We start from the raw sequence: 57,671 nt of genomic DNA on the forward strand, positions 1-57,671 counted from the left end.
CAGTTTTCAATTGAGACTCTAATTTGTTTGCCTCGCTACCTAAGTAGGTTGGCTGTTAGAACTCAATCTGTACGAGTGCCCACACAGATGATTGCTTTATATTGTTAAAGAACGTTTTGAGTCGCATTAGCGTCTCAAGGGATGCGAATAATACACCCTTTATTTTTCGAGTCAACACTTTGTTTTAAACTTTCTTTTTAGAAGATTTAAAACTGAAGTTTTATTTAACTCTCTGAGCAGTTCGTGCCTCGCTATGCTTCGGCGTTTCCCGTTTCAGTGGGGTTGCATTATAGGGAGCGGCGGATTTTACGCAAGCGTTATTTGCATAAAATAGTAATTAAAATTAAGCCCCAAGCAAGTGCACACGATAGACACAAGTTACCCACAAAACCCTGTTGATAACTCTGTTTTTGAACTTTAAAACTAAACACTTTTATCCTGATGTGATAAGTTGCGGTCACTTTTTTTAACTCATGTATTTAGGCAGTATCCATGACAGACATAATAAATAGTATAAGTGCCCTTCTATGGGGGCAAGTTCTCGTCTACTTATTAATAGCAGCGGGCCTCTTCTTTACTTTTCGACTAGGCTTTATTCAATTTGTGCAATTCCCACATATGTTCAAAGTTATGTTTGGTTCTCGTAAATGTGCCGATAACGAAATTTCATCCTTTCAGGCTTTTTGTACTTCATTAGCAGCTCGTGTCGGTACTGGCAATATGGCAGGTGTTGCTGTCGCCTTATACCTAGGTGGCCCAGGTGCTATTTTCTGGATGTGGCTTATTGCATTAATAGGTATGGCTACAAGTTTTGCCGAGAGTACTCTAGCTCAGGCTTATAAAACAAAAGATGCAGATGGTAATTTTAGAGGTGGCCCTGCTTATTATATGCAAAACGGTCTAGGCAAACGTTGGATGGGAACTTTATTCTCGTTATGTTTAATTTTAGCCTTTGGTTTAGTATTTAACGCAGTACAGTCAAACTCTATTGCTGCAGCATTTGAAGTAGCGTTTGATGTACCTAAGTATATAGTAGGCATTTGCTTGGTTATTGGTTCTGGCATCATTATTTTTGGTGGCCTAAAAACAATTTCTCGCTTTGCTGAAATGGTTGTGCCATTTATGGCATTAGCTTACCTGCTGGTTGCACTTTATGTATGCGCCATTAACTTTACTGCACTACCAGATGTGCTAGTGCTTATTATAAAAAGTGCTTTTGGTATTGAACAAGCTGGTGCTGGTGCTATTGGTTATGGTGTTACACAAGCGATGATCCAAGGTATAAAGCGTGGTTTATTCTCAAACGAAGCTGGTATGGGTAGTGCAGCTAATGCCGCGGCTACTGCGACACCTTACCCTCCTCACCCAGCATCACAAGGTTATGTGCAAATGTTAGGCGTATTTATTGATACTATTGTTATTTGTACAGCGACTGCTTCTCTTATTTTACTATCGCAGCAATTAGTACCTGAATCTGGTGTTATGGGGATTGAACTTACACAAGCAGCATTACAAGAACATGTCGGCGACTGGGGTACTTACTTTATTGCTATTGCTATATTGTTTTTTGCTTTTACTTCTATTGTGGCTAATTACTCTTACGCTGAAACAAATTTAATGTTTTTAGAGCACAACTCTAATAAAGGTATGTTTATCTTTAGACTTGTTGTTTTAGGTATGGTGATGTTTGGTGCTGTTGGTGAGCTTGGTTTAATTTGGACGCTGGCAGATATATCAATGGGTTTAATGGCCATTGTAAACGTTATAGCGCTATTTATGCTTTCAGGTGTTGTTGTATGGCTTTCAAAAGACTATAACGAACAACGCAAAAAGGGCTTAATACCCACCTTTGACAAAAGTAAGCATCCTAAACTTGCTAAAGAGGTTGACCCAGAGGCCTGGGAATAGAAAATAATCAGCGAGCTACGGCTCGCTTTTTTAGTTCTAAAAATAACAAATACTACGCTTAATCATCTCATTTCTTATAAATAAAAGTTATATTAATTTTAAAACTATTTTATATTTAATTACGTAGGATGTATGAACTAAGTTATCTATAAAAAGGAGAACCGATGGATGACATGACAAAAAAATACAGTATAGACACTACTGATTACCAAGTTGGGCAAGATAATGTACAAAAGTGGGGATTTGATATCCATAACCCAGTATTTGGTATAAGCGCCTTCTTAGTTGTTTTATTTGTAATACTTACCCTAGTTTTTGACCCTACCGTTACCCGTGATGCACTAACCTCGACTAAAGACGCAATAATTAATCAATTTGATAGTTACTTTATGTTACTAGCCAATGCCTTTGTGATATTTTGCGTTATTTTAGCATTTTCTCCTTTAGGTAAAATTCGGTTGGGTGGCGTAAAAGCTCGTCCTGAACATGGTTACATGTCATGGCTTTCAATGCTCTTTGCAGCAGGAATGGGGATTGGCTTACTGTTTTGGGGAGTTGCTGAGCCAACTGCATATTATACTGGTTGGTATCATATGCCTATGGGCGTTGAGCCAAACTCACCGCAAGCACACTCTTTAGCTTTGGGTGCAACCATGTACCACTGGGGTTTACATGGATGGGCGATTTACGCTGTTGTTGGATTAAGCTTGGCTTTTTTTGCATTTAATAAAGGCCTTCCTTTATCTATACGTTCGGTTTTTTATCCATTATTTGGTGATCGCGCCTGGGGATGGCTCGGTCATATCATAGATATACTCGCTGTACTGTCTACTTTATTTGGTTTAGCTACATCGCTAGGCCTTGGCGCTCAACAAGCTACCAGCGGGATAAATTATCTGTTAGGCACTGATTACGGGACTGCTTTTCAAATGTCTGTTATTGGTTTAGTAACGTGCATTGCAATTATCTCAGTTATTAGAGGTATTGAGGGGGGTGTTAAAGTACTGAGCAATGTTAATTTAATTTGTGCATTTATTTTATTATTAGCCGTTATTGCCCTTACTTTCTCTGATGCAATTACTGCTATTTGGTTTACCCTTGGGGCGTACGTAGAGCACTTTGTACCTTTGAGCAATCCATTCAATAGACCCGATGAAGATTGGATGCACTCTTGGACTGTGTTTTATTGGGCATGGTGGATATCATGGTCGCCGTTTGTTGGGATGTTTATTGCCCGAGTTTCAAAGGGGCGCACTGTACGCGAGTTTTTACTCGTCGTCATTGGCCTACCAACGCTTCTTAGTTTGGTTTGGATGGGCGTGTTCGGAAATATGGCAATTACACAAGTTATAGATAAAGTTGGCCCACTTGGACAAAATGGTTTAACTGATATCTCAGTGACTTTATTTCAAGTATACGAGCAGTTACCTCTTTCTAGTTTTATTTCTATTATTTCTATAGCACTCGTTTTGGTGTTTTTTATAACGTCGTCTGATTCAGGATCGCTAGTAATAGATGGTATAACTGCGGGCGGTAAAATAGATGCACCAGTGCCACAACGTATATTTTGGGCCACAGTCGAAGGCGTGATTGCAGCAGTATTGCTCTGGGTTGGTGGCTCGCAAGCATTGCAAGCGCTTCAGTCGGGCGTAGTTACTACAGCTTTGCCGTTTTCAATAGTACTTATTTTAATGTGTGTTGCGCTTATTCAAGGCTTGTTGAGCGAGTATCCAATTTACAAAGCTCAGAGTAAACTGCAATAACAATTTATCCTTTATAAGCGATCCTCAAGGGTCGCTTATAAAATCTTCGCAATTCGTATAACTAAGTGCTTAACGCATTCCCTATACTCCCACCTTAAATTTATTTTTAGACACCGCACTTCTATTATATTCATTAATGCCACCCCTCGTTAAAACTTAGGTACAGGAGTAATTGCCAAGAAAATTAAATAACCAGCGTTCTGATTTTTTGCTTTGTTATACACAGGTGCTCTTATACCAATTCAGTTAATTAACCAGCTGGGATAAAAGTAGTAACGGTTAATTACAAACAGGGAGCTTTATAAATGTATGATGATGAAACTCTAAGATAATAAAAAGAAATAGATTTTAAAGGTAAGTAGGTATTAAAAATAAGATTAGAGAATTTAAGTAAGAATAATTTTTGAATGTTTTAAAATTAGAAGCAATTTAGAATTTAAGTGAATTTTATCTGAGGATTTTAGTAAAGATGGTGCCCGAGGCCGGACTTGAACCGGCACGACTTGTTAGTCGAGGGATTTTAAATCCCTTGTGTCTACCAATTCCACCACTCGGGCATCGAGTTTGCTAATTAAAGCGTGTGGAGTAAATTATATGGAGGCGGAACCCGGAGTCGAACCGGGGTAAACGGATTTGCAATCCGGTGCATGGCCACTCTGCCATTCCGCCTAAATGTTTCCAAATAATTTGGAGCGGTACACGAGGCTCGAACTCGTGACCTCGACCTTGGCAAGGTCGCGCTCTACCAACTGAGCTAGTACCGCAAAATACTATTTTATCAACTTCAAATTATCTTGGTTAAACAATTTAAAGTGGTGCCCGAGGCCGGACTTGAACCGGCACGACTTGTTAGTCGAGGGATTTTAAATCCCTTGTGTCTACCAATTCCACCACTCGGGCATCGAGTTTGCTATTTAAAGCAAGTGGATAAAACTAATATGGAGCGGTACACGAGGCTCGAACTCGTGACCTCGACCTTGGCAAGGTCGCGCTCTACCAACTGAGCTAGTACCGCATCATATTAATTCTAAATTAACCATTTTATAAATTACACTTGGTAATGCAATTAAACCACAAAGTGGTGCCCGAGGCCGGACTTGAACCGGCACGACTTGTTAGTCGAGGGATTTTAAATCCCTTGTGTCTACCAATTCCACCACTCGGGCATCGAGTTTGCTAATTAAAGCGTGTGGAGTGTTGAAATGGAGGCGGAACCCGGAGTCGAACCGAGGTAGACGGATTTGCAATCCGGTGCATGGCCACTCTGCCATTCCGCCCCAGTACGGGGTATTAACCTTAAGATAAACTTGGAGCGGTACACGAGGCTCGAACTCGTGACCTCGACCTTGGCAAGGTCGCGCTCTACCAACTGAGCTAGTACCGCATTTTATTTATCAGTTATTTGAATTAGCACATGATGATTTATGTGAACATTCAGGTAACTGATTAATTACCGTTTCGTTTATCTCGGGGGCTATGCCCTCTCAACACGGACGCATTCTACAGAGATTATTAAACGCGTCAATACAAAAAATGCTAGTTTTGAACTGTTTGCTTGTTTTTTATCTAAAACGGTGCGTTATTATACATTTAGAGTTAATTTTTAGTCAATTCACCCCATGCTGCACGTAAATATTGCATCATAGAACTCAAGGTTAAAAAGGTCGCAATGTACAGTAGTCCAAAACTTAAATAGTTCATCCATGTATCATATTGCCAAATCAAACCGATAATGGCTAACATTTGTGCAGCCGTCTTGATTTTACCCATGTTTGATACAGCGACATTACCACGCTTACCCTGCTCTGCCATCCATTCACGAAGTGCAGATATGATAATTTCACGGCTTATTATAATAAGAGCAGGTATGGTCATGTACATTGACTGGTACTGATCAGATAACGCTACAAGTGCGGCACATACCATTACTTTATCAGCAACAGGATCTAAAAAAGCACCAAAAGGGGTTGATTGCTCAAGCTTTCTTGCTAAATAACCGTCTAGTATATCGGTGATTGATGCAAGCCAAAAAATAAAGGCGGCAGCAAAAAAAGCCCAGCTATAAGGCAAATAAAATATCACCAAAAAAACGGGGATAAGAAAAAGTCTAAATGTTGTGAGTGTGTTTGGAATATTCCACATAACTACTTGGATATGTCTTTTTTGCTATATTCGCATGTAGGGCTAGCCCTTGTCATGCAAATGGTTAAATATCTTCTCAGCCATGTCAGGGCTGATCCCAGGAACTTTCTTTAACTGTTCTATATTAGCAGCTTTTACTCCCTGCATGCCCCCTAAATATTTTAATAATGTTTGCCGACGCTTAGAGCCGACTCCATTTATTTCTTCTAGTAGTGATTGCGTACGTTGTTTTTGGCGTTTATTACGATGCCCTGCAATTGCAAAACGATGAGATTCATCACGTATATGCTGTATTAAATGTAGCGCAGGTGCATCTGAATCCATAGGAATGGTTTTTCGACCACCGTCAATTAATAGTGTTTCAAGGCCAGGCTTACGGCTAGTACCTTTAGCGACACCTACTAATAAAGGCATTTTTGTATGTGGCCAGTTAGAAAAGTACTGCTCCGCGCGCCCAAGTTGCCCCTTACCACCATCAATAAAGATAACGTCTGGAATTTTGTCTTCATCTACTAATTTGTTGTAACGCTTATTAAGTGCAAACTCCATTGCAGCATAATCATCACCACCGGTTATACCCGTTACATTATAGCGCCTATACTCTTTCGTATTTGGGCCTTGTGAGTCAAATACAACACAACTTGCAACAGTGTTCTCACCCATGGTGTGGCTTATATCAAAACACTCCATTCGGGTAATATCATCAAGTCGCAGTGTTGCTTTTAATTGTGCATAACGTTTATTAATAGAGTCTTGGGTACTTTGCTTAACTGCAATACTGTTTAATGCATTTTTATTGGCCAGTTGTAAGTATTGAGCACGCTCACCACGGGTAACTACTTTAAGTGTTACTTTGCGCTCACTTATTTGTGTGAGTGCTTCACCGAGTGCCCCGCTCTCTTCTATTTCAAAAGGTAATATGATTTCTTTTGCAATACGCCCTGTTGCTCCTGGCGCTAAATAGTACTGTCCTAAAAATGAAGTCAATATTTCTTGCTCACTTGAATCTTTAGGTACTTTTGGAAAATACGTTTTACTACCCAATACTTTGTGATCGCGGATCATTAATAAATGAATACCATTTAAACCATTTAAATGAGCAAAACCAACTACGTCCATTTCAGCAAAATTACCTGATATAGACTGTTGCTCCTGCATTTTACGAAGTAGCATTATTTGGTCGCGAACTTTTGCCGCCAGTTCAAAGTTTAATTGTAGGCTGGCTGCTTCCATTTTCTTTATTAAATCAGCAATAACTTCGTGAGATTTACCCGTTAAAAACTTACGGACATAGTCAACTTGCTCGCTGTAATCATCATCCGTAACTTTATTCACACACGGAGCTGAACAACGCTTAAGCTGATATTGCAGACACGGGCGACTTCTTGCGCGGTAATAAGCATCTTCACATTGACGAACAGGAAATATTTTTTGCATTAACCGCAAGCTTTCAGATACCGCTCCCGCGCTCGGAAAAGGTCCAAAGTACTCACCTTTAATTTTACGGCTGCCACGATGAAACGCTAAACGAGGGTGTTTATGGCTAGTTAATAAAATATAGGGATACGACTTATCGTCGCGTAATAATATGTTGTAGCGAGGCTGGTATTTTTTTATTAGATTATTTTCAAGCAGCAGCGCTTCTGTTTCAGTATTAGTGAGTGTGACTTCGATGTCACAAATATTACTCACTAAAACGCGTGTTTTGCTATCGGTAATGTTACTTCTAAAGTAACTGCTCACACGCTTTTTTAAATGCTTAGCTTTACCAACATAAATAACTTGGTTGTCACTATCAAGCATGCGGTATACACCCGGCTCACTTGATAGCGTTTTGAGAAAATGTACGTGATCAAATTCAGACATAAATTATAGTTAGTACGAAACGTCTATATCAATCATTTTATGACGGATTGCTAAATGGGTAAGCTCAACATCACCACCTACATTTAGCTTTTCAAACATACGGTAGCGATAGCTATTTACTGTTTTTGAACTTAGGTTTAAACGCTCAGCTATATTTTGTGCTTTTTCACCTTTAGTGATCATAAGCATAATTTGCAGTTCGCGTTCAGATAAGCTCTGAAAAGGATTTTCGTCTGTACGACCTGTCACTTGCGCAAGTGCTATTTGCTGTGCAATTTCAGGGGCAATATAACGCTGACCGGCATGAACACAACGAATGGCACGCACCATTTCGTCAGAACCTGCACCTTTAGTTAAAAAGCCATGTGCACCAATTTGCATTACTTTACTCGGAAACGGGTCTTCACAGTTAACGGTAAGCACAATAATTTTTACATCAGGGCAGTAACGACAAATCTTTTTAGTCGCTTCTAATCCGCCCATGCCTGGCATATTCATATCCATTAATACTATGTTTGGCGCATGCTGACGACAAAACTGTACAGCCTCTTCGCCAGTTTTAGCTTCACCAATTACTTTAAACCCTCGTACATCATCAAGAATACGCTTTATTCCTGTTCGTACAAGTTCATGGTCATCAACTAAAAGTACATTAATCAATGGAACATCCTCACTTACCTAACAACATGCAATTTAATTAAATTAATTTGCCACAGTAACATACATAAAGCGAAACAATAACTAATATTATTGCCTCGCCCTAATAGTTTAAGATGACGATTTTTCGCTAAATCTGTCAACCCATAACGCAATGATACCATCACCCGTTACATTACACGCAGTACCAAAGCTATCTTGTGCCAAATAAAGTGCAATCATTAATGCAACCGCGCCTTCATTAAACCCAAGCATGCTTGTTAATAGACCAAGCGCCGACATAACTGCGCCACCTGGAGCACCTGGTGCTGCAATCATTACTACACCTAACATCATAATAAACGGTAGCATACCCATTAATGAAGGGACTTCCATGCTTGGCGATAAAAACATAACAGCCATTGCACAGGTTACTATAGTGATAGTTGAGCCAGATAAATGAATGGTTGCACACAGTGGTACGGTAAAGTTTGCTACATCTTCTTTAACGTTATTTGCTTTACTTGATTGAAGCGATACTGGAATCGTTGCTGCACTTGACATAGTACCTAACGCTGTAAAGTAAGCTGGTAGCATATTTTTAACTAATTCGATTGGATTACGTTTTAATAGTACACCTGTCGCTATATATAAAACGCTTAACCATAACCAGTGCATAACAAGCGCTGCAATTAGTACTACGCCAAATGTTCGCAGTGTATCTACCACAGTACCCGCTACCGTCATTTCGGCAAATACACCTGCAATGTAAAATGGTAAAGCAGGGATAATTACTTTTGATAATAATCCGTCAATCACATCACGGCCCTGATCAGACACCTTTTTAAGCGTATCAAGCTCTAATTGGCTCATACCTATACCAAATACAAAAGCAGTTACTAATGCGGTCATTACCCCCATTAGAGGTGGAATTTCTAAATCAATAAAGCTGCCAATTTCTGTAGCAACTTCTGCCTCGAATGTAATACCACCGCTTAAAAAAGGGATAACAGCACTTACTAATAAAAATGCAAGCGTACCTGCAATAATTGTAGAGCTATAAGCAAACCCGACTGTTTTACCAAGTAAGTGACCAGACCCTTTTGGTAGGCCTGCAATACCTGATGCAATAAAAAATAATATAATAAGTGGAATGGTAAAGGAGATAATTTGACCAATCAGCTCTTTTACTGTGAATAAAAGTTCAACACCAGTTATAGGTACATATAGTCCAACTAGGATACCGGCCACAATACCGGCAATTAATTTTAAGATTAATTTCATTGTGATTGCTTAATTGAATTTAGATACGTGTTTTTATCATGTTTTAGACGCATTGTGTGATAAAACTATTCAAGTTACATTTATATGCACAAATATCGAACAAACACAGCTTAATTCAATACTCTTTTGTACATTTTTTGACTAAACGAAGTTTTACTCTTTAAATTTTAAATTAAGCCCGCACCTATAATAACTAAAGCACCGCTAATAATTGATTTTTATTTCGACTGGTTATAAGCCCAATAGATATATGTTATAGCCAAACTTTACTTTAGTTTTTTTAAACTCACAGTAAAGTGTGTTTATATAGTTAGTAGCAAAGGCTATTAACACGTTGATCAGATTGCATCCAAAGGAACATTATGTCTACTATTTTTGAAGATAACTCACTAAGCATCGGTAATACACCGCTGGTAAAACTTAACCGTGTTACAGGTGGGAATGTATACGCTAAAGTTGAATCTCGTAATCCAAGCTTTAGTATCAAATGCCGCATTGGTGCATCGATGATTTGGGAAGCTGAAAAGTCAGGTCAGCTTGTTGAAGGTAAAGAACTTATTGAACCAACATCGGGGAACACCGGTATTGCACTTGCATTTGTTGCAGCAGCACGTGGTTACAAGTTAACCCTTACTATGCCAAACACCATGAGCCTAGAACGTCGCAAGCTATTAAAAGCATTAGGTGCAAATCTAGTACTTACCGACGGTGCAAAAGGTATGAATGGCGCAATTGAAAAAGCAAAAGAAATTCAAGCAACAGCACCTGATAAGTATATTTTATTACAACAATTCGAAAACCCTGCAAACCCAAAAATTCACTTTGAAACAACAGGCCCTGAAATTTATGATGCGCTTGATGGCAAAGTAGACTTTTTTGTAGCCGGTGTAGGTACTGGTGGTACTATTACAGGTGTTAGCCGTTACCTTAAAACAGAAAAAGGTCTAAACGTTAAGTCTATTGCTGTTGAGCCAACTAACTCTCCAGTTATTAGCCAAACGCTTGCCGGTGAAGAAATTAAACCAGGTCCTCATAAAATCCAAGGTATTGGTGCTGGCTTCATTCCTGGCAACTTAGATATGGACTTAATTGATGGCGCAGAGCTTGTATCTAACGAAGACGCAATTGCAATGGCGCATCAGTTAATGAAAAAAGAAGGTATTTTAGTAGGTATTTCGTCAGGTGCAGCGGTTGTTGCAGCTAAGCGAATTGCTGAAAAGCCTGAAAACGCAGATAAAAATATTGTTGTTATCCTACCTAGTGCAACTGAGCGCTACTTATCAAGCCCAATGTTTGATGAAGAGTTTAGTGAACAAGAACTAGTACAATAAGTAATTTTAAGATTTTTAGAAGGATGCTTTAGGCATCCTTTTTTATTATTTATTATCCAATTTTCTATTTATTGCCTGCCATACCTTTACATCTGCATAGATAAACCACACACTTTAAAAAAACTAATTAATAATAATTAATATGAAAAAAATCACGAGTTTATTAAGTTTGGTCATCTGTTTATTTTTATCAGCCTGTGGTGACGATACCAAAACACTTGGCGACACTCCTGGCGATACAGCAACCGCTTATTTTGATGCGCTTTATAACCAGCAAGACCTTCAAAAAGCCAGCACCATGGCAACCCCCAACCTTACACGTATAATGAAATCCTACGGCACCGCTAAACAGTTTTCCCGTAACTTAGTAAATATGCAATACGATGAAGTCACCATTGAAGTTGATATGACCAATATGAGCGTCCGTGAACAATACGGCGATAACGCTAAAATAAACCTTATTTTTACCGGCTATTTAAATGGTGATAAAATTGACGAAATGCGCAGTGTAAAAATGCTTCGTAAAAAGGGAAAATGGTACATAGATAAAATTGTTGCCGACCCTTACGCTCGTTAAAAATAAATGAATTAAACATAAAAAGGCCTTACATTCGTAAGGCCTTTTTCGTTTTAGCAGGGCGTGTTGATCTTTGTGGATTGAAATTTTTTCAATCTAGGGGCGATTTAATCGCGGCGCGAGGTTTGTAACCTAGTGGGCTAAGTAAAACCGAGCAACAAAGAGTTAATCGTCCCTAGAAAGAACCCAAAGGGCAGCGCATGTTTGGCATTTATGCTGCGTTATCGCCTATTTATGGGGAATAACCACACTACATAGGCTCTGCCTTGCCTAAAAACCAAACAGTCTGCTGCAAATTGAACCACGAAAGGTCAACACGCCCTAGTATTTAAAGTACTGCGCTACAGCTCACCAGGTTGAAAGTTATCAACTGCAATGGCTTTCTTACGTAGCTTATTAGCGTGATGCATTGCATCAGCATCCGTTTGCTCTAACAACTTATTTTCAAGCGCATAATTTATAGCACCTTCAATATCAAGCGTTGCAGGCACACTGCCCTTACGCTGCCATTGTTTTAAGTCTTTAAACTGCGCTTGCATATCATGCATAGCTAAAAATGCGCTTTCCATGACCCCTGTACCTGCATTTTCATCTACATAACATAAATGCGTTAAGCGGTTTCTAAATACACCAGGTTGAGTCATACGCTCGCAAATACTTTGTGCTATTTCATCACTTGGTCTGTGGTAATGGTTTCCAAGCGGGAACACTATACGTTTAAGGATAAAATTCACAACCGGATTTGAAAAGTTTTTAAAGAAGCCATTAAACGCTTGGCCAATTTCAAATAATGAGTTCTCAATTGCATATTTTACAAATGGTAAATCAGCTTGTTGGCGCCCTTCATCTTCATAACGTTTTAAAACAGTTGATGCTAAGTACAAATGACTTAATACATCACCCAAACGCGCTGATATCATTTCTTTACGTTTGAGCTCACCGCCAAGCATTAACATTGCAACGTCTGTACAAATAGCTAAGCCTCGGCTCATTCTACTCAGTTGTTTATAATAAATAGCCGTTTCACCACCTACAGGCGCTTTAGCAAAGTAGCTACGTGTTAAGCCATGCACAAATGCCATGCCTGCATTACTTGCTGCAAATAGTATGTGGTTCATTAATAAGCCATCAAATTGTTCAAGTGCTGCGTCGTCATCTTCCATTGCAGCGGCTTCCATTTCTTTTAAAACAAATGGGTGGCAGCGCGTTGCACCTTGACCAAATATCATTAAATTACGCGTTAGAATATTCGCGCCTTCTACTGTAATTGATACTGGAATCCCCATATAGCCATGCGCCAAATAGTTATTAGGCCCTACTTGAATTCCTTTACCTGAATGAATATCCATTGCATCATTCATTACCGTACGACCCATTTCAGTCATATGGTATTTAGCGATCGCTGTTACAACCGACGGGCTTAATTTTAAATCAATCGCACCTGCGGTCATTAATCTGCACGACTCAAGTGTGTAAGTTAAACCACCAATACGCGCAAGTGCCTCTTGCACGCCTTCAAATTGCCCTATAGATACACCAAACTGCTGGCGTACCATTGCATATGCCGATGTCATTTTTGAAGCTAAATGCCCAGTTGCTGCACTTAATGCTGGTAGTGATATTCCACGCCCTGCACTTAAACACTCAACAAGCATTCTCCAGCCACGCCCTGCACACTCTTGACCACCAATAATCCAGTCCAGTGGTATAAATACATCTTTACCGTAAGTGGTACCATTCATAAAGGCCATATTAAGCGGATAATGACGCTCACCCGTTTCAACACCCGGATGATCGGTTGGTATAAGCGCACACGTTATACCTAGCTCTTTTTTATCACCTAATAAAGCGTCTGGATCATACATTTTAAATGCTAAGCCGAGTACAGTAGCCACTGGTGCAAGCGTAATGTAACGTTTTGACCAATTTAAACGCAGGCCCATTACTTGCTCGCCATTGTGCTCACCCATACACACAACGCCTGAATCAGGAATGCTGCCAGCATCAGAGCCCGCCTCTGGTCCCGTTAGTGCAAAACAAGGAACATCTGTACCATTAGCTAAACTTGGCAGCCAACGATCTTGCTGCTCTTTAGTACCATAGTGAAGAAGTAACTCGCCCGGACCTAAGCTATTAGGCACCATAACAGTGACTGCGGCTGTTAAGCTTTTAGTCGAAATTTTTGACACTATCGTTGAATTAGCAATTGCTGAGAACTCACGACCGCCAAATTTTTCAGGAATGATCAGCGCAAAAAAACCTTCTGTTTTTAGGTAATCCCACACTTCTTTTGGTAAGTCTTTGTCTTTTTGTACAATTTGATAATCATCAAGCATCGCCAATAAGGTTTCTACTTGGTTAGCCATAAATGCGTTTTCTTTATCGCTAAGCTCTGGTTTTGGAAAGTGGTGCAGTTTTTGCCAGTCTGGGTTACCACTAAATAACTCACCATCCCACCAAACATCACCTGCTTCCATCGCCTCTCGCTCTGTTTGCGATAATGGCGGAAGCACCTTTTTGAACATTTTAAACGTAGGACGACTAATCAAGTTTAGGCGAATATCTTTAACCGCAAAAATAACCACCACCACGACCAGCAATATTATAAATATTAACATGCGCACATTCCTTACACATTGAATGAAAATAGTAACTTAATTATGACCCATCTTAATTTAAATACAATCATTGCACGACGAGTCGTGAGCCTTAACGCATTCATTTTATTGTTTTAAACATCACTGCTATTATCAACGTTTTAATAACAATAAATTAAAGGAATAGCATGACCCCCTTTCGATTTAAACTAAGTATGAGCGCCTTAATGGTAGCAAGTACTCTTGCTTTAACGGCCTGCGATGCGCAAGTATCTATCGACACTACCGATTCACCACACACTAAAAAAGCTGTAACAGCTAAAGATGCAAATACATTTATAACAAACACAGAAAAAGAACTGAGTGCACTTTATTTAGAATCGAGCCGTGCAGAGTGGATTTACGCAAACTTTATTACTCACGATACATCTGCTCTATCGGCTGAAGTTAACCGTAAAATGACCGAAACAGTCGTGCGTTTAGCAAATGAAGCTGCAAAATACGACGAACTAGAGCTTGATTACGATGCTCGCCGTAAGCTTGATAAACTAAAACTAGCACTTACACTTCCTGCCCCACAAGACGCTGATAAAACAGCGCAACTTTCACAAATTGTCGCAGAGCTTGGCGGGCTATATGGTAAAGGTAAATACTGTAAAGAAGATAGCAGCTGTTTGAGCCTTGGCGACATGACCTCAAAAATGGCCACCAGCCGAGATTACAACGAACTACTTGATTTATGGCAAGGCTGGCGTGAAATATCAAAACCCATGCGCCCACTTTACGAGCAACAAGTAGCACTTACCAACGAAGGTGCAAAGGAGCTTGGTTATGCCGATACGGGCGCTATGTGGCGCAGTAAATACGATATGCCTGCTGATGACTTCACCACTGAGCTTGACCGTATTTGGGGCCAAGTTAAACCACTTTATAACTCGCTACATTGCCATGTTCGCGCAAAGTTAGGTGAAAAGTACAGCACCGACAAAGTACCTCAAGATCAGCCAATACCAGCACACTTACTTGGTAATATGTGGGCGCAAGCATGGGGTAATATTTACGATGTAGTTGCACCAGAAAACGCCGATCCGGGTTACGACGTAACCGAGTTATTAGCTCAAAATAATTACGACGAACTTAAAATGGTCAAAGGGGCTGAAAACTTTTTTACCTCAATGGGTTTTGATGCACTACCAGAGACATTTTACGAGCGTTCACTGTTTGTAAAACCAAAAGACAGAGATGTGCAGTGTCATGCATCAGCATGGAATATCGATAGCAAAGACGATTTACGCATTAAAATGTGTATTCAGCGCACAGGCGAAGAGTTTTCAGTTATTCACCATGAGCTAGGCCACAATTTTTATCAGCGCGCTTACAACAAACAGCCTTTATTTTATCAAGAAAGTGCAAACGATGGTTTTCATGAAGCCATTGGAGACACCATTGCCTTATCGGTTACACCGGGTTACTTAAAAGAAATCGGCTTACTTGAACAAGTACCTGATGAATCTAAAGATATCGGTTTGTTGATGAAAATGGCACTTGATAAAGTAGCCTTTGTACCGTTTAGCTTAATGGTTGATCAGTGGCGTTGGCAGGTATTTTCAGGTGAAGTAGCCCCAGAGAACTACAATAAAGCTTGGTGGGAACTACGTGAAAAATACCAAGGAGTGCAAGCTCCTATCGCACGTAGCGAAAACGACTTTGATCCGGGTGCTAAGTACCACGTTCCGGGTAACACGCCTTATACACGTTACTTTTTAGCGCATATTTTACAATTTGAGTTTCATCGCAGCTTATGTGAAATTGCCGGTAACGATAAAGCCATTCATCGCTGCTCTATTTATAATTCAAAAGAAGCAGGGGATAGGCTAAACGCTATGCTTGAAATGGGTTCATCTCGCCCTTGGCAAGAAGCGCTTGAAACTGTAACAGGTAAGCCGCAAATGGATGCAACAGCAATGCTCGATTACTTTGCACCATTACAAACATATTTAGATAAACAAAACGAAGGCCGCAACTGCGGCTGGTAAATAGCGCTGAATAAAAAGCCCGCTCAAATGAGCGGGCTTTTTATTCATATTCTAATTTTAGTTAAATTAGAACTGTAAGCTTACATTTGCAAAGTAAGCATCATAATCAGAATCATCCCAGTTATTGCCGTAACCTGCTTCTAAACCAACATTGTTGTTGAAGAAGTGTTGAGCACCAAGAGTGTAATCATCATTTTTATTAACTGTAACAAAAACCGATGTTGCTTTGCTGAAATAGTAGTTAGATGCTAATTCCCAGTTACTTGAACCACCATCAACATCTTCAAATTTACCTTCAACAGTCAAGTAGTTACCTTGCTGTAAATCAACAAAGTACTTAGCTGCTACTGCACGGTAATCAAACTCATCATCTGCTGTTACTGTGAAACCGATATAATCAGTGCTATTTAATTCATGGTTATATGCTAGGTCAAACACAAACTGATTCTCAGCATCTTCTACATCAACAAACGTTGCTTTTAATAAAAGGTTTGGATTAAAGAAGTAACCTGCAGAAAGTTCAATTACATCCGTGCTTGAGCCAAAATCACTATCGAAATTATTGTACTGTGCACCTAATACAAAATCTTCTACAAAATACTCACCGCCAATGCTAGTAACATTTGCAAAATCATTATCACTGTATGCACCATAAACATTTGTTTGCTTATTGATGTACTCAAATTGATCGTAAGGACCTAACGTCGCTTTTGGAGAAAAATAATAAGTTGAGTCAACACTTAGTGTGTCATCACCATCTACATCCACGTATCCTACATGGCTGATTGATTGGTAAGTATCTGCGGCTATTGCAGTGGTTGCAGCGCTTGATAATAAAATGCTCGAAATGATAACGGCTAATTTTTTCATTTTAAATTCCCTATAAATATTACTTTTTATGCCTCAGCTGTCTAGCTAAAGTCGGGGCGCATCCTAACGTCAAAAAAATGAACAAAAACTGAATAAGAGGGCAAATTAAAACCACTTGAAATGTAAATAATTACAAGCAAATGTAAACAACGGGTATCAATAAAATCTACGTAACAATAGTCTGTCATCATTTAAACTCAAAAAGTAACAAATAAGGTACAAGTTGTCGCTAAATTAAACACAACTTAATTATTCGATAAACCTCATCAATATAACCTCCCCTCACTAAATTTTTCTAATTTCTCAAAATAATGACTATAATTAATTCATTATTTCTGAATTTATAATAAAAAATAGGTTTGTATAAGTGCATATTTTTATCTGTTTTTTCCCAATAACCATTGTTTACTAGCAAAAACAACTCCAATACTTACTATTTTATAGCTATTATCATCGACTGCATTTAATGACTTTAATAACAATTTAGCCATTCATGGCGACTCTATTTATAATTTAAAAGAAGTATTTAGATGAGCAAAATAAAGGGCGTAATTGCGACTGGTAATAATTTACAGTTAAAAACTCAAACGTTTAAAAACGACAAAGCCCGCTAAATTTAGCGGGCTTTTGATATTACTTTTGTATTAACTAAGTACGGGACTTAATTAAAACTGAAAACGCATGTTAGCAAAGTACGCATCGTTATCAGAATCATCAGCGTTGTTTTCGTAACCCACCTTTACACCAATATTTTTATTGATGAAGTGTTGAGCACCAAAGCTGTAAGTGTCTTGCTTGTTGTAGTTAGCAAATACAGATGTTGCTTTTGAGAAGTAATAGTTAGTTTCTGCTACCCATTGGTTTTCTGCGTCATCAATGCTTTCGTATTTACCTTCAAAAGTTAGGTAGTTACCTTGCTGTAAATCAATAAAGTATTTAGCAGCAACTGCACGGTAATCAAAATCGTCGTCTGATGTAAGTGTAACACCTACGTAATCTGTGCTATTTAGCATGTAGTTATAAGCTAAATCAAATAATGCGTAATCGTCGCCGTCTTTGTTTTCAACTAGTGTTACTTTTGCAAGTAAATCAGGGTTGAAAAAGTAACCACCCGTCAGTTTATAAAGCTCACTGTTAGAACCTGAATCTGGGTCTAGGTTTTCGTAAGATGCGCCAACAACAAATTCATTAATAAAGTATTCACCACCAACCGATGTTAAATCGCCAAAGTCGTCATCAGCGTAGCCACCATATACGTTAGTTTGTTTATTGATGTATTCAAACTGATCGTACGGACCTAAAGTTTTTTTAGGAGATAAGTAGTAAATAGAATCTACAGCAACGGTGTCGTTGTTATCGCTATTTTTGTAGCTTAGGTTACTAATTGAATTATAGCTGTCTGCAGCAGCCGCAGTGCTAGATAATAAAATGCTCGAAATAATAACTGCTAATTTTTTCATTGTAAGACTTCCCTATGTACATTGCTTTTTGTGCTCTAGCTGTATTGCTAAAGTCGAGGCACATGCTAACGTTAGGAAACTGAATGAAAACTTAACTAACCAGTTGTATTTATTAAGTTAATTGTAAGGAAGTGTTGTAAACTGTAAAATTAAAGTAGTTGCAACATCTAGTCAACAACTACTTAAAACATGTACTATATTAAAGCGCGTGTTGGCTAATAATTCGGTAAACATCGTTAATATTATCGCCAGACTTAAACTCTTTACTAATTGGTGTTGGATCTGAGCCAACCCATATTTTTAGCTCGGCATCTAAGTCAAAATGGCCTGCACTTTCTTTACTAAACTTGGTAATTTTAGAGTAAGCAATACTCACCATTTCCATTTTAGAACCTGTCATACCTTGCTTATCAATTAAGATTAAGCGCTTATTAGTAAAAATAAACATATCACGTACTACTTTATATGCTTTTTCTACTTGCTCGCCGTCAATTAATGTATTGGCGAGGATTTTTTCTAAATCAGAATCGTCAACTTCGCTTGCATTACCCATAAGTCCGCTAAGTAAACCCATTATACTTTCTCCTGTTTAAATATTTGATTCTCTAATGTATGACCATTAACTAACTGCCGGTACTGCCAGTGTTGTTGATGACAAAAATTCAGTAGTGCAATATCAAGTGGATCGCTCGTTGGCTGATACTCAACTACATATTCTTTATGTTGGCTCATATACACACGACTCACACCTGCAATTGCTTGAAGCTGTTGCTCAACATTTTGATAAGCCTCGCTTAGCATTAATGTATAAAAGTGTTTATCGGTATTATTAGTTTTTGTTTGATGCTCGCTTAGTACGCCTTTATCTAAATGAAGTACCTGTGAGCATAGTCGCTCAAGCTCAGTTAAATCGTGAGAGCTTAAAATAAATGTAGCCTGTTCACTTAATTCTGATACCAGCTCACGTACTTCTCTGGCATGAATCGGATCAAGCCCTGCGGTTGCTTCATCAAGCATTACAATTTGTGGTGCGCCAATAAGTGCTTGCGCTATCGTAACGCGCTTGCGCATACCGTGCGATAAATCCCCCGCACGCTGCTTTGCAATTTCTTTTAAGCCAACTAAATCAAGTACACGTAGCGCCTCAGTTTGACTTTGCTTAGCACCCATACCTTGCAGCTTGGCATAAAAGGCGAGTTGCTTATCTATATTAAAACGAGGGTCAAGTTGCGCGTCTTGCGGTAATGCACTTACTTTATTAAATAAAGCAGCACTACCAGGTTTATGCCCTAATATTTCAAGGCTGCCTTTACTTGGCGCAATATAGCCGCACAACAAACTAAATAAGGTAGTTTTACCCGCACCATTTGGCCCTACAAGTGCCACTGGCGCGCCTTTGTTAATTTCAAAGTCCACATTATTAAGCGCAAGTTTTGCACCATACGATTTACTCAAACCGCTAGCTGTAATTAATGGTCTCATAGTGAGCTCCTTGCAAAAATACGTTGAGCAACGCTTAGTAGCACCGCTGTTTGTACAAGGGGAATAGCAACAGCGCTTAATAATGGTAAATTTTGCCCCGCTAATAACTCTATTTGCACACCCGGAAATAAATAATCAAGCAAGCCTAATGCGGGTATTTGCCATTGCAATATACCAACTACAACACCGCCTGCTGCAAAATATAAAATTGCCAATACAATAGATAAGCGCGATGAGCGAGCAAAAGTATTTATTAACGTCATAAGTGCTACAAATGGGCACAGAGTAATCACTAATATTAAAAATATAGAAAGTGCACGGGCAAAACCACCTGCCAGTAAACTTGGATCTCTAAACCCTAGTACAGCGAGCGTAGCCACAAGAGTAATGCCCACTAAGCAGGCTAATACCGCTAGCTGCCCTAAAAAACGGCCAAACAGTATTTCAAAGCGAGTGGAGCGCAGTGATAAAAACCTCAGTGTGCCACGTTCTCTGTCGCCTACCGTTTGGTCGCTACAAATAAATAAACCAAAAACGGGAAAGCTATACAGGGCTATTAACCAGTACATAGCAAATTCGGCCTCAGGCCAATCCAATAATTTACTTAAACCAATAGAACCTGATATATCACGGGCTATTTGCTCAAAATCGGGCGCACTTACAATGCCTACTGCCTGCCCTATTGGGTAGCGCAGTATGATTAGCCACACCAATGCAAAGGCAGCTAATGCAATAAGTCCACGTTTAGTTAAAAACATACGTACAAGCTCAAATCCCGCTATTTGCGTTAATCGCCCTACGTTTATCGGTAATGGTGTTGCCATTGACTATCCTTAATGACTTTTTATTTTCTGTGTATTTATCCACACTAAGTGTAAACACCTTGAATTACCAGCAAAAAAAAAGCTCACCAATGGTGAGCTTTGTAACAATACATTTAAATGTAACAACATAAATTGCGTTAAAAATTATAAATGCTGCTTATAAACCTCAAGTGCTTGGCTTAAATCGCTAATTAAATCTTCAACATCTTCAAGGCCAATATGCAGGCGAATAACCGGGCCTAAATCCCAACCTGTATTTGAACGTAGCCCTTTCATAGTTAAATTAGCCGTTACTAAACTTTCAAAACCGCCCCACGAAAAGCCCATTTTAATATGCTCAAGGCTATCTAAAAATTCATCAATCGCTTTTTGATTACCGGTTTTCATCACAAATGAAAACAGCCCATTACTGCCATCAAAATCACGTTTAAAAAACTCATGCCCTGGGCAGGTTTCAAATGCAGGGTGGCGAATATGATCAACAAGCTCATGTTGTTCAAGCCATTTAGCTACTTCTATTGCTGCTTTTTCATGTTGATTTAAACGCACACCCATTGTACGCAGGCCTCTAAGCGCTAAATACGCATCATCGGCACTGGTACATTGCCCTAGTAAGTACGAGTTTTCGCGCAAGGTTGGCCAATACTTTTTATTAGCAACAGCCACACCCATCATCACGTCTGAATGGCCAACAATATACTTTGTTGCAGCTTGAATACTAATATCAACACCGTGCTCTAACGGGCGATAATGCAAGCCGTTACCGTAGGTATTATCAAGCATGGTCATTACGTTGTGCTCATTGGCTACTTTTACCATAGCGGGCACATCTTGCACTTCCATCGTAATAGAACCTGGAGACTCTAAAAACAACACTTTAGTATTTGGCTGAATGTAATCTTTAATACCTGCGCCAATGGTTGGCGGGTAATAGGTTGTTGTAATGCCCAGTCCCACTAAAATTTTATCGCAAAAATCGCGAGTTGGTTCGTACACGTTATCAACCATTAAAATATGATCACCGGTTTTTAAAAACGATAAAAATACTTGGCTGATCGCCGCAGCGCCACAAGGGTACAATGCACACCCTTCGCCGCCTTCAAGTTCTGTAATCGCTTCTTGCAGCGCAAAGTGTGTTGTTGTTCCCCGGCGCCCATAAAATAACGTTTTATCGCCACGGGTTTTAGCTGCTTCTTTTAAATCGGCTACAGTATCAAATACAATGGTAGATGCACGCTGTACAACGGGATTTACTACGCCATGTGTATAGGCTTTTTTTCGCCCTGATGATACCAGCTGAGTGTTTTTATTACTTTTACTCGACATTGTTAATCCTTAAGGGTTTGTGCGCCAATGCTCAATTAAATAACGAGAGATAGAATCGGTTCTAGGCAGCTTTAAATGCTCACCTTCTTCGTGCCAATTACCAAATTGTGCTAAGTCTTCACGGCTAAACCATTTTGCATCGTCTAGCTCTTCTTTATCTACGTTAATTTCCTCAGATGTCGCCTCTGCAAAAAAACCAAGCATAATTGACGATGGGAACGGCCAAGGCTGAGATGCTACATAACGTACATTATCAACCTCTATACCTGCCTCTTCTTTAACTTCACGCGCAACAGCTTGTTCCAGTGTCTCCCCTGGGTCTACAAATCCAGCAAGCGACGAATACATACCAATGGGCCACGCAGCTTGGCGGCCTAACAAGCAGCGCTCTACTCCATCTGCAAAGACTTTAGTAACCACCATAATTACCGCAGGATCGGTGCGCGGGAATGTAGGATGCTTACAGTTTTCGTTTTCACACACTCTAGAGTGCCCGGCTTCCACTGAACGGTTTTTACTACCACAGCGCCCACAAAAACGATGCGTGGCATGCCAATAACATAAACCTCTCGCAAGGGCCGCTATTGAGGCATATTTAATGGTTACTTGAGGCCCATATTGGCGAATATCAAAAAACTGAGCGCCCTCTATTAAAGGTGTAAGTACGCTTTCACCCAGATCAGATACATCCAGTGCAAACACACCATGTTTAGCATTGTTTAAACCAACAAAAATAGCACTCGTTAAATCTAAATGTGCCACTTGTTGATATGTTAAATAGCTTACTTTAGGGGTATCTTTAATAAATAGGGTTTGATTATTTTTAACTAAAACCCATTTACTTTGCGCCGACATTTGCGCTTTAAGCCACGATGGGTCTTTACGAAAATTTGAGCCTCTATCTAATGGCATGTTGCTGTAATGAAGCATGTAAGTCCTTGGTAACTCGTTATGCTTTAAAATTACCATAATCATTTAGCAAACCCAATTGATTACAGTAATAAAAAAAGCCTATATAAGGCTTAATTCATCTATTACGGCTTTGTATTAAAATCTCTCATGTTGCAGGCACTTAGCTTGCATTTTTTTAACTATTTTTTGCTATTACAGTAGCAAAGTATTATCAATTAAATGAAATTGCTCAGCGCTTTGTTTTAATACCTCAGCGGTTAACCGGTCAGCACCATAAACATCGCACGGTACATTATATTGATTTTTTAAATGCCCAAGTAACAAGGCAAAGTCACCATCGCCAGAGAGCAAAATAACCTTATCAAGATTTTTACCCTGCTCTAACATGTCTATTGTTATGCCTACATCCCAATCGCCTTTAGCACTTCCATCACGACGTTGAATAAATGGCTTTAGCTTTACGTCAAAACCAATCGCACGCAAAATATTCTGAAACTGATTTTGCTTTTCATCCCCTCGATAAATAGCATACGCAAAAGCACATTCAATATTGTATTGCGTTTGCATTACCCGCCAAAACGCATTGTAGTCAAAGTTTTTTCCGTAGCTTTCGCGGCACGTGTAATAAATATTTTGCACATCAACAAAAATACCGACTCGTGGTTTCGTGCTTTGCTGCTCGTTTTGTAAAGTCATTTAGTGTCCTAGTGAGGATTAATAGCAATAAAAGTAACGTTATAAAATAAGTGTACCTTGCAATTTATATTTAAGTAACCTAAATTAGTTACATACCCTTATGTAACCAATATTGGTTACATATTAAAAAGTAACCATTTTGAGATTTTTATGATTGGTGTGATCAGCGGCGATATTATTAAATCGCAAACCATCCCTAAGCAGCAATACGATGCCATGCTTTACCAACTAGAGCAAAGTTTGCGAAATATTTCGGGTGAGCAAACCCTTTGGAATATATACCGAGGCGATTCCTTTCAGTTACAAGTTAATAACCCTGAGTATCTTTTTAAAAACGCTATACTAGTGTATTTACACCTTAAATCATCAGGTTATGAGCTACGCCAAAGCCTAGCGCTTGGGCAAATAGATAACCCACGCAGCGATATAAAAACAGCAACCGGCTCTGCTTTTACCCTTTCGGGGCAAGCCCTTGATAAAATAGGTAACCAACGCTTTGTTTTTAGTATTAACGAGCAGCAGCTCGATGAAAGCTTAAATCTTAATTTAGCCTTTGCTGACGTATTGCTCACTAAAATTACACAAAAACAAGCAAATGCCTTGTATGTCTATTTAACATCATCAGACAACAGCCATGCGGCACTAGCTAAAGAGCTTAAAACAAGTCGCGAAAATGTAACAAAACTACTAAATTTAGCGCACTACCAACTTATAGAGCGCTTCATTAAGCACACACAACACGTTATAAAAAATATAATTAAAGGAGGTGAATAATGGCGTTTTCACTTTTACTGGTCGCCCTTATTATTGGCCACTTACTCGCTGACTTTTACTGGCAACCTATGAGTTGGGTAAACGACAGAAATACCCGTCACTTTAAAGCCACTAAGCTTTATTTTCATGTACTCGTGCATGGTGTAACAAGTGTACTCATCGTTACCGTGTGGGAATACACATTTGGCTGGCAGCAACTAAGCAGTGTTTTAATTGCAACGGCAAGCATTATGGTGAGCCATTATTTTATTGATATAGCTAAATCGTATTCTAATAAAGGCGTGGTACCTTTTTTACTTGATCAAATAGCGCACATACTCGTTATTATTGCGCTCAGTATTTGGCTAACTGATAATAATAGCTTTATGGCTGCAATTAATAATATGCTCACTGATCCCAACATACTGTGGGTGGTATGCGGTTATTTAATTATTTTAAGCCCCTGCGCCGTATTTATAAGAATGATGTTAGAGCGTTTAACAAGTAACTTTTCAAGTACTGGTAGCTTACCACTTGCAGGGCAAAGCATAGGTATGTTGGAACGCGTACTTATGCTGAGCTTTATATTACTTGACCAATTTGCAGGGCTGGGTTTTTTACTTGCGGCAAAGTCGGTATTTAGGTTTGGTGATTTAAGTGCAAGCAAAGATAAAAAACTTACCGAGTACGTCATGCTCGGCACATTACTTAGCGTAAGTGTTACTTTATTTGTAGGTTTAGGTATTAACTATTTAATCAGGCAGGCAATACAGTAAGTACAAATTACAGGCAATAAAAAACGCGCTGCTTCTATTTAATTAAAGAAGGGAGCGCGTTTTTTGTATCTGCCTTTAACTAAATTCTAAATTAATTAAACGCTAGTGCAATCACTAATAATGATTAATCGTTATTGGTGCGACGACGGCGTTGGCCATTACCGCCAACAGATTCACGCTTTGCCCATGGGTTTTGCGCGCTGTCATCTGTTTTAGCTGCTGGCTTTTTAGAACCACCACGGCGTGGGCCGGTACCATTACCACCATTGTTCGGCTTTTTGCTGTTAGGCTTGCTGCTATCAGATTTAGGCTTATTAAAAGGCTGCTTTTTCTTAGGCTTTTTAGCCGGCAGTGGGCGAGCATCTAATGCGCGTTCAGCTACTGGGTTAATAGGCTCAAAACCGTCTTCCTCAGCACGTGGAATAAGCTCACCAATAAAGCGTTCAATACCGTATAAATCAACAGCATCATCAACCGTTACAAACGAAATCGCATGACCCGACGCACCAGCACGGCCTGTACGGCCAATACGATGAACATAATCTTCATATACGTTTGGTAAGTCGTAGTTAACAACATGCGGTAATTCAACAATGTCTAAGCCACGTGCAACAATGTCTGTTGCTACTAATACGCGTACTTCACCACTTTTAAAACCATCAAGTGCTTTAACACGTGCGCCTTGTGATTTATTACCATGGATAGCCGCGCCTACAATGTCATCGCGTTCAAGTTGTTTAACTAAGCGGTTAGCACCGTGCTTTGTACGGCTAAACACTAATACTTGTTGCCAATCGTTAGTGCGAATTAAGTGGCTTAGCAATGCTGTTTTACGTGTTTTATCTACCGCGTAAACGCACTGAGTAACACTTTTTGCAGTGGTATTTTTTGCTGCAACTGAAATTTCAACTGGGTCATTAATTAACCCTTTTGCTAATGCACGAATTTCATCTGAAAATGTAGCCGAAAACATCAAGTTTTGACGTTTAGCAGGCATTTTAGCAATTAAGCGTTTAATGTCGTGAATAAAGCCCATGTCTAACATGCGGTCAGCTTCATCGAGTACAAGCACTTCAACGCTATCAAATTTAACTGCATTTTGATTATGTAAGTCGATTAAACGACCCGGCGTTGCTACTAAAATATCAACACCTTTACGAAGACGCTGCATTTGTGGGTTAATTTTAACGCCACCGTAAACTACAAATGAACTCACATCAGAATGCTTAGCGTACTCTTCAACGTTTTCGCTTACTTGCAAAGCAAGTTCACGTGTAGGCGTTAAAATAAGCGCACGTACGTGATTGCTTTTAGCTTTAGGACCCGACGACAAGCGCTCAATAAGTGGTAATGTAAAACCCGCTGTTTTACCTGTACCTGTTTGCGCTGCTGCCATAACGTCACGGCGTTCAATAATTGCAGGAATTGCTTGAGCCTGAATCGGCGTTGGCGTTTCATAGCCCTTTTCTAAAACCGCATTAACCAAAGACTGTGATAAACCTAAACCTTCAAAACTCATATAAACTCTCTTTTAAATAAGGCTACATTAGCCAGTTGCGCGCATTATACCTGTAGTAGCTAAGAATGCATGCCATTATTTACGTTGCAGGCAATTGAGCATAGTTTATTAAAGTTAAACCTGTGATTAAGTTGCTCAAAAATGCAAAAAACGGCCATAAGCCGTTTTTTGTTTATACTTAATTACTCTAAGTATTAGAGTTACTTAACACCTAACTCACGCAAACGTTCTTGCAAGTAGCTATCTGCCGTGTAGCGCTCTGAAAGCACAACATCTGGATGCGGGTGTAAAAATAACGGTAATGAAATACGCGATTTAGTAGATGCTTTACCCGTTGGGTTAATTACACGGTGAATTGTCGATGGGAAATACCCGCCCGACGCTTCTTGTAGCATGTCGCCGATATTAATAATTAAGCTGCCAAAATCACATGGCACGTCTAACCAACCGCCATCTGTTTTTTGAACTTGTAAACCAGGCTCATTAGAAGCTGGTAATACAGTCAATAAATTAATATCGCCATGGGCTGCTGCGCGAATAGCACCAGGCTCTTCATCACCCGTCATAGGCGGATAATGAAGGATACGTAACAATGTTTGCTCAGAATCGGCAATCATGTCTTTTAAATCAATCGAAAACTTAGCACGCACATCAGCTGGTGCTTCAGCCTGAACCCAGCTTAATAATGTGCCAGCAAATTCACTTGCTAAACGGTAGTATTCACGTACATCAGCTTCAAGCTGGGCAGGAACGCGACCTTTAGGGTACACATGAAAGTACTCTTTAATGTCTTTTATTGTAAAGCCTTTCGCTACTTCTGATACTGAAGGCGGAAAGTAACCGTCTTGAGTTTCTTTAGAGAATAAAAAGTCGTGCTTTTGCTCTGAGTTAAAAAAGTCTTGCCAATTTTTGTAAATAGACTCAACTAAAGACTGTGGGATTGGGTGGTTTTTTAAAACGCCAAATCCAGTATTTCTTAACGATTCAACAAATTGTGCAGCCGCATCGGGAGCTTTATAATCAACAGTAGGTAATTGCATTGTACGTTCCAGTGAATAGGTTGTGTGAAGTGAGTTGCTTTTAATAGTGCTAAATTACTTATATAAAGTAGCAAAGCCTTCATTATAGCGCTATGCGAGGATAGACAAATGACCTCAAAAACATAAGGACATATGTCCTCAAGACATGGTCACCGTCACTTTGCTTGATCAAGATCAACTTATAAAAAAACGTTGAATTTGCAAGGTTTAGTAACTATCTCTGGTCTATTATTAGAATATATTTTATTTGTGTAAATAAGGCTCCCCATGCGACAAAAAGTATCTTTTAAAAGCGGCGATTTAGAACTTGCCGGCCAACTTGAACTTCCCTCTGGTGACGTTAAGTTTTACGCGCTATTTGCACACTGCTTTACATGCGGTAAAGACATTGCAGCAGCTACACGGATTAGTCGTGCACTTACGCAGCAAGGTATCGCCGTACTGCGTTTCGACTTTACCGGTTTAGGTAATAGTGATGGCGACTTTGCTAACAGTAACTTTTCATCAAACATTCAAGATTTAGTATCTGCGGCAAATCATTTACGTGAGCATTTTGCTCCGCCGCAACTACTCATTGGCCACAGTTTAGGCGGGGCAGCCGTTCTTGCTGCTGCTGAGCATATTCCTGAAGTATCGGCTATTACAACCATTGGAGCACCGTCAGATGCGCAGCACGTAGCGCATAACTTTGAAGCACACCTTGATGAAATTAACGCAGCAGGTGAAGCTAAAGTTAACTTAGCTGGTCGTGAATTTACCATTAAAAAGCAATTTATTGACGATATAGCCAAGTACGATAAAAGCCACATAAGTAAACTTAAGCGCGCATTATTAGTAATGCACTCCCCTATTGATGCGACTGTAAATATTAGTGAAGCTGAAAAAATTTATGCATCAGCTAAGCATCCTAAAAGCTTTATTAGCCTAGATAACGCCGATCACCTTTTAACAAATAAAAACGATGCCGACTACGCTGCACAAATAATTGCAACGTGGGCAAACCGTTATGTTAAGTACGACAAAACTAAATACACGGCAAGTTTAACGGGTGGTAATGTACTTGTTGAAGAAAAAGACCATGTATTTACTCAGCACGTAAGTACAAAAGATCATACTTGGCTTGCAGATGAGCCAATAAAAGTAGGCGGTAAAAACTTAGGCCCCGATCCGTATCATCACTTATTAGCGGGGCTTGGTGCCTGTACGGCCATGACACTACGTATGTACGCTACACGTAAAAACTTACCACTGGAGCATGTTAAAGTAGAACTTGATCACACTCGCGATTACAACAAAGATTGCGACGATTGTGAGCAAACCGGTAACCTTGAAGCCATCACCCGTAAAATCACCTTACGTGGCGACTTAACAGAGCCTGAGCGTCAGCGTTTACTCGAAATAGCCGACAAATGCCCAGTGCATAAAACACTACACAATAACCCGGTTATTGTTAGTGAACTGGTAGAATAACTGCCGTGAAATTAAAATAGCGCAGGTCACACTGCGCTATTTTAGATGAACAATAAAGTAATCTCACAATCTGAGATAAAATATAGAGGTTGAATAATAGGTACGACTCTAGTAAATTGTTAGTAAAATTATATAACCAAGGATAGGTATAAATAGTATGAATAAAAATACTTACTATGAGCGCAATAACTTTTCAATTTACGAAGTAACAAACAAAACAGGTATCGAGTTAACTTTATCTGAGCTGAAACAAATTGAATTAGCTATGCTAATTACCCCAAAAGCATTAACAACTTTTATTAATATATTGCACAACCCTGCTAACTTAGATGAAAAGAAAAAAGAAAAATTCGAATCAATTATGAAGCAATACGGTTTTGTTAATTCGGCTAAATTTGAAGCAACACGAACATTTCTTATTCGCCAAGCTCGTAAACTAATAAACCTTATCGGCTCCATGCTTTTAACTCCTCATAAGCTTTATAAATGCGCAGGGTTTGGCGATGCTACTTATTATGACAGATATGGGATTATAGGGTTTGGTAAGAGCTTTTTCGAAGTAGGAACTGACAGAAAAGTTGATACTATCGTTCACGAGTTTAGTCACGCGGTATGGACTTCTGAAGATACAGCATATAACGCTAGAACAGCTATGAAAGAGCTTAATATAATCGCTCGAAACGCACGAATAAATCAAAACGCCCAATATAGGAAAGAAATTCTATCCTCTTCATACGCATTTGAAAATGCAGTACGAGCAGCCCAATGAAAAAAATTATTATTTCCATAGTTTGTTTAATAAGTTACTCATCTCTTGTTAAGTCTGAAGAAGTTAAAGAAAGCCCTATCGCTACCTCCTCTTTCACTTTTTGTCATCTAGATACTAAGTGTACAACGAATATTAGACTAGCTAACACAACCCCGTATCAAGTTAAGCTAAGCTCTCTCGCTTTTAATGAACAAGGAATCGATTTAAATTCGATGTATGTATTTGAAGAAAGTAGATACTACGATTTAAAAGAGAATAATTTAGATACAGGTATTTCAGAGCAACCCATACAGGGACGCAGACGTGCCTACAAGCAATTATCATCATTAGAATTCGAGCCACTAGAAGTCAAGTTTATAGAGCTAAAGGGCATAGAAGAGAGGTTTGCATTAGAGCCAGGGAAAAGGTATATGGTGGGAACACTTACTCCATTTGTAAACTTGTACATTAATGGTAAGTTTGCCGATATCATCACAATTAGAACAAACTATTCACTGTTAACAATGCCTACAGAAGATATGGAAATAAAAGAACGACCAATAAAACAGTTTGCTACACCGCAAGGGTAACCTGCAATAATATACATGCTTTGTTTAATACCACTCAAAATTCTGCGTCAGCTTAAACCTTTATATATCAAGCCAGCTTAAAGTTGGCTTGATTATATCTTGCCTAATTATCTAAAAACGCCACTACTTCTTTACTCATTCTATCCACCAACCATTTTGGTCCGCCATCATACATATAGTTATGGCGTGATTTTTCTATTAGTGTTTGTGTAACAGGAAACTTATCCAACTCTGAATCGTTTAACAACACATTCGCATCAGCTGGGTAATCACTACCGCGAAGTGTAAGTACGCGAATGCTTTTATTGCGCGGGATCAACATGCGGCGATGATCGAGCGTAATAATAGTGCTAACTTCGTTTGGATAAATAGAGCCATATAATGCGGAAATATCCCCGCCATTAGAATGCCCAAATAAGGCGAGCTTTGTAAAATCATACGCTGGGTATTTACTCGCTAGCTCATTAACTAAAAACTTAAGTGTTACTACGCCACGGTGCCAGTTTTCCATGCGAGTTGTTAAGTAAGGCTGCTCACGGTTTAAGTAAGGGTCACTTTTTAGCTCATGTGCAACGGCTATTGTTAAATATCCACGCTGATTAAACGCATTACTGGCAAACGTATACCCGTTATGGCTAATCCCGTAACCTGCGTTAATAAACGCTACAGGGCATTTTACTTGCGCTGTACACTTAGCATTGTTACTTGGCAATGTAATATTGATAGGAATAGTGCGATTGCGGCTTTGATCAGTTATAACGCCATCGTTTGCATAGCTTGTCGCGCTTATTGCTGATGTGCTTATATCTGATGCACTTAGAGCTAGTGCGCTTAACATAAAAAGCTTTTTTAAGTGTTTTTTGCATATTTAAACTTATATAAATTATTGTTTTTAATTAAAAATAACTTTTACTTTATAGGTTTGCATTCTCTATTGACAAACTATGCGATAATAGCCGCCATTGTTTAAATATATTTAGTAAAAGATCCAATAAATGAAATCATACAATAGCATTCAAGAACGTATAGAAATTTTAGAAGACAAACTAACGGCAATACATGACGAAATCGAAACACTAAAAACCCCTGCTAAAAACAACAATGAACGTATTATTTTTAAGTTTATTGAAACAGGCAGCACAGGTAAAACGAAGGATTTTGTTCGTGAGTTAGGTATTAAATCACCACGTGACGGTTTGTTTTCATCAGGAGACGTTACAAAACTAATTAAAGATGGCGCTGAAGATATTTCACCAGCGTTATTAGAAATCGCAAGACAGCTTGCCAGTGCACGTAATAAAAATGGCCCTAGCCGTTAATTACGCAGTTACGCAGTATCTAGAAGCCCAGCTAAGCTGTCGCTTCTAGTTAGTAATCATATTAAACTAAATTAATCACAAAGCTCTATATTAAGGCTGGTAAGCAAATTAAGTGCTTCGAAGCGATCAAACTTAGCATTCGCTAACATATTATTATTCAAATCTATATTAAATGCTGTCGCACCTACAAAATCACATTTTGTTAGGTTAGTTTGAAAAAACTCACTATCGCGAAAATCTGTTCCTGTAAATTCACTACCGCTTAAATCAGCATGTCTAAAATCAACATTTTTGGCAAAGCAGTGTGTTAGTTTGAGGGCTTTGAGGGTTAATTCAAAAAAAGAACTATTACTGAGCTCGCAATAATTAAAGCTCACCGGTGCGTTAATACTAAGCGCTGGCCAATCCACGTCAGTCCATTGCAGACTATTTAATTTACAGTGGCTAAAACTTACATTTTCAAGCGAGCTGTAGTTCCATTTTAGTGACGATAAATTACAGTTTTTAAAGTTGCACTGTATAAATCGGCAATTTTTAAACTGCCCGCCTGAAAAGTCGCAATCGGTAAATGTGCACTCTTCAAACTCAGAATTTTCAGTTAGTTGCTCTTCGTGCTGCAAAGCATTAAATTGCTCGTCGAAGTAGTGATTATTATTTGAAATTGACACTATTAACCTAGTTTTTATTGGGCGTAGACGTTATTTTTAGGTAAATCTTTTTTAAGCGCAAGCACTGCAATAAAAATCAAAGCAAATAGTGGAAATAGCGCTAAACAGCCACCCACAAAAGCTAAAACTCCAGGCATAGTACTTTTACGCTTACCTATTTTGTAGCTAATTACAGCAAAAATAGGAATACTCAGCACAATAAAAAAAACTAAGAACTCACCAAATAAGGTTGCATTGATCGACATAATAATTCCTTTTTCGTCTATTCGATTAAAATACATGTTGCTGTAAATTTAACCACAAAAAAACCCTTAAGCATATAACTTAAGGGTTTTTAAATTTAGCTCAATAAGCTAAACAAAAATTACTCTTCGCTAGGTATCGATTTTTCAACAACACTAATGGCAAGCTCAGCTAACGAATCCATATTAGGCTTACTAGGCGCGTTAGTTAATAAACACGACGCTTGTGTTGTTTTAGGGAAAGCAATAACGTCACGAATGTTATCGGTACCACATAAAAGCATTGCTAAACGGTCAAGACCAAATGCTAAACCAGCATGTGGTGGTGTACCGTATTTAAGTGCATCAAGTAAAAAGCCAAACTTGTCTTGTTGCTCTTGCTCGTTAATACCTAAAATTCTAAATGCAGTTTCTTGCATATCTGCATTATGAATACGTACCGAACCGCCACCCACTTCGTAGCCGTTTAATACCATGTCGTAGGCATCTGAAATAGCCGCAGCTGGATTTGCTTCAAGCTCACTTGCAGTAATATCTTTTGGTGCTGTGAATGGATGATGCACAGCATGTAATGTGCCTTCGTCATCTTCTTCAAACATTGGGAAGTCTACAACCCAAAGTGGTGCCCAACTATTAAGGTTAGTGATTTCTAAGTCAACACCAATCTTAACGCGCAGTGCGCCCATTGCTTCATTTACTGTATTGCGCTTATCGGCACCGAATAAAATAATATCGCCAGACTGTGCATTAGTACGCTCAAGTAATTTTGTGATTACGTCTTCGCTTAAAAACTTAGCCACTGGTGATTGAACACCTTCAGCGCCTGCAGTGTGGTCATTTACTTTCATCCACGCCATGCCTTTAGCGCCGTAAATACCAATAAACTTAGTGTAATCGTCAAGCTGTTTACGAGAAAGCTTAGCGCCACCCGGTACAGTTAATACAGCAACACGACCTTTTTCGTCGTTAGCTGGACCTGAGAAAACATTAAACTCTACGTCTTTAACTAAATCTGCAACATCAACTAACTTCATTGGGTTACGTAAATCAGGCTTATCAGAACCGTAAAGGCTCATTGCCTCGCTGTAAGGCATGATTGGAAAATCGCCTAAATCAACGTTTAACAATGTTTGCCACATCTCGCGGATCATTTTTTCAGTCATACCACGTACTTGATCAGAGCTCATGAACGAGGTTTCTATATCTATTTGGGTAAATTCTGGTTGGCGATCGGCGCGTAAATCTTCATCACGGAAACATTTAACAATTTGGTAGTAACGGTCAAAACCCGACATCATCAACAATTGCTTAAACAACTGTGGAGACTGTGGTAAAGCGTAAAAGCTACCTTTATGAACACGACTCGGTACTAAGTAATCGCGCGCGCCTTCAGGTGTTGCTTTAGTAAGTACAGGTGTTTCGATGTCTAAAAAGCCGTTTTCATCTAAAAAGCGACGAACAAAGCTGCTTGCCTTAGCACGTAATTTAATACGGTCACTCATTTCTAGACGACGTAAGTCTAGGTAACGGTATTTTAAACGACGCTCTTCTGAGTTTACTTGGTTAAAATCAAGTGGTAATGGCTCTGAGCGGTTAATAATATTAAGCTCTTTACCTAAAATTTCAATTTCACCTGTTGCCATGTCTTTATTTACTTGGCTGTCTGGGCGTGCGCGAACAACACCTTTTAACTGAACACAAAATTCTTGGCGAAGTGTGTTAGCCGAACTCATTAACTCTTCAATATCAGAATCGAATACAACTTGTACTAAACCTTCTCTATCGCGTAAATCGACAAAGATAAGTCCACCAAGGTCACGTCGTTTGTTGATCCAGCCACATAGTTCTACTTCTTGATCTACGTGAGTTTTATTTAGCTGTCCGCAATATATAGAGCGCATAGTTTTCCTGTCAGATAAAAGGCTTAAACGGTTAAAGTTATTTGTTTTAAAGCGTGTGATTTAAAAAACAGGTCACCACAATACAAATAAAGCCGCTAGCAATCTAAAAATAATCAAATTAAGCCCTGCATTATACCCAAGTAGTATCAAGATGCTAGGGCGTGTTGAACGTTGGTGGTTGAATTTGCAGCAGACGGTTTGGCTTTTAGGCAAGGCAGAGCCTATGTAGTGTGGTTACTCCCCATAAATAGGCGATAACGCAGCATAAATGCCAAACATGCGCTGCCCTTTGGGTTCTTTCTAGGGACGATTAACTCTTTGTTACTCGGTTTTTACTTAGCCCACTAGGTTACAAACCTCGCGCCGCGATTAAATCGCCCCTAGATTGAACAAATTTCAATCCACAAAGCTCAACACGCCCTAGCCGTGTACGCCTTTTACCCCTGAATTTACAGCAGCTCGTTTTGTTATTTGCTACACTATCGCCACTTTATAATAAGGCGCTAGTTTGTATGTTATATATTGGATGCCCGCAGTGGTCGAGTAATGCATGGAAAGGCAATTTATTTTCAAGCCAATGTAAAAACGTCGATATGCTTAGCCAATACGCACAACATTTTAATTCTGTTGAAGGCAATACCAGCTTTTACGCTGATCCTTCGCCTAGCACCGTGTTGCGCTGGGCAAATAGCGTACCCGACGATTTTAAATTTACTTTTAAGTTTAATCGTCGCTTTAGCCACGAGCTGCACCTAACTAATGTTCAAACCGAGCTCACTGATTGGCTTAACTTGTTCTCCCCTATTTTAGAAAAAACCGGGCAAGTCATGCTGCAATTACCTAAAGCATTTGGCCCTGGTGACTTACCCAAACTCGCGCAATTTATTAGCCTATTACCAAAAGAGATTAATTACGGCGTAGAGGTACGTCATACTGCATTTTTTCAAAAGGGTGAAGCCGAAATAGCGCTTAATCAGTTATTAATGGCAAACAACATAAATCGCATATCGATGGATACTCGCGCCCTATTTGCGGTAAAACCAACAACCGAAGCGCTAATAGATGCACAACAAAAAAAGCCCCTCTTACCGGTACATGCAATAGCTACTGGCACAGAGCCTATGGCGCGCTTTGTTATCGCCAATTTACAACACGACTATAAACCCTTTTATAAACCGTGGCTGAGTAAAGTAAAACAATGGCTTGATGAAGGAAAAACGCCTTATGTGTTTTTTCATACAGCAGATAACCGAGAAGCGCCATTATTAGCAAGGCAGTTTTGCAAAGACCTTGGTTATAATCACAAAGCATTAAACCCATTTACTGGCGAAAAAGAAGCCCACCAGCCAGCACTTTTTTAAAAGTAAAACGACAGAGAAACAATAATGAGTGAATACGCACGTTACTTTACCGGCTACCCAGCCAACATTGTTGAGCAAGTATTAAGCCTTATAAATAACAAAAAGGTATGTGACTACTTACTTAAAAAGTACCCGCAAGCTCACACTATTACCAGCGATAAACTACTTTATAACTACGCAACCGAACTTAAAAAACAATATTTAAAAAATGCGCCACCGTTTGGGCGTGCGGCATTTAAAAAACAAGGCGACATGGTCACTAATGCTCTTGGGACGCATACGTATCGAATGCAAGGTAAAACCCGTAAGCACGATTTAGCGATAAACAGCGACTTGCTGCGCGCTCCCGAGCCATTATTAAAAGCGTTAGTGGTACATGAGCTCGCCCACTTTAAAGAAAAAGACCATAACAAAGGCTTTTATCAACTTTGCTGTCATATGGAGCCGAGTTACCACCAGCTAGAGTTAGATTTACGGATATTTTGTGTGGTCGTCGCAATGGGAGAAAATCCTTATTTAAAATAAGGGTTTTACCGTTGTTTAACTGAGTGAAAATAACGCCCATGCTTAAGTTAATATTTCCTTCCATAACCAAGCGTTCATACCCAGTCTTTTATCCCCGTAAGCAACTCACAACTTAACGCCTGTCCTTAATAAAAACAAAAAAGTTTAAAACTACATAATTGCCCTACATTTGAGAGCTACACTCTTAAAAGTTAATTTAATCTTTAGAGTTTTAAATGATGAAAAATACCCATGCCTTTTTAATCAGTGCACTGTGCTGCTTAACCTTAAGTGCCTGCAACGAGCAAAACAGCCAATCACTTGAACAATCAAACCTCAATGATTTTACTCTAACAAGCTCAAAGGTAAGCGATGGCGGTAACTTACCTATTACTTATACGTGCGATGGGCAAAGCATTAGCCCTCCACTTAACTGGAGCGGTGCACCTGACACAACCAAATATTATGCGTTAATTATGGATCATAAAGCGCCAGAGGGAATGCATTGGTATTGGACCATGTATAATATTACCGCCGATAAAACACAAATTAAAGCGGGCGAAACTCTCGGTGAAGTAGGCTCTAATAGCGTAAACGATTTAAACCAATACGCACCGCCTTGCTCTAAAGGTCCGGGTGAAAAAAGCTATACTTATACTGTGTACGCGTTATCTGCACCGGTTACCTTTAATAGCGATACAAAAGTAGATCGCTCAGCATTACTCGCTGCTGTAAAAGATATTACGCTCGATACTGCAAGTATGACGGTTAAATACTCGCGAAGCGCCAATAGCGCCGAGCACAAACCTAATGCAAGACCAAAACCAAATGAGCAACCAAAGCCTGATAAATCATATTTAACCGCTAACGTAAAATCACCTCGTTGCGATGCTATTACACAATCAGTGAGTAATGCAGGGTTTGATAAAAGCGTATCTGTTACGTGCGATGAACAATATGCTTATATTGCCTCATCTACTTATCCTGATCATGAAGTAATGACTGGTATTACAGGTACTAACGAGCAAATACCCGTTCCAGCTAAAGACTACGCCGCACCTATAAAACTAAATCCTAAAAAAGCAAAAGCAATTACTACAATTGATGCAGCCGTAGGTGTTGCCGTTAATGGCGTACCAATATACGACTATTCTTCGCAAGGCGAATTGGACGTAAATAGCTACGATGAGAAACACGACACGTTAGCACTCGGACAGTTAGATATATGCGGCGGACACGCAGGACGAGGTGATGACTACCATTACCATGTATCGCCAACGTGTATGATTGACACAATGAAAAACCAATCAAGCGATGCCATTATTGGTTGGGCTTACGATGGTTACCCGCTCTATGGCAGTAAAAACCCAGACGGCAGTGCAATTGCCAAAAGTGACCTTGATGTATGTAATGGGCAAGCCGACGACACATTTGGCTATCGCTACCAAACATCAGCTACGCCGCCGTATATTATTCAGTGCTTAGTAGGTGAAGTAGATACCGCAAAATTACCAAGAGTGTCACCATTGAGTGGCGATACTCAAGGTATAAGAGCCGACTTGCGCCCGCCACAAGGAGGCGTTAAAAACCTAACGCACACAATCTCTGAAAACGGCAGCCGTACAATGAGCTACTCATACAAAGGCGAAAACTACTTTACTACCTACAGCCCTGCATCACAGGGAAAAGACTGCTATAGCTTTAAACAAAAAACCATCAGTAATGGTGGCAAAGTTCAAACAGGTACATTTTGTAGAGGTCCGCAACCAAATCACCTTACTCCTACAGTCACTAAGCAAAATACAAATCCTGCCATTACAGGCAACCATAACTTAAAACTAGAAGCATGGGCTGATAACTGGTTTACAGCCTACATAGGCGAGCAGTTACTTGTTGAAGATTCTGTGCCTATAACCACAGAACGCTCATTTAATGCCGAAAGTATTACGTTTTCTGCAAACTACCCTATTGAGCTTAATTTAATAATTAAAGACTTTAAGCAAAACGACACTGGGCTTGAATACATCGGTGCTAAAAATCAGCAAATGGGTGATGGCGGTTTTATTATGCAACTTACCGACACCGATACAAATAAAGTAATTGCGGTAAGCAATAAAAGCTTTAAATGCGAAATACTTCACAAAGCGCCGCTTAACAAATTATGCGAAAGCGAAACAAACCCTGTAGCGGGCGAAGGCGCTTGTACGTTTATGTCAAAAGAAGCACCAACTGACTGGCTGCAAAGTAACTTTGACGATACGAATTGGGCTAATGCGGTAGAGCACAACTTTGCCGATGTAGGACCAAAAGACGGTTACGACGATATTAACTGGGATGAAAACGCAAAATTCATATGGGGCGAAGACTTAGAAACCGACAACACCCTTATTTGTAAAGTAACTATTGAGCAACCTCAATAAACAAAAAGGTCTCCGCTTCAATAAAAGGTAGTAATTATGTATTTTTTTAAAAAATTAAAATGGCTAATGCTAGCGTGTATTTTAACAAGTATGTGCGCTCAAGTGAGCGCACATGTATTAAAAAACACAACAGCCCAAGTAATTTTAAGAGATGGGCAAGTTGAAGTAAAAGTATTAACTAATGCTGAGCATTTAATCTCAGCGCTGCAAAGCGAGCAAGCATGGCTTATGGGCGATATTGATAAGCTTATGCCTACAAACTTAAGTGCAGAGCAACAAGAAGAGTTTGTAATAAATGCACTTAAACAAAAAACGAGCTTACGTGTAAATCAGCAAGTTATCGTGTTTGAACGCGTCGTTTTTACCACCAGCAACAACGAAGCGCACGACCTAGAAATTGTTTTTCAAGCGAAGCACTCATTTACAACAGTAGATGAGCTTGCCATATCGTTCCCTAAAAGTTTAGGTGCAGTACACGCAAGCTTTGTAAAACCACAATATAAGTTACTGGGTGCTGGCGATACCGCAAAAATAAAGTTCTAGCCCAAGAATCAACATACCTAAAAGCTTACTTAAAAAGGATTTTAGTAAGCAACTCCCTAAATACGCTAATTGTAGGCACATAATCAATATGCAATACTGCTTGGTACGTTAACGTCATGATCTTTACTATTTGCCAATCAGTGAAATTAATACATAAATTCTTTTTAGCTTTTTTTATCACTAATATCGCCCTTGTTGGGCTTATGTTTGTGTTTATATACATGACCTTTTCGTCAGGTTTTAACGACTTTGTTGAACAAGAAGAAACAAAACATGTAGCAATGGTTAAGCATCAACTTATTGAGTTTTATAGCGGATTAGGCAGTTGGCAACCCATTACACAAAGCACGCAATTATGGCGCTCTATTGTAGAGCCGCAAAAAAAGCCAGGCGAGCCCAAAGCGAATAAACACACAAGCATCCCACCCAAACCAAATAACAGCAATGCAACGCCTTCTTTATTGTGGGTACATTTACCTGCAGGTTCACTTAAAACAGGGCAACGTATAAGTTTATATGATCAAAATAAAAAGGTTGTTGTTGGTAGGGCTAATTTAAACGACAACCCACATATAGAACCTATTTTATTAAACAATAACGTTATAGGCTGGATAGGTTTAGTACCTTCAAAACTTGTGCAAAGTAGCCCAGCAAAAGCATTTTTAGCAGCGCAATTTCATAACTATTTTATGATCACATTACTCGTTATTGTGCTCGCATTTATTATGGCTATTGTGTTATCACGCCATTTAATCAAACCGATAAAACAAATAGTGACTGGCACCGATGAGTTAACAAAAGGAAATTTTGCCAGCAGAGTCATCCCCTCTAGTAAAGATGAGCTAGGTACCCTATCCAACAACTTTAACGCCTTAGCCCACACGCTTGAGCAAAACCAACAAATGCGATTCCAATGGGTGTCAGACACATCCCACGAATTAAGAACCCCACTTACCGTACTACGCTCGCATTTACTAGCCATACAAGATGGCGTATTTACAGCCGACACAAAGCGTATTAATTTACTCATAAACCAAGTAGATAACTTAAGTCACATTGTTGACGACCTAGCTCAACTAGCACAAACAGATAGCGTTAATTTAACCTATAACAATGCACATATTGATTTGATAAACATTTTTGAGCAATCAATTGAAAACTACACCGCTCGCTTTAAAGAGCGTGAATTAAATGTAGACAGCAAAAGCTTAACCAAAGCCGGCAAATGTATAATAAATGGCGATAAAGAACGCCTTGTACAATTATTTTCAAACCTGTTAGAAAATACCTGCAGATACACGCATAAAGGTGGGCAAGTAATAATACTTGCCAACAAAACACACAATAATATTGAGCTTATTTTACAAGACTCAGCTCCAAGTGTTTTACCAAACGACTTACAAAAATTGTTTGAGCGTTTTTATCGCGTTGAAAAATCTCGAAGCCGAGAGCACGGCGGCTCGGGCTTAGGGCTTGCACTTTGCAAACAAATAGTAGAGGCACATGGTGGTCAAATATCGTTGCACAACTCACCACTTGGTGGGCTAGAAGTTAAAATAACGCTGGCACTTTTAGGTTAAAATAATGGCATCACAAAAAATACTTATCGTTGAAGACGAAGAAAACATTGCAGAGGTACTTATTGCCTACGCTAAGCAACAAGATTACGAAACTGAGCACTTTAATAGCGGCAAAGGTGTAGTTAGTTTTGTAAAACAAAACACAGTAGATTTAATACTTCTTGATTTAATGTTGCCAGATGTTGATGGCACAGAGCTATGTAAGCAAATTAGAGCCTTTTCAAGTGTGCCTATTATTATGCTTACCGCAAAAAGTGAAGAAATAGACCGCTTACTGGGTTTAGAGCTCGGCGCCGATGACTACATATGCAAACCTTTCAGCCCTAAAGAAGTTATAGCACGCATAAAAGCCGTACTAAGAAGAACCAGCCAGCCTAAAACCAACATCATCAATCATAATAATTTTCAATTACACAAAGACGATTACGAAGCGCGCCTAAACGGCAAAAGTATTGGCTTTACCGCCGTCGAGTTTAAAATATTTTTACTATTTATAAGCCACGTAGGGCGTGTTTTTACCCGCGAAGATATTATTAATAACGTATACAGCGACACAACCGACATATCCGATCGCAACATTGATACACACATTAAAAATATACGAAAAAAGATTAACGACATTCAAGCAGGACTAAACCCAATAGCAGCGGTTTATAGTGTGGGTTATAAGTTTAAAGAGTAGAGATAAAGTTCGACTCGCTATATAAGGGACATGAATTACCGTACTCTATGTAGCGAGTTATAATATTATGTAGCCAGAATTAAATCTATAGGATTATAAATCCAGTAATGTTTTAATTTGATAAAAGAAAAAGTAAAAAAACAAAAAAGGCAATGGCAAAAATACTAAAGAAAGTAATATGATATTTATAGCTTTTGAAAGCTTAAATCTCATATTTGGGTATTCGCGATAGTACGTAGCTTTACTTTCTTTATAGAGCTGCTCAGCTAAAATTGTAGCATCCCTTAATCTTCCAGCCTTTTCTTCTTCAAACCAATACCCGTTTAATAATTCTAAGATACTGATATCGCTATATGGTATTTCTACAACTTCCAAAAACTCTCTGAATATATGCGCATCATTCCATCTAAAGTCGTACTGCTCAACTAATTCTAACCTAATATTTTTTAACTTCATGAGGAGCCTTTGTTCTGTATGCATCCACAAATAAATCTTATCCTTGGTATTATCTTTATTTATTGTGGTCCAGAACTTAAATACCTCTTCTACCGCTTCTTTAGTCAATGCATTGTATTCTTTTAAACTATCTTTTGCTTCGGTTCTTGTTGCATTTATTGTTGAAATAGAAAAAATGACGATCCAACCAAGAACCGTCGCTAAAAATGTAAACACAATTTGACTACCTATAATTTCTTGCTGCATAGCCCTGATTTGATAATGCGGCTTTTGCGATATATTTCATGATTCTTTGTTTATCATAAGAATCATCAGAGATTATTATGAGTCGGTTATCTAAATCATCTTTTGAAAACTTATGAGTTCTTATAAGCCCACCAAAAGTTTCTTCTAAAAAAGATGAACCAAGTTCTACATCTAAATCATTCAAGTCAACTTCAACCAAGCCTTCACCTTTAAGTGCGGGGACTAATATAGAGTCTCTAAAAACTTCACCGCTATATTTACTGTCCTCTTTATAACGACCAAAAGGAGACTTGCTAAATTTTTTTAGTAATATATTTACTTTACTCATCAAATTGTAAACTCCATTCAACGATAGTAGAAGATACGCTGTCCAAGTACTGTAAAGGCGTTGATTTATGCCGCTCAAACCTAACTTCACCTTTGTGGCTCTGTATTGACATAAAATCTTGTTCACAACTTAACTCTATTGGATGTTTCATATCTTCAAAACCTTGCCCTCTTCCATCAATTCTTGTAGAGGTTACACCTTCTTTCATAGCGAACTCTATAGCATTAGAATCAATGTTTAAATTAACTTTTTCAGGATATCCATTCCTCATATTGTTAGAAATACCATTCCCTCTATCTAGAATAATACATTGTAAATGTTTATTATTATCTTGGTCATGCACTACTTGTGCACAAGCCCACCAACGAGCCTTCATAAACGAATGGGTATCATCATTATAAGCGTGATGTAATACATTTAGCATACCCTCATCTATAGCGGTAGAAAGACGATTAGGGAGTTTCTTAAGTTTATACTTTTTACATATATGATCCGATAGTCGTTTAGAATCTTTCTTAGGTCTATTTCCTGTTAGGTAATTACTTCCACTTAAGAACAAGTTTTCATAATCACTTTCTTTATTACAGCGCAATGCACTCATCAGACCAGTATTAGATAATAAGCCTTTAATCCTAGGGTTATTTGGTTCAAGTAGTACAACATTTAAATGCTTGTTAGAATGCGGACCAAAATAACTAGCTCTTTGTATAGTAGATAATAGTAGTACAGAAGCCGCTGCAGATAAATACTCTAAAGAAGATAGGTCTACCAATATAGGCGAGTTCTCCTTTAACGAAGCCTGGTCGCATTTATGTAAAAAGCCTAAGGTCAAAGCTCTTTCTTTCGATTCATATATGCAAAGTTTACTTGGCGACTTAATATAAACGGGCTTAATAATTTCAACCATTCAACATCCTTTAAAGCTCCATTTTATACGAAAAGTTATTTCTGCTTATCACTCAGTAATAACTGTATTCCTGAATTATATTATGTTCCTTATTTTATAGGAACAGATCAATGCCTAAGTATCCTGTGATGTCTAATTTGTTATTAAGCTAAGCCAACGACTCGGTAAATCCGAACATTTAAATCCTAGCTATATAACAAATTATTGAACAAAAAAGCACGATTTAATATCGTGCTTTTTTATATCTAGCCACTTCGCTTTACAGATTGATAAATTGTTGGGTTTCGTTTCACTCAACCCAACCTACGTAAATAAACTTAAAGCCCTAGGCCTGCCATAAAATCATCATCGCCATCATCTTGTTCTACTGCTTTAGATGATTTTTCTTTGTCCGCTTTTTTACGTGCTTCGTTTTCAATTATGTCATCTGGGTCGAGTGCTTCTGCAATATCAAAGTCGTGTAATTTAATGAACTCTGTTTTATCCATCGCTAATTCCAAGTAAAAGATATTTTGCTTACTTGTCGTGAATGTTACGCGGCGGGCTTGCGGGCGATCCATCGTGGTATCTACCGATATTTGCACTTGCTTGTTTATTGCCATCATTTTTGGCTGGTTTTGCGTAATAGACGTATGTAATTGCTCACGCACTTTAGACGTAAAGTCGCCAACAATTTGATTCATCAACTCGCCTAGTACGTTTGATACGTCGTCTGATAAATGGCTATGCGCTATTTCATCTTCTGGCATTCCCATATTGCGCATGTAATCGCCATAAATTTCCATCGCCGCTTGCGAAGTAAAGTTGGTAATTACGAGCCCGGTAAAACCGCCGTCAAATAAAACAAAGCAACCAATATCTGGTCGCATACATGTACGTGTTATTTTTTGCACCATGGCTGAGTAGCTAATACCATTACCGCTGGCTGATGTGAGTACACCTGTCACTGAATGACAAAGGGTTGCTAATATATCGTCTGTGCTGATGACCTTACTTTTGCTCATTTAATCTTCTCTTTTGTACTTATTATTCATAATTCTAGTCAAGCTACTGAATTTATCACTGACTATCCAGTATAAAATGTTAAAATAGCGCCATTATTTACAAAGAGACTGCCTTCGTGACCATAAAAGACAGTATTTATGCCTCTGAGCAACAAGTAAAAGATTTTAGCTTTGACCAAAATGTAGTCGAAGTTTTTCCAGATATGATCCAGCGCTCTGTGCCTGGCTACGCAACGATTGTCAGTACAATGGGTAAACTTGCGGGTGAATACGCACAAAGTAACTCAAATCTTTATGATTTAGGCTGCTCTCTTGGCGCAGTCACGCTTAGCATGCGCCGTAACATTCGCACCGATAACTGCCATATAATAGCGGTAGATAATTCTCAAGCTATGGTTGAACGTTGTAAGGTACATTTACAAGGTTTTAAATCAGATGTGCCGGTTACTGTTACTTTGGGCGATATTAACGAGCTTGAGATTCAAAACGCATCGGTTGTGGCAATGAACTTTACACTGCAATTTATTCCACATGCGCAGCGCCAAGCCGTGCTTGAAAAAATATACGCTAATCTTAAACCTGGTGGCGTGCTACTACTTAGCGAAAAAATTAAAGCCGAAAACGAGCAATGCGATAACCTATTAATTGATTTGCACCACGACTTTAAACGTCACAATGGCTACTCTGAGCTTGAAATAAGCCAAAAACGTACCGCCATCGAAAACGTTATGCGCCCAGATACACTAAGCGCTCACTTTACTCGCTTACAAGATATTGGTTTTAGCCAAACTCAAGTGTGGTATCAATGTTTTAATTTTTGCTCAATGGTAGCAATTAAATAAAGAGAGTCATCCATGTCTCAATGGTTTAACCAATTTTACGCATCTATCGCACAAAGCCCACTTAGTCACTGGCTAGAAACCCTCCCTGCTCAATTAAAACATTGGCAAAACGAGGCTAGCCATGGTGATTTGCCTAAATGGCAAAAAGTACTTAAAAACTTGCCTGAGGTGGCAACTTCCCATGTTGATATTTCTACAAAGGTAGAAATTGGCGCGCCAGGAGAGATGAGTGATGGCGAGCAAAAGCAAGCCATGCATTTATTAAAACGCATGATGCCATGGCGCAAAGGCCCATTTAGTGTGCACGGTATTGAAATAGATACAGAGTGGCGCAGTGATTGGAAGTGGGACCGCCTGCTTCCTCATATTGAGCCATTAAAAGGCCGCACTGTTTTAGATATTGGTTGTGGCTCAGGGTATCATTTATGGCGTATGCGCGGTGAAGGCGCAGAGTTTGTCGTGGGTATTGATCCATCTGATTTATTTTTATGTCAGTTTCAGGCAATTAAACACTACAACCCAGATGAAAACGTACATTTACTGCCACTAGGCGTAGAAGCATTACCCGAGCTTAAAGCGTTTGATACTGTTTTTTCTATGGGTGTACTTTATCATCGTCGCTCACCTATCGACTTTTTAGCGCAGTTAAAAGCGCAGCTTCGCCCAGGCGGCGAACTCGTACTTGAAACCCTAGTAATTGAAGGCGACGAAAACACGGTATTAGTCCCAACCGACCGCTACGCTAAAATGCGCAACGTTTGGTTTATTCCAAGTACTGCAGCATTAAAGCTGTGGATGGAGCGCGTTGGCTTTAAAGATGTGCAAATAAAAGATTGCGCTATTACCACGCTTGAAGAGCAACGTAAAACCGACTGGATGGAAAACGAATCGTTAATCGATTTTTTAGATCCAAACGATACAAGTAAAACAATTGAAGGCTACCCCGCTCCACTTCGAGCCATATTAACCGCAAAAGCATAGCTGTTAATTTAACGCCTTTAATACTAAAAAAACGCCTACGGGCGTTTTTTTGTTTATTTAAACAACAAACAGCGGACAAGTGTCCTTGTTAATTATTTCAAAATTACATTTACGCTAGCCGCGACCTTGCAATTGTTGTAAAATACGCGCGTTTCTAAGCAACCCAAAACAACTATTTTGAGGAAAACCTGTGAGCGAACAAAAACAGTCTCTAAGCTATAAAGACGCGGGCGTAGATATCGACGCTGGTAATGCACTTGTTGAGCGTATTAAAGGCGTAGTTAAAAAAACTCGTCGTCCTGAAGTAATGGGCGGAATTGGTGGTTTTGGCGCACTTTGCGAAATTCCTGAAGGCTACAAGCAACCAGTATTAGTTGCAGGCACAGATGGTGTTGGTACTAAACTACGTTTAGCAATCGACTTAAAAAAACACGATACGGTTGGTATTGATTTAGTTGCAATGTGTGTAAACGACTTAATTGTTCAAGGTGCTGAACCCCTGTTTTTTCTAGATTACTATGCAACTGGTAAACTAGATGTAGACACAGCAGCTGACGTAGTGACAGGTATTGGCAAAGGTTGTGAAATTTCAGGTTGTGCCCTAATTGGTGGCGAAACAGCTGAAATGCCAGGTATGTATGATGGTGAAGACTACGACATGGCAGGCTTTTGTACAGGCGTTGTAGAAAAATCAAAAATTATTGATGGCACAAAAGTAGCAGCAGGCGATCAGCTTATTGCACTTGCTTCAAGCGGTCCTCATTCAAATGGCTTCTCTTTAATTCGTAAAGTACTTGAAGTGTCAAAAGCTGATACCAGCGCTGACTTTGAAGGTAAAACATTAGGCGAAACTCTACTTGAGCCTACGCGTATTTACGTAAAACCTTTACTTGAGTTATTCAAAAACGTTGACGTACATGCGCTTTCGCATATTACTGGCGGCGGTTTTTGGGAAAACATTCCACGCGTATTACCCGCTTCAGCAAAAGCTGTAGTTAAAGGTGATAGCTGGCAGTGGCCACCAATTTTTAATTGGTTACAAGAAAACGGCAACATTACTACACACGAAATGTACCGTACATTTAACTGTGGTGTAGGCATGGTTTTAGTAGTCCCTGCTGACAAACTTGAGCAAAGCTTAACAATGCTAAAAGACTTGGGCGAAAATGCATGGCACCTTGGTGAAATTCAAGATGCAGCAGCTGGCGAAGAGCAAGTTGAAATTGTAGGTGGTGCTAAGTAATGGCACCTACTCGTCTGGTAGTTTTAATCTCAGGTAGTGGCTCTAATTTACAAGCCATCATAGATGCCTGCGAACGTGGCGAGATAAACGGGCATATAGCGGCTGTTATTAGTAATAAAGCAGACGCTTATGGCCTAGAGCGTGCAAAACAAGCAGGTATTGCTACAAAAGTGCTCAGTCATAAAGATTTTGACTCGCGCGAAGCGTACGATGCGCAATTAATGAACGTTATCGACTCTTTTATGCCAAATCTAGTTGTATTAGCTGGGTTTATGCGTATTCTTACTCCTGGCTTAGTGCAAAAATATGTTGGAAAAATGTTGAACATTCATCCATCTTTGTTGCCTAAGTATCAGGGGCTGAATACCCACCAAAGAGCAATTGATGCAAAAGACGATGTTCATGGCGTAAGTGTTCACTTTGTTACTGAAGAATTAGACGGCGGTCCCGTTATTCTTCAGGCGCAAATACCTGTACTCAAGGATGATACAGCAGAAACATTAGCAAAACGCGTGCATGAGCAAGAGCATATAATTTATCCTTTGGTGGTCAAGTGGTTCAGTGAACACAGACTTACTATGGAAGCAGATTATGCAGTTCTTGACAAAAAACAACTTCCTGCACACGGCGCGCACTACCCACAATAAAAAAATAAGTGCCCTGTTGTTATGTGCGGGCGCTTTACTTCCAACTAGCCTAATTGCAGGCGAATTGACCCAGTATCAAGCTAATTACGATATTTTACGCAAAGGTAAAAATCATGGTGAGGCTGTTCGTGAGCTCAAAAAAACGGGCGACGATACTTATGAACTTACATACCACAGCAATATTGAGTGGATGATTTTCTCTGACTCTCGTGAAGAAACATCAAAGTTTACCTTTAAAGATGGCAAGGTTACCCCGCATCATTACAACATGATTCGTACAGGGACAGGCCCAGATAAAGATTACAAAATTGATTTTGATACAACAAACAAAGTAGTGACTAGCAGCGCTAGTGAATACCCACTTAAATGCGAATGGACTGATGAATTTCAGGATGCTATTTCGTACCAAGTGCAAGTGCGCGAAGGATTGAAAAAAGGCGAAACAAGCTTTTCATTCCCCCTTATAGATAAAAAAGGTAACCGCCGCGACTACAACTTTGAAGTTGTTGAAAAAGAGATGATCTCCTTACCTATCGGTAATGTAGAAGCCATTAAAGTGAAGCGTTTATACGATAACGATAAACGCCAAGCAATTGCATGGTTCGCGCCAGAAATGGATTACATGCTGGTACGTATGTGGAAAGGCGAAAAAGGTATGGAGCAGTTTGAAGTTCAAATGAATTCATTTACTGTTACTGCGCCTACAGCTGTTGCGCCTGCTACAGCACCACAACATCAAGAAGCTAACTAAATTTAATTAAACCAAAGTTAAGTTAAGTTAGTATTTAAAATAGGTGGGCTAAATTAGCTCACCCATTTTAAACAATGCAAATTCCCCAGGCTCCATTTTTTGCCAGCGCTCATCATTCGTCAAAGGCCTTGTAGCTATAACTGTTACTACATCGTTTGGTGTGGTCTCTTGTTGAAAATCAACCACCATGTCGGCATCAATCAACGTTGCTTTACCAAATGGCGCACGGCGCGTTATGTAGTGTAAGTTATTAGTGCAATACGCTAAAACAAACACCCCATCGGTCAATAACATATTAAACACCCCTTTTTCACGTAGCGTATGCGAAAGCTTAGCCGCGTATCTAAAAACCGACGCCATATTACTTGGTCGCTGCGGGTACTTTTCACGAATTTTGTCAAGCAACCAGCAAAATGCCAACTCGCTATCGGTATTACCCACAGGTCGATAATATTCAGGTTTTAAATCATGATAATTTGAAAGCTGCCCGTTATGAGCATAGGTTATTTCACGCCCCCACAACTCACGAGTAAACGGATGAGTATTTTCAAGACATACCCGACCTCGATTACCTTGGCGAATGTGGCTAATAACCGAGACACTTTTAATGGGGTATGCTTTAACGAGCTTTGCAATTTCAGATTGATAACTCGGCTCAGGATCTTTAAAGGTTCTACAGCCTTTACCTTCGTAAAATGTAATACCCCAACCATCTTTATGAGGACCTGTATTACCACCACGCTCTAAAAGGCCTGAAAAACTAAAACAAATATCAGTAGGCACATTGGCTGACATGCCAAGTAATTCACACATTAATAAAATAACCCTTAAAAACCATACATTAAAATAAATAGCGAATATTTGTGTATTAAGCGTACACTAAATTGCAGCCCGCTATAACGGCTATACTTACTTAAAAAGTGTCATTTTGCTATTAGATTTATTTATTTTTACGTTAACACTACTTACGGCTAATGCTTTGACTATACGATAGTTATTGAGCGTTCCTCTGTCGGGTAATTAAATATCGTATTTAAGTTACTTTCTACTACAATTTAACATCGTTATGTACTTGAAAATTACTGTTACTAGCGCTACTCTAAGTGAGGTGGTCTGACCTCTATTAAGGAATAAAAATGACACTCATATTTACACTGGTTCTAATCGCGTTGCTTTGCACTGCGGTTTACCACAGAGCAAGTTGGAACACAGCACTTGGTGTTTCGGCTATAACTTTATTAATTGGTACCTTTGCGGGTGCTTTTGGTTTAATTAGCTGGTTGATCTTTTTGATCATCGCGGTTCCTCTTTCTGTTACTGGCCTTCGTCAGCAATATATCATCAAGCCTATTTTTGCTACGTTTAAAAAAGTAACGCCAAGCATGTCTGATACTGAAAAATCAGCTATTGATGCCGGTACGACGTGGTGGGAAGCTGACTTATTTTGCGGTAACCCAGATTGGAAAAAACTTCACCAATACCCAGTTCCTAAACTTACTATTGAAGAGCAAGCCTTTGTTGATGGCCCTGTTGAAGTAGTATGTAGCATGTTGGACGATTGGGAAGCAACGCACGAACTAACCGACCTTCCTCAAGATGTATGGCAATATCTAAAAGATAATAAATTCTTTGCCATGATTATCAAAAAAGAATACGGCGGTTTAGAGTTTTCTGCATTTGCACAGTCATGTGTACTTCAAAAACTAACAAGTAAATCAACATTGCTTTCGTCAATTGTTGGTGTACCAAACTCTTTAGGCCCAGGTGAATTATTACAGCACTATGGTACAAAAGAGCAAAAAGATCATTACTTACCGCGCTTAGCGAGCGGTCAAGAAATTCCATGTTTTGCATTAACGTCGCCAGAAGCGGGTTCTGATGCAAGCTCAATTCCAGACTACGGTGTAGTGTGTAAAGGGCAATGGAATGGCGAAGAGGTTGTGGGTGTTAGTTTAACGTGGAATAAGCGTTACATTACACTTGCCCCAGTTGCTACCGTACTTGGTCTGGCGTTTAAATTACAAGATCCAGACGGCTTAATTGGCGACAATAAAGAGCCAGGCATTACCTGTGCACTTATTCCAACGGATACTCCTGGAGTTGAAATTGGTCGTCGACATTTCCCGCTTAACGTACCATTTCAAAATGGTCCTACTCGCGGTAAAGACATTTTTGTACCACTTGATTACATTATTGGTGGTCCAGATATGGCTGGTCAAGGCTGGCGCATGTTGGTTGAATGTTTATCGGTTGGTCGTGCAATTACGTTACCGTCAAACTCTGCCGGTGGCATTAAAATGATTGCTATTGCGACAGGTGCTTATAGCCGAATTCGTCGTCAGTTCCGTTTACCTATTGGTAAAATGGAAGGTGTTGAAGAGTCACTAGCTAAACTTGCGGGTTATGCTTACAGCTCTGATGCTGCGGTTAGTATGTCTACGGGTGCGGTTGATTTAGGCGAAAAACCATCGGTTGTTTCTGCCATTATTAAATACCACCTGACAGAGCAAATGCGTGATGCAACTATTCATGCAATGGATGTACTTGGCGGTAAGGGCATCATGCTTGGGCCAAATAACTATTTAGGTCGTGGCTATCAAGGTGCACCTATTGCCATTACCGTTGAAGGTGCAAACATCTTGACCCGTAATATGATTATTTATGGTCAAGGTGCGATTCGCTGTCATCCATTTGTACTTACCGAGCTTGGTGCGTGCGAAATTGAAGACCGCGAAGAGGCGCTTAACGTATTTGATAAAGCGCTAATGGGTCACATTGGTTTTACTATGTCGAACCTTGTACGTACTAAGTGGCTTGCACTTACCGGCGCACGTTTTACAAGTGTGCCGTACAACGACGAAACTGCTGAATTTTACCGTATAGCGTCACGCTTTAGTGCATCACTTGCTCTTATGTCAGACATTAGCATGGCAGTATTTGGTGGCTCACTAAAACGTAAAGAACGTATTTCAGCACGTTTAGGTGACTTACTTAGTTACTTATACTTAGTGTCTGCAACGCTTAAGCGTTACAACGACGAAGGCCGTAAAAAAGAAGATTTTGCTCTAGTAAAATGGAGTTGCCAAGATCACCTTTACCATTGCCAACGTGCACTTGCTGATTTAATTAATAACATGCCTTCGGCTCCACTACGCGCCGTGTTAAAAGTATTGTTATTCCCGTTTGGTCGCCCTGTTCGTAAACCAACTGACCAACTTGAGCATAAACTAGCACAACTACTACAAGTACCTAGTGAAACGCGTAACCGTTTAGCAAGCTACGTATACTTAAAAAATGAGCCGCTTAACCTTGTAGGTCGTCAAGAGCAAACGCTTAAAGACATCCTAGACGTTGAGCCATTATTTGAAAGAGTATGTAAAGAAAAAGGCCTTAAACTGCCATTCTTTCAGCTTGATAAAGTAGCGCAAATGGGGCTTGAAGCAGGTATTTTAAGCCAAGCAGAGGCTGATAAACTAGCTGCTGTTGAGCAATCTCGTTTAGATGTTATTAACGTTGATGACTTTGACCCGGCTGATTTACTTGCAGGCAAAGCCGCGCGTAATAGCGTTAAAAAAGAAGCTAATGCCGCTTAATTAACTAAGTAAGCATTTGAATACTAAAAGCCAGCGCCTAATGCGCTGGCTTTTTTGTGTAAAATAAATTTTTATATATCAAATCGCACATATCAATCAAATACTCGACGATAAGTGTAAATTAGCGCTTAGTTATCAATCGCTTCCATGCTAAAACTATGCCTGTATACACTAAAAAACATGCGAGCAATGATGCCAAACCAGCTAATGTTTGCCCTAAAAAACCAAAGTATTCACCGGTATGTAAAAATCGAGATGTTCCCCATGCTTGATCGCCTCGCGTCCAATCCGATTTTTTTAACGTTTTAATTGCATCACCAGTGCGAGTATCTAAAAATAATGAATACGCATATTCTTGGCGATTCCCGATACTGGTATCAATATAAAAACGTGCTTCGTGTTTTTTGTCACTTAATTCTAACCACATTGAATACCAATCAGCAGCACCATTATTAATTGCATGTACTTTAGCTTGTTGAAATAAAGTATCGTACAGTACTTCATCAGCCGATAAATCTAATACTGGTAGATGCTTTTCACGCTCCGGTACACTTTGTCCAAATGCGCCGTACAGTGCCTTATTTGCCCAATCAAAATGAAACAAAGTAGCCGTTAATGACAAAACGAGTAAAACCGGTAAACACCAAATTCCAAAAACTAAATGCCACTGCCTATTTCGATGATGTGATGATTTGTAACTCTTTGCTAGTAATAAATATCCTTTTAATGCAGAGCGGTTAAATCGCTTTGGTAACCACAGATAAGCACCCGATAGTAATAAAAAGATAAAAAATAGATTAGCGTAGCCATTTATATTTTTACCAATCACCTGCGAAGCGCCATGCAGTAATAAATAACGATGTATATCAGTTACAACGTGAAAAAAGTCAGCCGCTAACCCCTCTCCTTCACGAAGCACGTCTCCTGTATAAGGGTGTAATAAGTAGCTATGCTTTCCAGCCCAGGCAGGAATGGCAGCCCCTTCTCGATTAACCCAACGAATATAAATATGTGATTGACTCGGATGCGATTTTCGCAAAATATCCACAACATCATCAGTCGATAGTCGCTGTTGAACATAGGTGTTATTTACAGTAAATCGCATTTCATCTAGCTCAACAATCTGTCGTTCATAGGTTAATAGAAAACCCGTGAACGACATGCTAAAAATAAATAAACCGGCGATTAGACCTATAATTAAGTGGACCCAAAAGACCCACTTTTTAAACAATTTTAAGAACATAAAATAAGTTACTTATTCTTAAAACTGATAAGAAATCGATAAGCGAATATCGCGCCCAGATTCGTATGGACCAACAACAGTGCCAAATACTTCACTGTAATCACCCACACTTGAATGATCGATATATAACTCATTAAATAAATTAGTAACAGCAACATTAAATAATAATGCATTCGTCACATTCCACTGCCCATATAAATCAACAGTGGTATAGCTTGGTTTATTTAGGGTATATAAAGAATCGGTCCAACCAAGGTCAACAGCTTGATGAAGAGTATTAATATCGAGTGAATCGACTTTAGTTACACTAAAACCAACCTTTGCATCAGTGTTAATGTCGTAATCAACGCCAGCAACCCATGTATTGCCTCTGCTATTCCCTAAACCGACAAACTCATAGCCATTAATATCAATTGCATCATAACTTACACTGTACAACCCATCACGTGGGTCAAGCTCTGTATCAGTAGCTGAAAATCCAATGAAGAAATCAAATGAATTTAAACGATATGCTAGGTCAAACTCAAATCCTTTAGTCTCTAACGTGCCTATATTGTTATAAACCGAGTTTCCTTCATACCCTTCAAATATCACATCATCTAAAGACGAATTATAAATACTTGCCTTAGCGGATAAATTTTCATTAGTGTACGTTATGGATGCTTCAATATTAGCTACGGTCTCAGGTACTAAACTTTCATCCGCTACTGGAATATCTGAACCGTCATATAAATATCCATCAATGGTAAAGCCATCACCTATTTGCTTACCACGCGCGGCTTCAGCATATCCAAGCCCTACTGTCCAAGCATCATTAATGTCGTATGCTAAACCGATATTAAAACTCAGTTCATTGTCATCTAAACTCGATGCGCTTTCTGTAATTGCAGTGCCGTAATATTCATCTAATAAGATGTCTTGTTTAAACTTATAACTATCAAAACGCACCCCATAACTCAGTAAAAGTTGTGGAGTAATATCACTATAACCTTGTGCATAAACACCCAGTACACTGCCTTGTTCTGAATTTTCTTTTGCACCTGCTGCAGACCCACTCGATACTTCATCATTTCTATAATCAACGCCATAAACAAATTTATGTTCATCAATAATACTTGTATTACGAATATCTAAGCCATATGTGTCAATGTCAGCAAGCCAAGCAAATCGGCCGCCATTAAAAGATGATTCGGTTTTGTATGCTGTCGCCTCTAAATACAATAAGTTATTGTGAGAAAATATATAATTAGCAACGTAAGTCTCTCGCTCTGCTTCACTTGGATACAAAGCATCACCTTCTTGTACCGCCCAGTTAGGGCGTGCTGAAAAATCCCCTTCTTCGTCGCGTTTTTCAATACTTATCGACAAATGATGATTATCTGCTAACTCACCACTGGCTTTAATAAACATCATATCTTGATCGGCGGCCGTACCATAAATAGTATCGCCATCACCATCTTCCATGTTCTCGCGATCCACAGTACTGAAATACCCTAGTACGCCCCATGTATCACTTAATTTACCGTATACACTGGTGCTTAAACGCGTACCGTCATTTGAAAAGTAACTTGCTTTAACACGTCCACCAAATTGTTCACCTTGATTAAGTAAGTCTTGCGCGTCTTTAGTTTTAAAGCGGATAGAGCCGCCAATCGCACCAGGACCACTTGTTGCTTCGCCGGCACCTGCTTGCACATCGATTTGTTGCAGTAGGTCTGGATCTATTGTTACACGACCAATATGATGAAATAACGTTGATGTTTGCTGTGCACCATCAACCGTTATATTTAATAAAGAATCTTCAACACCACGAATATAGATCTTTTGTGCAACGCCTACCGAGCCACCCACACTAACAGAAGGTGAATGTCGAAAAATGTCAGCCAGATCACTTGCTTGATATTGTTCTATTTCTTCAGCTGTAATACTCAAATTAGTTGCAGAACCAACTACAGATATTTTTTCAACAGACGCTGTATTTTTAGCAAGTTCTTGCGCGTATATAGGTGAACTAAATGATGCACAAATAGCACTCATTAGGGCTAATTTTTTCAAGGGGGACGCTCCTTCTCAATTACAAATAAGAAGAATTATCATTTTCTTTTAATGAAAAGTATAGCAACTTTACATTTGTTACATTTGTTACATTTGTTACATTTGTTACATTTAGGATATATACAAAGACGTGTTAGGTGCAATCTATTTTAGTTGCCTAAAAACATGTAAGTAACGGCGTGAGCAGGACGAGAAAGCGTTGCTTAGTTTTACAAGCAAACAATATGAAATGTAATTTATACACCTTTAGGAACCGTTACAGTCATTACTAAACCACCTGCAGTATCATTTTTAGCAAATACTGTTGCAGCAATCGCATGTAATTGTCTTTATGCTAAAGCAAGCCCTAAACCAAAGCTATCACTGTTGCATGAGCGAGCTGAATCAATCCGGAAAAAAGGTCTAAAAATAGTATTTAAATGCTCTTTAGGTACTCCTGGACCTTGATCTGCAATAATAATTTTATATTCATGTTTATAATCAATGAGGCTAATCCGTACTTTTTTATTAATGGGTGTGTAACGTAGTGCATTTCTAAGTATATTCTCCAGTGCTTGACCTAATGCTCTGTGATTACTGTTTTCAATATAGGCTTGATTAGGTAAGTCAGCAAAAATCAGTTTATCTGGATACTCAAAACGCCCATCTTCAATGAGGATTTCGAGTAAATCGACTAAATCCAAAGATTCAATGCGCAACTGAGGTGACTCGTTATCTAACCAAGATAAAGTAAGCGTGTCATCTACTAACTTACGGATGTGCTGTGACTCTTTGTGAATACGCTCTAATTTGATTTGCGTGTCTTCTACACCCTTTTCTCTGTGAGTGAGTAAATTGTCAGTTGCTATATCTAAGCGTGTTAAAGGTGTTCTCAACTCGTGAGACAGATCAGTTAGTAATACACGTTGATGCATAATCTGATCACTGATCCGCTCTGCCATTAAATCAAATGTTTCAGCTAACTGGGATAGTTCATCATTGCGTGAGCCCAGCTGCTCTCGAACTCTGACACTAAAGTCTCCTTTGCTAAATGCCCTACTTGCTAAGTCGAGTTCTTTAATAGGATGCATAATATGGCGATATAACACAATAGATAAACACACCAATATCAGCATTGGCAATAAAACTTGTAACGACAAACGTGTTAAATTCCAAAGTGATCCTGGGCGCATTCTTTGCGGCAAGTGCACAACAAGGCTAGTTGCACCATCTTTAAAGGGTAATTGCATAACGGGGGCATGCTCAAAATACAGATGGATTTTCCAATCAATACTTCGCCCCAAGTTATACCCTGTATACTCATGACGATGAGAGCGATTACCTGCTAACTCAACCACATTGGCTTTAGCAATTACAGCCCAAATATTTTCTTGTTGTTGTAAATCATCAACCCAACGCTCAAGTTCGCTCATATCACCTTGATCAAATACAACCTCAGCCTTTTTTTGCCAATTAATTAACTCTTCTCGGCTTGAGTCACTTAGCATGCTCATATCATTTTCAAAATGATTAACCGCGACATTAATTAAATAAAACATCGCAACAACAC

General features: G+C 39.2%; 50 protein-coding genes and 8 tRNA genes (1 of these 58 running past the window's edge). 23 read left to right on the plus strand and 35 right to left on the minus strand.

What is annotated here, in order from left to right; all coding sequences use genetic code 11:
- Positions 1-492 precede the first annotated feature (492 nt).
- Both H5116_RS17215 and H5116_RS17220 read left to right on the plus strand, forming a co-directional pair.
- Positions 493-1,908 carry a sodium:alanine symporter family protein gene (locus H5116_RS17215; RefSeq protein WP_182694390.1) on the plus strand — a complete coding sequence of 472 codons (1,416 nt, stop codon included), beginning with the start codon at positions 493-495 and terminating at the stop codon, positions 1,906-1,908.
- A gap of 164 nt (positions 1,909-2,072) precedes the next feature.
- Positions 2,073-3,671, plus strand: coding sequence for a BCCT family transporter (locus H5116_RS17220; protein ID WP_182716709.1), 1,599 nt, complete (start codon positions 2,073-2,075; stop codon positions 3,669-3,671).
- Between the two features lie 470 nt (positions 3,672-4,141).
- Here the strand turns inward: H5116_RS17220 and H5116_RS17225 are convergent.
- From H5116_RS17225 to H5116_RS17280, 12 genes are all read right to left on the minus strand, one after another.
- Positions 4,142-4,228: transfer RNA gene (locus H5116_RS17225), tRNA-Leu, on the minus strand.
- Positions 4,229-4,266: 38 nt separating this feature from the next.
- Positions 4,267-4,340: transfer RNA gene (locus H5116_RS17230), tRNA-Cys, on the minus strand.
- A gap of 19 nt (positions 4,341-4,359) precedes the next feature.
- Positions 4,360-4,435 (minus strand) — tRNA-Gly (locus H5116_RS17235).
- A 49-nt stretch (positions 4,436-4,484) separates the two neighbouring features.
- Positions 4,485-4,571: transfer RNA gene (locus tag H5116_RS17240), tRNA-Leu, on the minus strand.
- Between the two features lie 39 nt (positions 4,572-4,610).
- Positions 4,611-4,686, minus strand: a tRNA-Gly gene (locus tag H5116_RS17245).
- Between the two features lie 64 nt (positions 4,687-4,750).
- A tRNA-Leu gene (locus H5116_RS17250) sits at positions 4,751-4,837 on the minus strand.
- 37 nt (positions 4,838-4,874) lie between these two features.
- A tRNA-Cys gene (locus H5116_RS17255) sits at positions 4,875-4,948 on the minus strand.
- 31 nt (positions 4,949-4,979) lie between these two features.
- Positions 4,980-5,055 (minus strand) — tRNA-Gly (locus H5116_RS17260).
- Positions 5,056-5,267: 212 nt separating this feature from the next.
- Positions 5,268-5,813 (minus strand): CDP-diacylglycerol--glycerol-3-phosphate 3-phosphatidyltransferase, encoded by a 546-nt coding sequence (gene pgsA / locus H5116_RS17265; protein ID WP_032827134.1) that lies wholly within the window; start codon positions 5,811-5,813, stop codon positions 5,268-5,270.
- 42 nt (positions 5,814-5,855) lie between these two features.
- The gene (gene uvrC, locus H5116_RS17270; RefSeq protein ID WP_039488521.1) at positions 5,856-7,679 is read right to left on the minus strand and encodes an excinuclease ABC subunit UvrC; all 1,824 of its coding nucleotides are present in this window, start codon (positions 7,677-7,679) and stop codon (positions 5,856-5,858) included.
- A gap of 9 nt (positions 7,680-7,688) precedes the next feature.
- Positions 7,689-8,339 (minus strand): UvrY/SirA/GacA family response regulator transcription factor, encoded by a 651-nt coding sequence (uvrY, locus tag H5116_RS17275; protein ID WP_002963136.1) that lies wholly within the window; start codon positions 8,337-8,339, stop codon positions 7,689-7,691.
- Between the two features lie 108 nt (positions 8,340-8,447).
- Complete coding sequence (locus tag H5116_RS17280; protein ID WP_182696260.1) at positions 8,448-9,599, minus strand: dicarboxylate/amino acid:cation symporter; 1,152 nt, start codon at positions 9,597-9,599, stop codon at positions 8,448-8,450.
- Between the two features lie 362 nt (positions 9,600-9,961).
- On the opposite strand from H5116_RS17280, the gene cysK reads away from it, so the two are divergent.
- On the plus strand, positions 9,962-10,930 hold the full coding sequence (cysK, locus tag H5116_RS17285) for a cysteine synthase A (protein WP_002963138.1): 969 nt from the start codon (positions 9,962-9,964) through the stop codon (positions 10,928-10,930).
- Between the two features lie 142 nt (positions 10,931-11,072).
- Positions 11,073-11,507: a hypothetical protein gene (locus H5116_RS17290; RefSeq protein WP_002963139.1), complete on the plus strand. Its 435-nt coding sequence runs from the start codon at positions 11,073-11,075 to the stop codon at positions 11,505-11,507.
- A 341-nt stretch (positions 11,508-11,848) separates the two neighbouring features.
- Here H5116_RS17290 and H5116_RS17295 read toward each other — a convergent pair whose 3' ends face one another.
- Complete coding sequence (locus tag H5116_RS17295) at positions 11,849-14,125, minus strand: acyl-CoA dehydrogenase (protein WP_138488818.1); 2,277 nt, start codon at positions 14,123-14,125, stop codon at positions 11,849-11,851.
- Positions 14,126-14,292: 167 nt separating this feature from the next.
- Here H5116_RS17295 and H5116_RS17300 point away from each other — a divergent pair, with 167 nt between their 5' ends.
- Positions 14,293-16,140: a M2 family metallopeptidase gene (locus H5116_RS17300; RefSeq protein WP_182716710.1), complete on the plus strand. Its 1,848-nt coding sequence runs from the start codon at positions 14,293-14,295 to the stop codon at positions 16,138-16,140.
- A 66-nt stretch (positions 16,141-16,206) separates the two neighbouring features.
- Here the strand turns inward: H5116_RS17300 and H5116_RS17305 are convergent, their stop codons facing one another.
- The 8 genes from H5116_RS17305 to H5116_RS17340 form a co-directional block, all read right to left on the minus strand.
- A complete protein-coding gene (locus H5116_RS17305; protein ID WP_182716711.1) occupies positions 16,207-17,010 on the minus strand; it encodes a putative porin in 804 nt (267 codons plus the stop codon).
- A gap of 665 nt (positions 17,011-17,675) precedes the next feature.
- Positions 17,676-18,470 (minus strand): putative porin, encoded by a 795-nt coding sequence (locus H5116_RS17310; RefSeq protein ID WP_002962833.1) that lies wholly within the window; start codon positions 18,468-18,470, stop codon positions 17,676-17,678.
- Between the two features lie 199 nt (positions 18,471-18,669).
- Entirely contained in the window at positions 18,670-19,044 is a 375-nt protein-coding gene (locus H5116_RS17315) for a PH domain-containing protein (RefSeq protein ID WP_007377979.1), read from the minus strand.
- Positions 19,044-19,952 (minus strand): ABC transporter ATP-binding protein, encoded by a 909-nt coding sequence (locus tag H5116_RS17320; RefSeq protein ID WP_007377980.1) that lies wholly within the window; start codon positions 19,950-19,952, stop codon positions 19,044-19,046. Before H5116_RS17320 ends, H5116_RS17315 begins: the two co-directional genes overlap by 1 nt.
- The gene (locus H5116_RS17325; protein ID WP_182716712.1) at positions 19,949-20,776 is read right to left on the minus strand and encodes an ABC transporter permease; all 828 of its coding nucleotides are present in this window, start codon (positions 20,774-20,776) and stop codon (positions 19,949-19,951) included. The genes H5116_RS17320 and H5116_RS17325 overlap by 4 nt, the downstream gene beginning before the upstream one ends.
- Before the next feature lie 144 nt (positions 20,777-20,920).
- Positions 20,921-22,102 carry a cystathionine beta-lyase gene (locus H5116_RS17330; protein ID WP_182716713.1) on the minus strand — a complete coding sequence of 394 codons (1,182 nt, stop codon included), beginning with the start codon at positions 22,100-22,102 and terminating at the stop codon, positions 20,921-20,923.
- 9 nt (positions 22,103-22,111) lie between these two features.
- Positions 22,112-23,032 (minus strand): NAD(+) diphosphatase, encoded by a 921-nt coding sequence (gene nudC / locus H5116_RS17335; protein WP_182716732.1) that lies wholly within the window; start codon positions 23,030-23,032, stop codon positions 22,112-22,114.
- 174 nt (positions 23,033-23,206) lie between these two features.
- The gene (locus H5116_RS17340) at positions 23,207-23,710 is read right to left on the minus strand and encodes an NYN domain-containing protein (RefSeq protein ID WP_182716714.1); all 504 of its coding nucleotides are present in this window, start codon (positions 23,708-23,710) and stop codon (positions 23,207-23,209) included.
- 150 nt (positions 23,711-23,860) lie between these two features.
- On the opposite strand from H5116_RS17340, the gene H5116_RS17345 reads away from it, so the two are divergent.
- Both H5116_RS17345 and H5116_RS17350 read left to right on the plus strand, forming a co-directional pair.
- A complete protein-coding gene (locus tag H5116_RS17345) occupies positions 23,861-24,484 on the plus strand; it encodes a hypothetical protein (protein WP_182716715.1) in 624 nt (207 codons plus the stop codon).
- A complete protein-coding gene (locus H5116_RS17350; protein ID WP_182716716.1) occupies positions 24,484-25,239 on the plus strand; it encodes a DUF3307 domain-containing protein in 756 nt (251 codons plus the stop codon). The genes H5116_RS17345 and H5116_RS17350 overlap by 1 nt, the downstream gene beginning before the upstream one ends.
- 124 nt (positions 25,240-25,363) lie before the next feature.
- Here H5116_RS17350 and H5116_RS17355 read toward each other — a convergent pair whose 3' ends face one another.
- Both H5116_RS17355 and H5116_RS17360 read right to left on the minus strand, forming a co-directional pair.
- A complete protein-coding gene (locus H5116_RS17355) occupies positions 25,364-26,758 on the minus strand; it encodes a DEAD/DEAH box helicase (protein ID WP_024595752.1) in 1,395 nt (464 codons plus the stop codon).
- A gap of 200 nt (positions 26,759-26,958) precedes the next feature.
- Entirely contained in the window at positions 26,959-27,798 is an 840-nt protein-coding gene (locus tag H5116_RS17360) for an isopenicillin N synthase family oxygenase (RefSeq protein ID WP_008172584.1), read from the minus strand.
- Positions 27,799-28,065: 267 nt separating this feature from the next.
- Here H5116_RS17360 and H5116_RS17365 point away from each other — a divergent pair, with 267 nt between their 5' ends.
- The 3 genes from H5116_RS17365 (at position 28,066) to H5116_RS17375 (ending at position 30,606) form a co-directional block, all read left to right on the plus strand.
- Positions 28,066-29,268, plus strand: coding sequence for a bifunctional alpha/beta hydrolase/OsmC family protein (locus tag H5116_RS17365; protein ID WP_033040721.1), 1,203 nt, complete (start codon positions 28,066-28,068; stop codon positions 29,266-29,268).
- Positions 29,269-29,425: 157 nt separating this feature from the next.
- Positions 29,426-30,037 (plus strand): hypothetical protein, encoded by a 612-nt coding sequence (locus H5116_RS17370; protein WP_008139084.1) that lies wholly within the window; start codon positions 29,426-29,428, stop codon positions 30,035-30,037.
- Entirely contained in the window at positions 30,034-30,606 is a 573-nt protein-coding gene (locus H5116_RS17375) for a hypothetical protein (protein WP_008139086.1), read from the plus strand. Before H5116_RS17370 ends, H5116_RS17375 begins: the two co-directional genes overlap by 4 nt.
- A gap of 103 nt (positions 30,607-30,709) precedes the next feature.
- On the opposite strand, the gene H5116_RS17380 is transcribed toward H5116_RS17375, so the two are convergent.
- Positions 30,710-31,444 (minus strand): alpha/beta hydrolase, encoded by a 735-nt coding sequence (locus H5116_RS17380; protein ID WP_182716717.1) that lies wholly within the window; start codon positions 31,442-31,444, stop codon positions 30,710-30,712.
- Positions 31,445-31,601: 157 nt separating this feature from the next.
- On the opposite strand from H5116_RS17380, the gene H5116_RS17385 reads away from it, so the two are divergent.
- The gene (locus H5116_RS17385; RefSeq protein ID WP_002959968.1) at positions 31,602-31,925 is read left to right on the plus strand and encodes a hypothetical protein; all 324 of its coding nucleotides are present in this window, start codon (positions 31,602-31,604) and stop codon (positions 31,923-31,925) included.
- 71 nt (positions 31,926-31,996) lie between these two features.
- Here H5116_RS17385 and H5116_RS17390 read toward each other — a convergent pair whose 3' ends face one another.
- The 3 genes from H5116_RS17390 to aspS form a co-directional block, all read right to left on the minus strand.
- Positions 31,997-32,593, minus strand: a complete 597-nt coding sequence (locus H5116_RS17390; protein WP_182716718.1) for a pentapeptide repeat-containing protein — start codon at positions 32,591-32,593, stop codon at positions 31,997-31,999.
- Between the two features lie 14 nt (positions 32,594-32,607).
- Entirely contained in the window at positions 32,608-32,838 is a 231-nt protein-coding gene (locus tag H5116_RS17395; protein WP_182716719.1) for a hypothetical protein, read from the minus strand.
- 119 nt (positions 32,839-32,957) lie between these two features.
- Entirely contained in the window at positions 32,958-34,736 is a 1,779-nt protein-coding gene (gene aspS, locus H5116_RS17400) for an aspartate--tRNA ligase (protein ID WP_182716720.1), read from the minus strand.
- Between the two features lie 512 nt (positions 34,737-35,248).
- On the opposite strand from aspS, the gene H5116_RS17405 reads away from it, so the two are divergent.
- The 6 genes from H5116_RS17405 (at position 35,249) to H5116_RS17430 (ending at position 41,826) form a co-directional block, all read left to right on the plus strand.
- Positions 35,249-36,097 (plus strand): DUF72 domain-containing protein, encoded by an 849-nt coding sequence (locus H5116_RS17405; RefSeq protein WP_182716721.1) that lies wholly within the window; start codon positions 35,249-35,251, stop codon positions 36,095-36,097.
- Between the two features lie 24 nt (positions 36,098-36,121).
- A complete protein-coding gene (locus tag H5116_RS17410) occupies positions 36,122-36,622 on the plus strand; it encodes a M48 family metallopeptidase (protein WP_165722927.1) in 501 nt (166 codons plus the stop codon).
- Between the two features lie 215 nt (positions 36,623-36,837).
- The gene (locus H5116_RS17415) at positions 36,838-39,021 is read left to right on the plus strand and encodes a YHYH protein (protein ID WP_182716722.1); all 2,184 of its coding nucleotides are present in this window, start codon (positions 36,838-36,840) and stop codon (positions 39,019-39,021) included.
- A gap of 36 nt (positions 39,022-39,057) precedes the next feature.
- Positions 39,058-39,564 carry a hypothetical protein gene (locus H5116_RS17420; RefSeq protein WP_182716723.1) on the plus strand — a complete coding sequence of 169 codons (507 nt, stop codon included), beginning with the start codon at positions 39,058-39,060 and terminating at the stop codon, positions 39,562-39,564.
- Positions 39,565-39,785: 221 nt separating this feature from the next.
- Positions 39,786-41,144 (plus strand): ATP-binding protein, encoded by a 1,359-nt coding sequence (locus tag H5116_RS17425; RefSeq protein ID WP_259398861.1) that lies wholly within the window; start codon positions 39,786-39,788, stop codon positions 41,142-41,144.
- Positions 41,145-41,148: 4 nt separating this feature from the next.
- Entirely contained in the window at positions 41,149-41,826 is a 678-nt protein-coding gene (locus tag H5116_RS17430; RefSeq protein WP_182716725.1) for a response regulator, read from the plus strand.
- Positions 41,827-41,919: 93 nt separating this feature from the next.
- Here H5116_RS17430 and H5116_RS17435 read toward each other — a convergent pair whose 3' ends face one another.
- The 4 genes from H5116_RS17435 to H5116_RS17450 all read right to left on the minus strand — a co-directional run bounded on the left by H5116_RS17435 (position 41,920) and on the right by H5116_RS17450 (position 44,767).
- A complete protein-coding gene (locus H5116_RS17435) occupies positions 41,920-42,528 on the minus strand; it encodes a hypothetical protein (protein ID WP_182716726.1) in 609 nt (202 codons plus the stop codon).
- On the minus strand, positions 42,506-42,856 hold the full coding sequence (locus tag H5116_RS17440) for an STAS-like domain-containing protein (protein ID WP_182716727.1): 351 nt from the start codon (positions 42,854-42,856) through the stop codon (positions 42,506-42,508). The genes H5116_RS17435 and H5116_RS17440 overlap by 23 nt, the downstream gene beginning before the upstream one ends.
- Entirely contained in the window at positions 42,849-43,763 is a 915-nt protein-coding gene (locus H5116_RS17445) for a hypothetical protein (RefSeq protein WP_182716728.1), read from the minus strand. The genes H5116_RS17440 and H5116_RS17445 overlap by 8 nt, the downstream gene beginning before the upstream one ends.
- A 317-nt stretch (positions 43,764-44,080) precedes the next feature.
- Complete coding sequence (locus H5116_RS17450) at positions 44,081-44,767, minus strand: DUF3334 family protein (protein WP_002959987.1); 687 nt, start codon at positions 44,765-44,767, stop codon at positions 44,081-44,083.
- Between the two features lie 116 nt (positions 44,768-44,883).
- Between H5116_RS17450 and cmoA the strand changes: the two genes are divergently transcribed.
- From cmoA to H5116_RS17475, 5 genes are all read left to right on the plus strand, one after another.
- On the plus strand, positions 44,884-45,609 hold the full coding sequence (gene cmoA, locus H5116_RS17455) for a carboxy-S-adenosyl-L-methionine synthase CmoA (protein WP_007378000.1): 726 nt from the start codon (positions 44,884-44,886) through the stop codon (positions 45,607-45,609).
- A 12-nt stretch (positions 45,610-45,621) separates the two neighbouring features.
- Positions 45,622-46,590, plus strand: a complete 969-nt coding sequence (gene cmoB, locus H5116_RS17460; protein WP_138488804.1) for a tRNA 5-methoxyuridine(34)/uridine 5-oxyacetic acid(34) synthase CmoB — start codon at positions 45,622-45,624, stop codon at positions 46,588-46,590.
- A gap of 190 nt (positions 46,591-46,780) precedes the next feature.
- The gene (purM, locus tag H5116_RS17465; RefSeq protein WP_002959993.1) at positions 46,781-47,833 is read left to right on the plus strand and encodes a phosphoribosylformylglycinamidine cyclo-ligase; all 1,053 of its coding nucleotides are present in this window, start codon (positions 46,781-46,783) and stop codon (positions 47,831-47,833) included.
- Positions 47,833-48,480 carry a phosphoribosylglycinamide formyltransferase gene (gene purN, locus H5116_RS17470; RefSeq protein WP_002959994.1) on the plus strand — a complete coding sequence of 216 codons (648 nt, stop codon included), beginning with the start codon at positions 47,833-47,835 and terminating at the stop codon, positions 48,478-48,480. The genes purM and purN overlap by 1 nt, the downstream gene beginning before the upstream one ends.
- A 16-nt stretch (positions 48,481-48,496) precedes the next feature.
- Positions 48,497-49,231, plus strand: coding sequence for a DUF3108 domain-containing protein (locus tag H5116_RS17475; protein WP_182716733.1), 735 nt, complete (start codon positions 48,497-48,499; stop codon positions 49,229-49,231).
- 48 nt (positions 49,232-49,279) lie between these two features.
- Here the strand turns inward: H5116_RS17475 and H5116_RS17480 are convergent, their stop codons facing one another.
- Positions 49,280-50,044: a class II glutamine amidotransferase gene (locus H5116_RS17480; RefSeq protein ID WP_165724201.1), complete on the minus strand. Its 765-nt coding sequence runs from the start codon at positions 50,042-50,044 to the stop codon at positions 49,280-49,282.
- A 323-nt stretch (positions 50,045-50,367) separates the two neighbouring features.
- Here H5116_RS17480 and fadE point away from each other — a divergent pair, with 323 nt between their 5' ends.
- Positions 50,368-52,824 (plus strand): acyl-CoA dehydrogenase FadE, encoded by a 2,457-nt coding sequence (gene fadE, locus H5116_RS17485; protein WP_182716729.1) that lies wholly within the window; start codon positions 50,368-50,370, stop codon positions 52,822-52,824.
- A 121-nt stretch (positions 52,825-52,945) separates the two neighbouring features.
- Here fadE and H5116_RS17490 read toward each other — a convergent pair whose 3' ends face one another.
- From H5116_RS17490 to H5116_RS17500, 3 genes are all read right to left on the minus strand, one after another.
- Entirely contained in the window at positions 52,946-54,067 is a 1,122-nt protein-coding gene (locus H5116_RS17490) for a PepSY domain-containing protein (RefSeq protein ID WP_182716730.1), read from the minus strand.
- An 18-nt stretch (positions 54,068-54,085) separates the two neighbouring features.
- Positions 54,086-56,122: a TonB-dependent receptor gene (locus H5116_RS17495; RefSeq protein ID WP_182716731.1), complete on the minus strand. Its 2,037-nt coding sequence runs from the start codon at positions 56,120-56,122 to the stop codon at positions 54,086-54,088.
- A 329-nt stretch (positions 56,123-56,451) separates the two neighbouring features.
- Positions 56,452-57,671 carry the 3' portion of a histidine kinase sensor domain-containing protein gene (locus tag H5116_RS17500; RefSeq protein WP_259398862.1) on the minus strand. It continues 46 nt past the right edge of the window, so 1,220 of the gene's 1,266 nt are visible here — the last part of the coding sequence; its start codon lies beyond the right edge, outside the window — the gene reads right to left on this strand; its stop codon occupies positions 56,452-56,454.

This window comes from Pseudoalteromonas sp. SG45-2, assembly GCF_014164115.1.
Classification (GTDB): domain Bacteria; phylum Pseudomonadota; class Gammaproteobacteria; order Enterobacterales; family Alteromonadaceae; genus Pseudoalteromonas; species Pseudoalteromonas distincta.

What these genes read in the sequence shown, in the direction of transcription:
- H5116_RS17215 (WP_182694390.1), top strand. Translation starts at nt 493, where the DNA reads ATGACAGACATAATAAATAGTATAAGTGCCCTTCTATGGGGGCAAGTT.
- H5116_RS17220 (WP_182716709.1), top strand. Translation starts at nt 2,073, where the DNA reads ATGGATGACATGACAAAAAAATACAGTATAGACACTACTGATTACCAA.
- pgsA (WP_032827134.1), bottom strand. Translation starts at nt 5,813, where the DNA reads ATGTGGAATATTCCAAACACACTCACAACATTTAGACTTTTTCTTATC.
- uvrC (WP_039488521.1), bottom strand. Translation starts at nt 7,679, where the DNA reads ATGTCTGAATTTGATCACGTACATTTTCTCAAAACGCTATCAAGTGAG.
- H5116_RS17280 (WP_182696260.1), bottom strand. Translation starts at nt 9,599, where the DNA reads ATGAAATTAATCTTAAAATTAATTGCCGGTATTGTGGCCGGTATCCTA.
- cysK (WP_002963138.1), top strand. Translation starts at nt 9,962, where the DNA reads ATGTCTACTATTTTTGAAGATAACTCACTAAGCATCGGTAATACACCG.
- H5116_RS17290 (WP_002963139.1), top strand. Translation starts at nt 11,073, where the DNA reads ATGAAAAAAATCACGAGTTTATTAAGTTTGGTCATCTGTTTATTTTTA.
- H5116_RS17295 (WP_138488818.1), bottom strand. Translation starts at nt 14,125, where the DNA reads ATGTTAATATTTATAATATTGCTGGTCGTGGTGGTGGTTATTTTTGCG.
- H5116_RS17300 (WP_182716710.1), top strand. Translation starts at nt 14,293, where the DNA reads ATGACCCCCTTTCGATTTAAACTAAGTATGAGCGCCTTAATGGTAGCA.
- H5116_RS17305 (WP_182716711.1), bottom strand. Translation starts at nt 17,010, where the DNA reads ATGAAAAAATTAGCCGTTATCATTTCGAGCATTTTATTATCAAGCGCT.
- H5116_RS17310 (WP_002962833.1), bottom strand. Translation starts at nt 18,470, where the DNA reads ATGAAAAAATTAGCAGTTATTATTTCGAGCATTTTATTATCTAGCACT.
- H5116_RS17315 (WP_007377979.1), bottom strand. Translation starts at nt 19,044, where the DNA reads ATGGGTTTACTTAGCGGACTTATGGGTAATGCAAGCGAAGTTGACGAT.
- H5116_RS17320 (WP_007377980.1), bottom strand. Translation starts at nt 19,952, where the DNA reads ATGAGACCATTAATTACAGCTAGCGGTTTGAGTAAATCGTATGGTGCA.
- H5116_RS17325 (WP_182716712.1), bottom strand. Translation starts at nt 20,776, where the DNA reads ATGGCAACACCATTACCGATAAACGTAGGGCGATTAACGCAAATAGCG.
- H5116_RS17330 (WP_182716713.1), bottom strand. Translation starts at nt 22,102, where the DNA reads ATGTCGAGTAAAAGTAATAAAAACACTCAGCTGGTATCATCAGGGCGA.
- nudC (WP_182716732.1), bottom strand. Translation starts at nt 23,032, where the DNA reads ATGCTTCATTACAGCAACATGCCATTAGATAGAGGCTCAAATTTTCGT.
- H5116_RS17340 (WP_182716714.1), bottom strand. Translation starts at nt 23,710, where the DNA reads ATGACTTTACAAAACGAGCAGCAAAGCACGAAACCACGAGTCGGTATT.
- H5116_RS17345 (WP_182716715.1), top strand. Translation starts at nt 23,861, where the DNA reads ATGATTGGTGTGATCAGCGGCGATATTATTAAATCGCAAACCATCCCT.
- H5116_RS17350 (WP_182716716.1), top strand. Translation starts at nt 24,484, where the DNA reads ATGGCGTTTTCACTTTTACTGGTCGCCCTTATTATTGGCCACTTACTC.
- H5116_RS17355 (WP_024595752.1), bottom strand. Translation starts at nt 26,758, where the DNA reads ATGAGTTTTGAAGGTTTAGGTTTATCACAGTCTTTGGTTAATGCGGTT.
- H5116_RS17360 (WP_008172584.1), bottom strand. Translation starts at nt 27,798, where the DNA reads ATGCAATTACCTACTGTTGATTATAAAGCTCCCGATGCGGCTGCACAA.
- H5116_RS17365 (WP_033040721.1), top strand. Translation starts at nt 28,066, where the DNA reads ATGCGACAAAAAGTATCTTTTAAAAGCGGCGATTTAGAACTTGCCGGC.
- H5116_RS17370 (WP_008139084.1), top strand. Translation starts at nt 29,426, where the DNA reads ATGAATAAAAATACTTACTATGAGCGCAATAACTTTTCAATTTACGAA.
- H5116_RS17375 (WP_008139086.1), top strand. Translation starts at nt 30,034, where the DNA reads ATGAAAAAAATTATTATTTCCATAGTTTGTTTAATAAGTTACTCATCT.
- H5116_RS17380 (WP_182716717.1), bottom strand. Translation starts at nt 31,444, where the DNA reads ATGTTAAGCGCACTAGCTCTAAGTGCATCAGATATAAGCACATCAGCA.
- H5116_RS17385 (WP_002959968.1), top strand. Translation starts at nt 31,602, where the DNA reads ATGAAATCATACAATAGCATTCAAGAACGTATAGAAATTTTAGAAGAC.
- H5116_RS17395 (WP_182716719.1), bottom strand. Translation starts at nt 32,838, where the DNA reads ATGTCGATCAATGCAACCTTATTTGGTGAGTTCTTAGTTTTTTTTATT.
- aspS (WP_182716720.1), bottom strand. Translation starts at nt 34,736, where the DNA reads ATGCGCTCTATATATTGCGGACAGCTAAATAAAACTCACGTAGATCAA.
- H5116_RS17405 (WP_182716721.1), top strand. Translation starts at nt 35,249, where the DNA reads ATGTTATATATTGGATGCCCGCAGTGGTCGAGTAATGCATGGAAAGGC.
- H5116_RS17410 (WP_165722927.1), top strand. Translation starts at nt 36,122, where the DNA reads ATGAGTGAATACGCACGTTACTTTACCGGCTACCCAGCCAACATTGTT.
- H5116_RS17415 (WP_182716722.1), top strand. Translation starts at nt 36,838, where the DNA reads ATGATGAAAAATACCCATGCCTTTTTAATCAGTGCACTGTGCTGCTTA.
- H5116_RS17420 (WP_182716723.1), top strand. Translation starts at nt 39,058, where the DNA reads ATGTATTTTTTTAAAAAATTAAAATGGCTAATGCTAGCGTGTATTTTA.
- H5116_RS17425 (WP_259398861.1), top strand. Translation starts at nt 39,786, where the DNA reads ATGACCTTTTCGTCAGGTTTTAACGACTTTGTTGAACAAGAAGAAACA.
- H5116_RS17430 (WP_182716725.1), top strand. Translation starts at nt 41,149, where the DNA reads ATGGCATCACAAAAAATACTTATCGTTGAAGACGAAGAAAACATTGCA.
- H5116_RS17435 (WP_182716726.1), bottom strand. Translation starts at nt 42,528, where the DNA reads ATGCAGCAAGAAATTATAGGTAGTCAAATTGTGTTTACATTTTTAGCG.
- H5116_RS17440 (WP_182716727.1), bottom strand. Translation starts at nt 42,856, where the DNA reads ATGAGTAAAGTAAATATATTACTAAAAAAATTTAGCAAGTCTCCTTTT.
- H5116_RS17445 (WP_182716728.1), bottom strand. Translation starts at nt 43,763, where the DNA reads ATGGTTGAAATTATTAAGCCCGTTTATATTAAGTCGCCAAGTAAACTT.
- H5116_RS17450 (WP_002959987.1), bottom strand. Translation starts at nt 44,767, where the DNA reads ATGAGCAAAAGTAAGGTCATCAGCACAGACGATATATTAGCAACCCTT.
- cmoB (WP_138488804.1), top strand. Translation starts at nt 45,622, where the DNA reads ATGTCTCAATGGTTTAACCAATTTTACGCATCTATCGCACAAAGCCCA.
- purN (WP_002959994.1), top strand. Translation starts at nt 47,833, where the DNA reads ATGGCACCTACTCGTCTGGTAGTTTTAATCTCAGGTAGTGGCTCTAAT.
- H5116_RS17480 (WP_165724201.1), bottom strand. Translation starts at nt 50,044, where the DNA reads ATGTGTGAATTACTTGGCATGTCAGCCAATGTGCCTACTGATATTTGT.
- fadE (WP_182716729.1), top strand. Translation starts at nt 50,368, where the DNA reads ATGACACTCATATTTACACTGGTTCTAATCGCGTTGCTTTGCACTGCG.
- H5116_RS17490 (WP_182716730.1), bottom strand. Translation starts at nt 54,067, where the DNA reads ATGTTCTTAAAATTGTTTAAAAAGTGGGTCTTTTGGGTCCACTTAATT.